The organism is Moorella humiferrea, from assembly GCF_039233145.1.
In the GTDB taxonomy this organism is placed as follows: Bacteria; Bacillota; DSM-521; order Neomoorellales; family Neomoorellaceae; genus Neomoorella; species Neomoorella humiferrea.
In genome coordinates this window covers 1,697,761-1,754,633 of record NZ_CP136419.1, presented here as the reverse complement: position 1 = coordinate 1,754,633, position 56,873 = coordinate 1,697,761, and the positions used below count along the sequence as shown (strand labels likewise).

Here is a 56,873-nt window from a genome sequence, read left to right as displayed (position 1 = left end):
GGCCTATGATACCGTCCAAAAGGAATATAACGAGCAGCTCAAGTTGAAGTGGCTAAAACCTTTTGGCTTTAATAACACCTATACCCTGGCAGTACGGGAGGAGGTTGCTCAACAGCGTAATTTACAAAAAATATCCGACCTGAAAAACGTGGCCAGTGAGATGGTATTTGGGGCCGAGCAGGAATTTTTCAACCGCCCGGACGGCTATGACGGCTTAATTGCAACATATGGGCTAAATTTCAAAAGCGCCAAGCAGATGGAAACGGGCCTCAAATATGAAGCCATTGGCAATAAAATGGTAGATATAATCGACGCCTTTTCCACCGATGGCCAATTGATTACCTATAACCTAAAAATCTTGGAAGATGACAAGCACTTCTTCCCGCCTTACTTTGCAGCACCGCTAGTACGTATGGATACCCTTGAGAAGTATCCCCAATTGGAAGAGGTCCTTAACAAGCTGGCCGGCCAGCTAAATGATGATGAAATGCGCCAGCTGAATTACCAGGTGGATGAAGAAAAAAAGGAAGTGGCCCAGGTGGCCAGGGATTTTCTAAAGAAAAAAAGCCTTATCGAATAACTTGATGCTGAATGATCCAGCTATTAAAGTGCCCACCGCTATTTAACCGGTGGGCAATAATATTTAAGCATAGTTAACTACGCCCTGGGGATGCTAAAAATATGGGTTTAATCATACTTTTTGTGGGAGGTCTAACCTGCGCCCTGGCTCTGGCGGTGGGAATGCTCAGGCCCTGGCGGGGCCTGTTGCTTCTCTGGATTTCGGGAGCAGCCCTTGGGCTTTTCGGCCGGGTACCGGGGCTTTCTATTGCTTATGTCACTGGGTCAGTTGTGATGGGAGGCGCTGCTCTGCTGGTAGACGAATTAATTATGCGGCGGTGGAACTCTAGTCATGAAGACGCCTTACAGGCAGGTAAAAAATTGATGACATGCACTTTGGCGGCCCTCATCACGGCAGGAGTTTTTCTTGGACCCTTGTGGGGAGTGCTTGTGGCGGGTATTGTCGGTACCATGGGAGGGACTTATTTTACCGACGTGGGCCAGCCGGCGTCCGGATTGACCCGGGGTGTTTTTTACCTGGGCATACGCGGGGCCGCTTTACTTATAACTGCTGCGCTGCTGACCGGGCGCCTGCTTGGACTTTTTTAATCAGAGCGGCTTGCAGGATGCCGGTTCGCGGTGTAAAATGTAAAAAAGATTGGTAAAAGGGACTTCATCGCTCCCGGATGAAGTCTAATTTTTTAATTTTACCATGACCGGGAGGTCTTGGGCCATGGATATGCGTACAAGGGCCGCCAGGATTTCCATATTATCCAATTCTTTGTTGGTGCTAAGCAAACTGGGCATCGGCTACTGGATGCACTCGGTGAGCATCATGTCGGAGGCCATCCATTCCGGGCTGGATCTGGCAGCGGCGGCTATTGCCTATTTTTCCGTACGCGAAGCCAGCAAACCTGCCGACGCCGAGCACCGCTACGGCCACGGCAAAATCGAAAATATTGCCGGAACCATTGAAGCCCTGTTGATTTTTATGGCGGCTTTATGGATTATTAACGATGCTTTAAAAAGCCTTGTAAGGGGAGGGCATAGCGTCAGTGAACCCCTGACCGGCGCGGCAGTTATGGCCGGGGCCGGCATTATTAATTATTTGGTTTCCAGCTATCTCTTCCGGGTGGCAAAGGAGACGGACTCTATAGCACTGGAGGCCGATGCCTGGCACCTTCGTACTGATGTATATACTTCCTTCGGCGTAATGGCGGGCCTGGCGGCCCTGTACATTACCGGCTTTCATTGGCTAGACCCCGCAGTGGCCCTTATCGTAGCCGCCATGATCATCAAGGCCGCCTATGGCTTAATGAAGGAGGCTCTGTTACCTTTAACAGATGTTAGCCTGCCGGATGAAGAAGAAAAGATAATAAAAGAAATTATAGCGCGCCATGCTGATGAGTATGTAGAGTTTCATAAACTGCGTACCCGCAGGGCCGGCCGGGAACGTCAGGTAGACTTGCATCTGGTGGTGCCGCGCTATCAACATATTGAGTACGTTCATGACCTATGTGAACACATTGGTGACGAGATTAAGGCGGCCCTCCCTTATACCGAGGTTTTAATTCACGCCGAACCGTGTACTAAATCTGCAGACTGCCCGGTGTGTGCCTCCTGTCCGGAGAAGGAAAAAAGCGTCCCAAGGCGAAATGATTAGGGTTGAAACTTTTAACGGGGGAGTTTAAAAATGCAGTTTTTTACCCTGATGGCCATTCTTTTTGCCTTGTTGGTGGCCGTATTCGCCCTCCAGAACGCCGAACCGGTGGAAATTAATTTTCTGTTCTGGCAGTTTCGCCACATCTCCTTGGTGTTGGTGATCCTGGGTTCTGCGGCCTTTGGCGCCCTGGCGGTATTTTTACTAGGAGCGGTAAGGCAGGTGCGCCAGGCCCGGGAGATTAAAGAATTAAAAAATAATCTCAAGAAACTGCAGGAAGCCGGTATCTACTATGAAAAAGAAGCGGCGGCCGGCACAGAGGGAGGCAGGAAGGAAGGGACCGGACGGGCTTGAGTAGTATAGGTTGGACCGAGCCTCCATTAAATGCCGAGAGGTTGGCCCTGGCGCGGGAATTACATATCTCGCCGGTTACGGCGCAAATCCTTTTAAACCGGGGAATAGACACGGCGGCGAAGGCACGGGCCTTTTTGTATCCGGATCCGGTCAACCTCATTTCCCCCGAAGAGCTACCCGGATTGACTGCGGCCGGTGAACGAGTGATTCAGGCCATACAAAAAGGAGAAAAGATTTTAATCCACGGCGATTATGATGTCGACGGCCTGGCGGCCACGGCAATCATACTGGAAACATTGGCGCGTTTGGGAGTTGAAGCCGAAGCGTATATCCCCGAACGCCTCAGTGAAGGTTACGGTTTAAAAGAGAAGGGCTTAAAAAAGGCCCTGGAGTTAAACTGCTCTTTGGTCTTAACTGTGGACTGCGGTATTACCTCCGTAAAAGAAGCCGGCATTGCCCGGGAACAGGGTCTGGACCTGATTATTACCGATCACCACCGGCCAGGGACAAGCCTTCCGGAGGCCGTGGCCGTTGTTAATCCCTGGCTTACACCGGGGCTACCTCCATTATGCGGTGCCGGGGTGGCCTTTAAATTGGCCCAATTTCTGTCAAAGCATTTCCACCTTCCGGCTCCTGATGGGGTTGCCGCCGGCTGGGTCCTGGATCTGGCCGCCCTGGCCACCATTGCCGATGCCGTACCGCTTGTGGGGGAAAATCGACTTTTAGTTCAGCTGGGTTTAAAGGCGATGGCCAGGTATCCTCGCCCCGGCTTGCAGGCTTTGGGCGAGGTGGCGGGTCTGCCCGCCGGGGAGTGGACGGCCAGGGAAGTGGCTTTCGGGATTGTGCCGCGCCTTAATGCCTGTGGGCGTCTGGGCAGCGCCTTCCCCGCCCTGGAAATTTTACTGACTCCCTCCCCTCAGCGGGCGTGGGAACTGGCCCGCCATCTCCAGCAGGAAAACCAGAGCAGGCGTTATATGGAAGAGAGTATTGCCGCTGAAGCCGAAACCATGGCCGTGGCGGCTATGGCCGAAGGGGCGAAGGGGCTGGTTCTGGCGGCAGAGGGGTGGCATCCTGGGGTAATCGGTATTATTGCTTCCCGGCTGGTGGAAAAATATAGATGCCCCGTTGTTTTAATTGCCGTTATGGGCGATAGGGGCCGGGGCTCTGGCCGGAGCCTGCCGGGAATAAACCTCAATGAGATATTTGCCGGGTGCAGTTCCCATCTTTTAGGCTTCGGCGGCCATGCCCTGGCAGGAGGATTGGAAATCGAAAGGCGGCAAATACCGGCCTTTCGGGAAGCATTTGATAGAATCGTGGCGTCGCTTATGGCCGAAGCCCCGCCGATGCCGGAAATAATGCCGGATGCCGCAGTGCTTTTCAGCCAGCTCGATTGGGAACTCTTGAGGGAGCTGGAAAGCCTGGCTCCCTTCGGCGAAGGTAATCCCCCTCCCCTTTTGGTCTACAACAACGCCAGGATAAAGACGGCACGCCAGGTGGGGAATGGCGGCGCCCATTTGAAATTGACGCTTTCAGGAGAAGGCAGGCAAATGGAAGCCATTGGCTTTAACCTCCAGTTGCCGCCGGAAGTATCCCCCGGGGATCGGGTGGATCTGGCTTTTTACCTGGAACGCGACAATTACCTGGGAAAGGAAGGACTGCGCCTTTCCCTGGCGGCCCTTCGGCCCTCCCAACCTGTGCCGCTGGCGACCTGGTCGTATAAGGAGCAGGTTGCGGCCACCGCAACGGCCACCTGCTCCACCTGGCCACGGCAGCTGACAGATGCTCTGGCCGCCGCACCGGTTGCGCGCATCATTTTGGCTAACAGTTCTGCCGTCCGCCAGTGCTATAATGGTTTGAAACGCTGGGAAGGTACGGAAAATAATTTCCTGCCCATACCTCCCTGGATTGGAGGTAAAAGTCTTAACAGGCTTTTAAACGAAAGGCGCTCCCTCATTACCTGTCACCCCTTTTGGTCTTTCGAGGCTGTTCGTGGCAGGGAAGCCTCGGTGGTTTCCTTTCTGGTGCAGGGAATCGAAGAAAAGCGGTCGTTAATAAAGCTTCAACCCCGGTGCGCCCCGGAACAGTTGATGTTGTTCCGGGAACCTTTACCCCTGCTGATGGGGCTTTTGGCCGAGGGCCAAAAGGTTCTTCTATATGAAAGGGACGGGGTGCAGATGGTTGAGGCGGCTAAAAGGTTACGGGGAGAAGTGAAGGATGTGAGTGTGGCCGTGGATGCCTTTTCCGACCCCCGTCACCTCCTGCTGGCCAGGGAAGAGGCCTTGAGCGGCCGTATGCCCCTCCTGATTGCCAGAAGGGAAGTGCCGGCGTGGTTTTATCCCGCCGACGCCGTCGTTTTTAATTATTTTCCCGACAGTCTTGAGGAAGTGGAACTGGCCCTGCCGTTGGTTGAAAAAACGCCCAGAGTATATATCCGTACTCTGGAGGAGGATTGGCGGCCGACAGACTGGCGCAGGGAACTCATATTTTTTTACCGGCAGCTCAAGATAGGGACTGGCAACGGCAGCAGGCTTTACATAATGAATAATAAGGGTTATCATTTACGATGGTATCTGGCTATTTTTGAAGAGCTCGGCCTTATCCAAGTAGAAAATCAGGGAACCGACTTGGCCATAAAACTTATACCGGTAACCGGCAGGACTAATTTAATGGATTCCCGCCGTTACCGCCAGCTCCTGGCGGAAACGGAAATAAGCAGACAGTTTTATCGGCAAATTGCAGGAGGGAGGTGATTGTTCGTGGACCTGGAGGAACTGAAACAACAGATCAAAAGTTATCAGCCGGACGCGGATCTGAAACTTTTAGAAGATGCCTATCAGTTTGCCGCCGTCGCCCATCGGGGACAGAAACGCCGTTCCGGTGAAGATTATATTACCCATCCTTTGAACGTAGCTGCCATTCTGGCAGAGCTCCAGCTTGATGTGGTTACCCTGGCGGCAGCCCTCTTACACGATGTGGTGGAAGATACCCCCATCAGCCTGGACACTATCAAAGAGCTTTTCGGTGATGAGGTGGGCCTGCTGGTCGACGGCGTCACCAAACTCAGCCGCCTGGAATGTAAGACGAAAGAGGAACAGCAGGCGGAAACGCTGCGCAAGATGTTCCTGGCCATGGCCCAGGACATCCGCGTCATTTTGATTAAACTGGCCGACCGCCTGCATAACATGCGCACTTTAAAGCATCATCCCCCGGAAAAGCAAAAGGAGATTGCCAGGGAAACCCTGGAAATATTCGCACCCCTGGCTCACCGCCTCGGCATTTTCCGTCTGAAATGGGAACTAGAGGATCAGGCCCTGCGCTACCTTGAACCGGAGCGCTACTACGAACTGGTAAACAGCATCAACATGAAGCGCAGGGAGAGGGAAGAATACATTCAGCAGGTGGTAAATATCTTAGGTGAAAAATTGGCCGAGGGGGGTATTAAGGCCGATATCCAGGGGCGGCCGAAGCATTTTTACAGCATTTATAATAAAATGGTAAAACAAGGAAAAGAGTTAAGCGAGATATACGACCTCATTGCCGTAAGGGTTATAGTCGACAGCGTCAAGGACTGTTATGCGGTGTTGGGCTTGGTTCATGCCCTGTGGAAACCCATTCCCGGCCGCTTTAAAGATTATATTGCCATGCCCAAACCCAATATGTACCAGTCCCTGCACACCACCGTTATCGGCCCGAACGGGGATCCCTTTGAAATACAGATTCGTACCTGGGAAATGCACCGTACGGCCGAATACGGCATTGCCGCCCACTGGCGTTATAAAGAAGGGGGCGGTACTTCCGACCCGGATTTTGAAAAAAAGCTGACGTGGCTGCGGCAGCTTTTGGATTGGCAGCGGGAAATGCGCGACCCCCGGGAGTTTATGGAATCCTTAAAGATCGATCTTTTTTCCGACCGGGTCTACGTATTTACTCCCAAAGGCGACGTGGTAGAATTGCCGGCCGGGTCGGTACCCATAGATTTTGCCTACCGGGTTCATACCGATATAGGTCACCGCTGTACCGGGGCCCGGGTTAACGGACGTATTGTGCCCCTGGATTATAAATTAAAAACCGGGGACATTGTGGAAATTATAACCACCAAGGGCAGTCGTCCCAGCCGCGACTGGCTGCACATCGTCAAGACTTCCCAGGCCAAAAACCGCATTCGTCAGTGGTTTAGAAAGGAGGAGCGGGACAACAACCTGGCCAGGGGAAGGGAAATGCTGGAGAAAGAATGCCAGAAACAGGGCCTTGATCCGGAGGAAACGTTAAAGCCGGCTTTGCTCCAGGAAGCAGCCCGCCGGTTTAATGTGGTAAGCCCTGAAGAGCTGTATGTTTTAGTGGGGGAGGGGCAGCTAACTCCCGCCCAGGTACTGGGACGGATGAAAGGAGAAGAAGAAAACTCTCAGGTGGAAGTTCTTAAAACGGCCGTCAAACCGTGGCAGGGCCATGTTAGGACTTCCGCCGGCATCAAAATAAAAGGAATGGACAACCTGGATATCCGTCTGGCCCACTGCTGCAACCCCCTTCCGGGCGACGCCATTCTGGGCTATATAACCCGCGGGCGGGGTGTTAGCGTTCACCGGAGTGATTGCCCGAACCTCCATCACCACCTCACGACGGAAAAGGAGCGCATTATAGAGGTGGCCTGGGAAGATACTCCCGACGCCACCTACCAGGTGCATATCGAAGCCCTGGCCCTGGACCGACCGAACCTGGCCATGGACATCATGGCCGCCGTAACTGATACCAAGACGATAATCAATTCCGTCCATGCCAGGGCCACCAGAAATGATCAGGCTCTGGTAGACTTAAAAATTGAAATTAGAAGTCTAGAACATTTAAATTATATAATGGATAAAATACGCCGCATCCGCGATGTAATGGAAGTCAAAAGGGTAATTCCAGGATAAAGGCTTTTGTGTTAAACTGGAAGGCAGGTGACGAGCATTAGGGCGGTTGTTCAGCGCGTTAAAAGGGCACGGGTCACGGTAGAAGGCCAGGAAGTTGGGGCCATAGGTCCGGGATTGTTAGTTTTTTTAGGCGTCGCCCGTGGAGATGACGAACGGGACGTGGCCTATATGGCCGATAAAGTAGCCAATTTGCGGATCTTTGCCGACGGGGAAGGCAAAATGAATTTATCGGTACGCGATACCGGGGGGGAGGTCCTCGCGGTCTCCCAGTTCACCCTTTGCGGGGACTGCCGTAAAGGACGGCGCCCTAGTTTTACCGAAGCGGCCCCCCCAGAATTGGCCCGAAAACTATACCAGGAATTTATTGCCTCTCTCAAGAGCTATGGGGTTAAGGTGAATACCGGCCGTTTTCAGGCAGAAATGCTCGTTTCCCTGGAAAACGACGGCCCGGTAACCATGTTACTGGATAGCCGCAGGTTGTTCTAGCGACGCAATATTGCGGGAAGGAGTTGCCATATGTTTTTAAAGACCCTGCTGGTTGGCCCGCTGGGGACCAACTGCTATCTACTGGGATGCCGGGAAACAAAGGAAGGCGCTGTAATCGATCCGGGGGCTGAAGGGGAGCGTATCCTCGCCGCCGCCCAGGAAGCGGGGATAAAAATAGCCTATATAATCAATACCCACGGCCATATAGATCATATCGGCGCCAACGGCACCATAAAAGAAGCCACCGGCGCCCCCGTCCTAATCCATAAAGACGACGCCCCTTACCTGACGGAACCGGGACGCAACCTTTCTCTGTTCATGGGCAGCCGGGATAAAAGCCCCGAGGCCGATCGTTTTTTAAAAGAAGGAGACACCATAAATATCGGTCGTACCATCACCCTGACGGTGATTCATACGCCGGGACATACGCCGGGGGGTATTTGTTTAAAAGGAGAAGGCTTGATTTTTACCGGAGATACCCTCTTTGCCGGGTCTATCGGCCGTACCGATTTACCAGGCGGCTCCTATAACCAATTAATCAATGCCATCAAAGAAAAACTCTTTGTCCTTGATGACGACTTGAAAATCTATCCCGGCCACGGCCCGTCGTCCACCATCGGCGCCGAACGGGTCGATAATCCCTTCTTTTAATTATTAAAACGGAGGCCAGTTATGCTGACAACTCGACCAAGGGGTACGGAAGACATACTGCCGGAAGAAGTAGGCCGCTGGTATCGGTTGGAAGAAACGGCCAGACGGGTAAGCCAGTTGTATGGTTACCGGGAAATCCGTACACCCATATTTGAACATACCGAGCTCTTTGATCGGGGTGTGGGAGATACCACCGATATCGTAGAAAAGGAAATGTATACCTTTAACGACCGCGGCGGACGCAGCCTGACCCTGCGTCCTGAAGGTACGGCCCCTGTAGTACGGGCCTTCCTGGAACACCACATGGAAGGGGGAGGTTTGCCGGTAAAGCTCTTTTACCTGGGCCCCATGTTCCGTTATGGAAGGCCCCAGGCCGGCAGGCTGCGGCAGTTTCATCAGTTCGGGGTAGAAGCTTTTGGTTCGCGGGATCCGGCTCTGGATGCCGAAGTAATTGCCCTGGCCATGGATTTTTACAACCGCCTGGAACTGGAAGACCTGGAACTGCATTTAAACAGTGTCGGCTGCCGGAAATGCCGTCCCATGCACCGCGAGAAACTCCAGGATTACCTGCGGCCGCACCTGGGCGATCTCTGTCCTACCTGCCAGGGCCGTTTTGAACGCAATCCTTTACGCATCTTCGACTGCAAGAGCCCCGTGTGTCGGGAGATTGTGGCCGGAGCACCGACGATCGCCGCCTCCCTCTGCCGGGAATGCGGGGAACATTTTGCGAAGGTCCAGGAATATTTACAGGAACTGAAAATTGCTTATATCCTGGACGAGCATCTGGTCCGCGGATTGGACTATTATACCAATACTGCTTTTGAGATTATGGTTAAAGGCATCGGCGCCCAGAGCTCCATCGGCGGCGGTGGACGTTACGACGGTCTGGTGGAAGCCCTGGGAGGGAAACCAATACCAGGTATTGGCTTTGGCCTCGGCCTGGAAAGGGTTCTTCTCGCCATGGAAGCTCAGGGCGGAAAGCCGTCATCTGTCGGGGGCATTGATGTTTTGGTGGCAACGGCAGGTGACGGGCTGGACAAGGCGGCAGTCCGCCTTTTGTCCGCCTTAAGGGCGGTCGGGCTGCGGGCGGACAAAGATTACCTGGGGCGCAGCCTTAAGGCGCAGATGAAGTACGCCAACCGTTACCCGGCTAAAATGGTTATAATCCTGGGGGAAGAGGAATTGTCCCGCGCCCGGGTCTTAATTCGTCGTCTGGACACGGGGATCCAGGAAGAAGTTTCCCTGGACGAGGTTGTTAATTATTGCCGTCAGAAAAAGGAGAGTGGCTTTAGTGCTTGAGGGCATTGCCGGGCTGCACCGCTCCCACGGCTGCGGTGAGCTCAGGGCGACAAATACAGGTGAAGAAGTTACTCTGATGGGTTGGGTGCATCGCCGCCGCGATCACGGCGGCCTCATCTTTATCGACCTGCGGGACCGGTCCGGCCTGGTCCAGGTCGTGTGCGATCCGGAAAGCGGGGAAGCATTTAAGAAAGCCGAAGAAGTGCGCAACGAATATGTGGTGGCCGTGCGGGGCAGAGTAAGGCAGCGGCCTGAAGGAACGGCCAATCCCCGCCTGGCCACCGGTGCCATCGAGGTCGAGGCCAGGGAGCTAAGGATCCTCAACCGGGCGAAAACTCCGCCGTTTTACATTGAAGACAATATTGGCGTCGATGAGGCCCTGCGCCTGCGCTATCGATACCTGGATTTACGCCGCCCGGAGATGCAGGAGATCTTGCGTCTGCGTTACCAAACGACCAGGGCCATTCGCGAATTCCTCGACGGCCGTGGCTTTTGGGAAATCGAAACCCCCATGCTTACCCGCAGCACCCCGGAAGGCGCTAGGGATTTTCTCGTGCCGAGCCGGCTGCGGCCGGGAGAATTCTTTGCCCTGCCCCAGTCACCCCAACTCTTTAAACAAATCCTGATGGTGGCGGGTGTCGAACGTTATTTTCAGATCGTTCGTTGTTTCCGGGATGAAGACTTAAGGGCCGACCGTCAACCTGAATTCACCCAGCTGGATATGGAAATGTCCTTTATCCAGAGGGAAGATATCTTAAATCTGGTAGAAGAATTGATGGCCCATATTTTCCGGGAAACCCTGGGTGTGGAGATTAATTTGCCCTTGCCGCGGCTGACTTATCAGGAAGCCATTACCCGTTTTGGTACCGATAAACCCGATCTCCGCTTCGGCCTTGAGATTCAGGACGTTTCAACGGAAGTTAAAAAGTGCGGTTTTAAGGTTTTTCGTGATGCGGTGGCCACGGGAGGTGTGGTGCGCGGCCTATGTGTGAAAGGCGGTGCCGCCTTCTCGCGCCGCGAGTTGGATGAATTGACAAAACTTGCGACTACATATGGGGCCAAAGGCCTGGCATGGATGGCCATAACTACGGAAGGCGTCCGTTCACCAATTGCCAAGTTTTTCACCGCTGAAGAACTTCAGGAATTGATGAAGGTAATGCAAGCCAGGGAAGGTGACCTCCTTCTGTTCGTTGCCGATAGTGAGACGATAGCGGCCGGCACCCTCGGGGCGTTACGCCTGGAGCTGGGCCGGCGGCTGCGCCTCTATGATCCCGGGCAGCTGGCCTTCACTTGGGTTACCGATTTCCCCCTCCTGGAATACAGTCCGGAAGAAAAACGTTTCGTGGCCGTTCATCATCCCTTTACCATGCCCATGGAGGAAGATTGGCCTCTGCTGGATACGGATCCGCTAAAGGTACGTGCCCTGGCCTATGACCTGGTTTTAAATGGTGTCGAATTGGGCGGGGGAAGTATTCGTATCCACCGCCGCGACATTCAAGAAAAAATGTTTAGCCTCTTAGGTTTTTCTCCTGAGGAGGCGCAGGAAAAATTTGGCTTCCTGTTGGAGGCCTTTGAATACGGCACCCCGCCCCATGGCGGTATTGCCTTCGGCCTGGACCGCATGGTAATGCTAATGGCGCGGCGGGATACGATCCGTGACTGTATCGCCTTCCCCAAAACCCAGAGCGGCACTTGCCTACTGACGGGAGCGCCATCTCCTGTTGCTCCGGAACAGCTCCTGGAACTCCATTTAAGAACCGTCGTTAGATCCGCCGATCGACAGGGCAAAGCCGTTCAGGAATAATCACGTACTTGCAATTTCATTAAGTTTGTGTTAAGATAATGCCTGCAAGGAAAAGAGGATAAGATAAAAGGTTACCCTGCGATGTTCGTGTCGCACCGTGGAGTTTTGAGCCAACACCAATAAAAAGGGAGCCCACCCTCTGGACGTGGCTTGCAGGCCCCCGCGGCAGGGGAAGCAAAAAGCGCCCAGGGAGGCACCCACCTGCTGAGAGCGGGTTCATTAAACACACGGTGAGCACGGCATTTGTGGGGTTTTATTTTGTTGGGTGGGTTAAGTGGAAAGTTTCTGGTCGCGGACGGAAATGCTGATCGGTCCTGAGGGACGGGCCCGCCTGGCGCAGTCCCGAGTGGCGGTCATCGGCACCGGAGGTGTCGGCTCCTTTGCCGTAGAAGGCCTATCCCGGGCGGGAATAGGCTATCTAGAACTGGTTGATCCCGATGTGGTGCGCCCCAGCAACATCAACCGCCAGGTGCCGGCATTACATACAACCATCGGTCAACCGAAGGTAGATATCCTGGCTCGCCGGTGCCGTGAAATTAACCCCGAAGGGGTGGTGGTAGCCAGGCAGGAAGCTTACAGCCCGGGAACAAGCGATGAGTTTATTCGTGCAGACTTAGATTTTCTGGTGGATGCCATTGACAGTGTAGGTGCCAAAATCGACCTTCTGGCCAAGGCCAAAGGTAAGGGGATACCTGTAGTCAGCAGCATGGGAGCAGGTAACCGTTTGGATCCTGCTCGCCTGAAGGTGGCCGATATCAGCGCCACCCGGGGGTGCCCCCTCGCACGGGCCGTGAGGCGCGGCTTAAAAGCTAGAGGTATAACCAAGGGAATAACGGTTGTCTATTCGGAAGAACCGCCGCTTCCTCTACGCATATTGCCTCCCCTGGCACCGGGCGAACGCCGACCGCCGGGCAGCATGGTATTTGTCCCGGCGGTGGCGGGTATGATATTGGCCAGCCTGGTAGTACGCCATCTTCTTTCCCGGGCCGATTATTAGTTGCCCGGAGGGGAATAATCCTGTATACTGGGTTAGGGTACCCCCGGGAAAGGAGGAATGGAGAAGTGAGCAGGAGGCCGGGAGAAGAGAGTTCCTACGCTCCCCAGCGTGACGATTTACTCCTTCGCCTGCGGAAGATAGAAGGCCAGGTTAAAGGCATCCACCGCATGATAGAAGAGGACAAGTATTGTGTCGACATCCTCATTCAGATCGCCGCTGCGCGTGCCGCTTTAAAAAAAGTAGGCACCATGATTTTTGAAGCCCATGTTAAGGGCTGTGTCCGGACGGCCATTGTTAACCAGGAAGATGGGGAAATTATTAATGAATTAATCGATGTTTTAAACCGTTTTATGAATTAATAAAAGGGAAGGGAGAGGCAGGTTTTGGCAAACGCAAATATTATTACCCTTAATGAGGCCAATTTTAAAGCGGAAGTCCTTGAAGCCCAGGTTCCGGTTCTGGTCGATTTTTGGGCTGTTTGGTGCGGCCCCTGCCGGATGATAGCCCCCCTGGTGGAAGAACTGGCCGAAGAATACAAAGATAGAATGAAGGTAGGCAAGCTGAATGTAGACGAGTACCAGGGCCTGGCGGCCGAGTACGGCATTATGAGCATACCTACCCTCCTGCTTTTTAAAAACGGACAAGTCGTAACCCGCATGGTTGGGTATCAGGCGAAAAACAAACTGGTTCAAGTCATTGAGAAATACTTGTAATTATTTATTTTTACGCCTGCGTTGTTGCCAGAACGTCTTTAGTTGACCTTCGCGACCGTAGTCGGTAGGGTGGTAGAATACCCTTCCCCTGAGATTATCCGGTAGATACTGTTGTTCCACCCAGCCGTTGGGGTAATCATGGGGATATTTATAACCTTTACCGTGTCCGAATGCGGCTGCGCCCGGATAATTGGCATCCCGCAGATGCAGGGGTACCGGCGCGGCCGTTTCTTTTTCCACTGTGGCCAGGGCGGCGTCAATGGCTTTAATGACGGAATTGCTTTTTGGCGCCAGGGCAATATAAATGGTGGCTTCCGCCAGGATGATGCGTCCTTCGGGCAGACCCACCCGCTCCACGGCCTGGGCTGCGGCGCTGGCGATAACGAGGGCCTGGGGATCGGCCAGACCTACGTCTTCGGCGGCGTGGATGAGGAGGCGGCGAGCGAGGAAGGCCGGATCCTCTCCGGCATAAAGCATCCGCGCCAGCCAGTAGAGGGCAGCGTCGGGATCGGAACCGCGCATGCTTTTAATCCAGGCCGAAACGCAGTCGTAATGCTGGTCGCCGTCCCGGTCGTAAAGGAGGGCACGCTGCTGGATTGCTTCCTCTGCAACCTGCAGGGTAATGAAGCGTCGCCCTTCTCCATCCTGCGGTGTGGTAAGGACGGCGAACTCCAGGGCGTTTAAGGCCACGCGGGCGTCGCCGCTGGCCACCCGGGCCAGGTGCTCAAGGGCCGCCGGTTCCACCTCAACATTAAATTTTCCCAATCCGCGCTCGGGGTCCCTTAAGGCACGCTGAAGTATAATGAGGATATTTTCTTCGGACAAGGCCTCGAGACGAAAGATGCGGGAACGGGACCGGAGGGCGGCGTTTACGGTAAACATGGGATTCTCAACAGTGGCGCCGATGAGGATGAGCAGCCCCTCCTCGACACAGGGGAGGAGGGCGTCCTGAATATTTTTTGCCCAGCGGTGAATTTCATCGACAAAAATTACCGTTCTTTGACGGTAATATTTTTCGCGCTCCCGGGCTTCGGCAACGACCCGGCGAATGTCATTGACGCCGTCTAAAACCGCATTCAAAGCTTCAAAATGGGCTTTGGTCATGCGGGCGATAATGCGGGCCAGGGTAGTTTTGCCGCTGCCCGGCGGGCCCCAAAGGATAATGGAACTCAAGCTGTCATTTTCAATGGCCCGGCGCAGTAGAGTCCCGGGCCCGACTATTTTTTCTTGACCGACAAACTCGTCCAGGGTGCGCGGGCGCATCCTCACGGCCAGGGGTGCTCGCGCTTCGCGATTTTCCAGACTGGCCTGTTCAAAAAGATCCATGGTGATCACCTCTATTACATTTTAGCAGGTTATATTGTTGAGTAAATTACCTTAATTTAATTGACATATGACCGCAAAAGAGTATAATTTATTTCGAGAGGTGAGGGTATTGACTACAGGTACGTGCGAAACCTGCAATCCTAGTACCTGCGATAAGACTTGTGAGGCAAAGGGACCGACTACCATTCCGCCCCATGAGCTTAGCAACATCAAGCGCGTAATCGGTATCATGAGCGGCAAAGGCGGCGTAGGCAAATCGTCGGTAACGGCTCTGCTGGCCGTGGCCCTGCGCCGGTCCGGTTTTGAAGTCGGCATTCTGGATGCCGACATTACGGGTCCCAGCATACCCCGGATGTTCGGCGTTCGACGTCCGCCGGAAGGTACAGGCCAGGGTATGATCCCGCCTCAAAGCCCTAAAGGCGTCAGAATCATGTCCTTAAACCTTTTACTGCCCCATGAGGACGATCCGGTCATCTGGCGGGGGCCCCTTATCGGTGGAGCGATTAAACAATTCTGGACCGACGTCATCTGGGGCGATCTCGATTTCCTGTTAATTGACTTACCCCCCGGCACCAGCGACGCTCCCCTGACGGTACTCCAGTCTTTACCTGTGGACGGATTGATCATTGTCAGTTCGCCCCAGGAGCTCGCCCAGATGGTCGTCCGGAAGGCGGTAAAAATGGCGGCCTTGATGAATGTAAAGATTCTTGGCCTGGTGGAAAATATGAGCTACGCCGTTTGTCCCGATTGCGGTAAGGAAATCTATATTTTCGGCCCCAGCCGTGCCGAAGAAGCGGCGGCCGAAGCCGGTATTCCCCTATTGGGATCTCTGCCACTGGATTCGGAACTGACTTCCCTGTGCGATCACGGCCGGGTGGAGGAATATCGCGGACCCTTGCTGGAAAGGGTTATGGAGTTTGTCAAAAAGATGGACCGGCAAGAATAAATTTATACTTGTATCTTTTCCGGCCCCGGGTGAAATCCCGGGGCCGGTGTGATCCAGGGTGCGGGTAACCGGTGCCTCGATGGAGCGGGATTGGCAACTTTTATGAACAGGGATATAATAAGGGCTGTAATGACTGAAGCGGAGTAGGTCTAGATGGCTGTTAAGCGTACTTATAGTAAGTGGTTTTTGACTCCTGTCAAAAGGGCCAGTAAAAGGTATGGCATGATAACACCCGGCGACAGGATAGCGGTGGGGGCTTCCGGGGGTAAGGATAGTTCTGCTCTGCTTTATATCCTGTGGGTTTTAAAAAACTACTCCTTTCTCCATTTTGACTTTCGAGCCGTCTTTCTGGATATGGGTTGGCAGGTTGATACCGAACCCCTGGCCGCTTTCTGTCGGGAGCACGATATACCCTTTCACGTCGAACCTGCACCTATAAGGGCGATAGTCTTTGAGCACCGCCGGGAGGAGCATCCCTGCGCCCTCTGTTCCCATCTGCGTCGCGGTGCCCTGAACGAAGCGGCCCGGCGCCTCGGTTGCAACAAAGTGGCCCTGGGGCATCACCTGGACGACCTCTTGGAGACTTTCCTTATGAACTGGTTCTATAACGGCCGGTTCGCGACCTTTCTGCCAGTAACTGATTTGAGCAAAAGCGGCCTGAAGGTGATCCGGCCCCTCATCTATCTTTCTGAAGCTACGGTATCAAGTCTGGCACGGGTGGAAAACTTGCCGGTACTGTCCAATCCCTGCCCGGCCGCGGGTAAAACGAAACGTCACGAAGTAAAAGCCGTTGTAAATCTTTTAGCTAGGCGTTATCCCTACCTGCGTGAGCGTTTTCTGACGGCCCTGGAAGCAGTCGGGTGGCTGGAATAAACCGCGGTAAATTTTGCCTTGGCGGTCCTCTGCGACCGCTAATATTATTTTTTGCTTTATGCTATATAATATTGACAGCGAAAAAGAACAAACGTATTATAAAATTAAAACCGAAGTGGAGAGTGAGAACCATACATGAACAGGCGTGAATTTCTAAAACGCACCGTTGTGGCCGGTATTGCTGGCGGGATAGCCCTCACCGGATTGAACAAGGTTGAAACAGCATGGGCGGCAACCATAGCGGTAGGTACGATGATAGATTTAACCAAATGCGACGGTTGTACCGGCAAAGATTTACCTGCCTGTGTGGCAGCTTGTCGGGAAACCAATCGCGATCGTTTTCCTCGACCGCGGCCTGAAGACATACGACCCTACTGGCCCCAGAAAAAATTTGAGGACTGGTCCCAAAAGCAAGATGTAACCAATCGCCTGACTCCTTATAACTGGACTTTTGTCCAAAAAGTTGAAGTAGAACACCAGGGTAAAAAGGCAACTGTGTTTATCCCCAGGCGGTGTATGCATTGCGATAATCCTCCTTGTGCCAACCTTTGCCCTTTCAGCGCCCAGGAAAAAACGCCCGAAGGACCGGTGTTGATAGATCCCAATACCTGTTTTGGAGGGGCAAAATGTCGCGAAGTATGCCCCTGGCATATTCCCCAGCGCCAGGCAGGAGTAGGTTTATATTTAAAAGTAGCTCCTAAATTCGCCGGTGGCGGTGTTATGTATAAATGCGATCTATGCTATAACAGGATTATCAACGGGGAACTACCGGCTTGTGTCGATGCCTGTCCAAAAGGTGCAATAGAATTTGGCCCCAAGGAAGAAATGCGTAAAAAAGCCCGCGCCAGGGCAGCCGCCATTAACGGCTATATATATGGGGAAAAAGAAAATGGCGGTACTTCTACCTTTTATGTTTCGGCAGTACCCTTTACAGTCCTGCACCGGGCTTTAATGGAGCAAAAACAGAGCCCTGGCTTACCTGTGGAAGTAGAAAACTATCTTGAAACTGCTAATGGGCTGGCCCAGGGGTTGCTGCTGGCGCCGGTAGCCGGTGTCCTGGCAGCTGGCCTGGCAGTATACAAAGGCATGAAAGGTGATGGGAATAATGAATAAAAACGGGCGCATTAAAAGGCATAGCCTCGCGGTACGGTTCGTGCACTGGTCAGTAGCCGTTTCTACCTTTCTCCTGATCTTCAGCGGCCTGGGGCAATTACCCCTTTACCAGCGCTATATGGTTGATAAGATTCCGGGCTTAACCTGGTCCTCTAATTTCCACATTACCCTTACCCTGCATTATGTAGCGGCTATCTGGCTGGTATTTGCGGCTGCTTTTCATATCGTTTATCACAGCTTGCGCCGCGAGTTTACTATCCTGCCCCGTCGCGGCGATGTCAGAGAGTCTTTAATCGTTATCAAAGCCATGCTGGGGTTTGGTGAAGAGCCTCCTGCTGATAAGTACCTGGCTGAGCAACGTGTGGCCTATGCTTTTATTGCCTTTAACCTACTCTTGCTTATTGTTACCGGATTCATTAAAGTGATTAAAAATTTCCCGGGCATAACTTTTTCTGATACTCTTCTTGACTGGGCTACCAACCTGCATAACCTGGGAATGGTAATGATTATAGTCGGCATTATTGCCCACCTGGCGGCCTTTATCTTTAAAGCCAACCGGCCCCTTTTGCCCGGTATGTTTACCGGCTACGTAGATGAGGAGTATGTCCGTAAGAGGCATTCTTTATGGTATGAAAAATTGCAAAAGAAGTTAAGCAGCGATTAATACCACCCTGGCCCTGGCAGTAACCTCCGGGGCTATTTTTTATGCGGCCCTGTATGGTATATTTTCTTTCCACCCGGGGTAATTTAAAAAGCAGAGTAAAAAAGTCAACTTTAACATTGACAATATCCGAGTCGGCTGCTAAGATATTATTACCGAGCAAACCACTAGGGATTGGAGGTGGTGGGGTGAAACTCTCGACGCGGGGTGAATACGGACTACGCGCCATGTTCGACCTGGCCCAGCATTACGGCGAAGGCCCCATCCCCATTAAAAGCGTGGCTGAAAGGCAGGATATTTCCGAGCACTACCTGGAACAGCTAATTGCCGTTTTGCGGAAAGCCGGCCTGGTAAAAAGCGTCCGGGGCGCCCAGGGCGGTTATATCCTGGCCCGTGAACCGGAGGAAATTACCGTGGGGGATATCATCCGCGTGCTGGAGGGTCCCATTGCTCCGGTTGATTGTTTGAATGACGGGGAAGGTGACTCCTGCGAGCGGGCAGAAACCTGTGTCACCAGGGGCATCTGGGAAAAGGTGCGGGACAGCATCAGCAGCGTCCTGGACAGCTTTACCCTAGCCGACATGGTCGATAAAGCAAGTAAAATGCAGCAAGACGAAAAGCATTATATGTATTATATCTAGCGAAAGAAAAGGGTGGAATTATGCGCAGGGTTTACTTAGATCATAGCGCTACTACACCGGTGCGGCCGGAAGTCCTGGAAGCCATGCTGCCCTTTCTTAAAGAAGAGGCCTTTGGCAACCCTTCCACCATTTACAGCTACGGTCGGGAGGCCAAAAAAGCCCTGGATGAAGCACGGGAAAAGGTGGCAGGCCTGATTGGGGCCAGACCTGAGGAGATCGTTTTCACCAGCGGCGGCACTGAGGCCGATAACCTGGCCCTTATCGGCACGGCGGCGGCTAACGAGAAAAAGGGCCGCCATATTATAACCTCCAGTATCGAACACCACGCCGTCTTGCATACGGCCCAGTATTTAATGCGCCAGGGTTTCAAAGTAACTTTTCTGCCGGTGACCCCGGAAGGCCTGGTACGGGTGGAGGATGTGGAAGAAGCCATTACCGACGAAACCATTCTTATCAGTGTCATGCACGTCAACAATGAAGTAGGTACTATCCAGCCCATTAAAGAAATAGGGCACCTGGCCCGGGAACGGGGGATTGTCTTCCATACCGACGCCGTCCAGAGCGTGGGCAAAATCCCCGTTAATGTCGATGAACTGAATGTGGACTTGCTCTCGGCCTCCGCCCATAAGATATACGGGCCCAAAGGCGTGGGATGCCTTTATATCCGTAAAGGCACAAAGATCACCCCCATCCTCCATGGGGGCGGCCAAGAACGCAAGCGCCGGGCCGGTACGGAAAATATGCCGGGCATTGTGGGCTTCGGTCGGGCGGCGGAACTGGCCAGACAGGAGCTCCCGCAGGAAATGCCGCGGCTTAAAGCCCTGCGGGACAGGCTGATAAAGGGCATCCTGGAGCGGATTGAGGATGTGCAGGTGAACGGTGACCTGGAGAAACGCGTGGCCACCAACGCCAACTTCAGCTTCCGCTATGTGGAAGGCGAATCCCTGCTTTTAAGTCTGGATATGAAGGGTATTTGCGCCTCCAGCGGATCGGCCTGCACCTCCGGTTCCCTGGACCCGTCCCATGTCCTGCTGGCCATGGGCATACCCCATGAAGTGGCCCACGGTTCGGTGCGTATGACCTTGGGTCGCGGCAATACGGAAGCCGATATAGACTACGTCCTGGAAGTGATGCCCGAAATAGTAGCCCGCTTGCGGGCCATGTCTCCTTTATACAACAAAAAATAAAAGGAGAAACAAGGGAGTGAGCATGGTGTATTCCGAAAAGGTCATGGACCATTTCACCAATCCGCGCAATGTGGGGGAAATTGAGAATCCCAGCGGCGTTGGCGAAGTAGGCAACCCCGTTTGCGGCGACATTATGCGCCTTTATATCCTGGTGGAAGACGGCGTTATCAAAGATTGTAAATTTAAAACCTTTGGCTGCGGTGCGGCCATTGCTACCAGCAGTATGGTGACGGAAATGGTTAAGGGAAAAACCATAGAGGAAGCGCTGCAGATAACCAATAAAGCGGTGGCCGAGGCGTTGGACGGTCTGCCGGCCCAGAAGATGCATTGTTCCAACCTGGCCGCCGATGCCCTGCATAAAGCCATCGAGGATTACCAGAATAAGAATAAGAAGGCCTCTTAAAAAGGGAGAAAATTAAAGGCAGGGGGTGGCCAAAGCGGCCCACAAGGCAAAGGTAATGGTAGCCATGAGCGGCGGCGTGGACAGTTCTACGGCCGCTGCTTTACTGAAGGAAGCCGGTTACGAAGTCATCGGCGTTACCCTCAACCAGTGGCCGGAAGATTTGCCGCCGCCGCAAGGTGAAACGGGATGTTGCAGCCTGTCCGCCGTGGAGGATGCCCGCCGGGTCGCCGGTATCCTGGATATACCATATTATGTCTTAAACTTTCGTGACGTCTTTGAACGTAAAGTTATAGATTACTTTGTAGCTTCATATCTGAAGGGGGAAACTCCCAACCCCTGCATCGTTTGCAACCGCAAGGTGCGCTTTGACGTGCTTTTAAAAAAGGCGCGCGCCCTGGGGATGGATTATCTAGCCACCGGCCATTACGCCCGCCGTCTTTATGATGCCGAGGGGGATCGGTATTTCCTGGCTAAGGGCCGCGATCGTGAAAAGGATCAAAGTTACTTCCTCTATTCCTTTACCCAGGAACAGCTGGCCCATACCCTCCTTCCCCTCGGGGATTATACTAAACGAGAAGTACGCGAGCTAGCCCAAAAATACGGACTCCCGGTAGCTCAAAAAGCCGAATCCCAGGATATTTGTTTTATCACCGAGGGAGACTATCGCCATTTTCTCCGTACCAGGGCGGCGCGGGATATAAAACCGGGCCCCATTTTAGACACGGAAGGACGGATAATCGGGCGCCATGAAGGTCTTCCCTATTATACCATCGGTCAACGCCGGGGCCTGGGACTGGCCATGGGAAAACCTTGTTTTGTGGTGGCCCTGGACCCGGAGCGTAACGCCGTGGTGGTAGGCGATAAGGAAGACCTGGAGCAGCGCGTCCTTTATGCGCGGGACAATAATTACATCCTGTGGGAAAAGCCTCCCACCCGGGTGCGGATAACGGCGAAGATTCGTTACCGGGCCCCCGAGGCGGCGGCAACATTATATCCTATGGAAGGGGGACGGGCTAGGGTAGAATTTGACGAACCCCAGCGCGCCATTACCCCCGGTCAGGCTGTTGTTTATTATCAGGGTGAACTGGTGGTAGGCGGCGGTACCATCGAGGCAGTCTCGGCCCGGGAATGAAGGGCATATTGGTAACCTTCCCTGGTTATACTAGAGGAAGGTTATCTTTTTTGGCGGAGGTTTGACCATGCCCAAGGGGAGGGAACTGGTGGGGCTGCCGGTCCTCAACCAGGAAAGGGGAGAAGAAGTGGGCCGGGTTCAAGATCTGCTATACGACGAAAAATCCGCCCAGGTAAAAGCCCTGGTCCTGGCTGAAGGCGGCTGGCTGCAGCAGCCCAGGGTAATAACCTTTGACAAGTTACAGTCACGGGGTCCTAAAACCTTTACTGTTGCCGGGACGGACTCCATCGACAGTGAGTTGCCGGCCGGGTTGAGACGATGGCAGGAGATAAAAGGCCTGCGCCTTTTAAACCGTGACGGCCAGGAACTGGGCCTGGTAGAAGATCTGGTTGTTGACCTTCCTTCCGGCCAGGTGAAAGCCCTGGAAGTATCAACCGGCCTGGTCAACGACCTGCTGGAAGGCCGGCGGGAAGTTCCTTTGACAGGCGACTTTAAATGGGAAAGCCAAGGAATAATTATTTGGTAGTTTTTACCCGGGAGTGATAACGATGATAAATTGTCCCCACTGCGGCAGCAAATCGGTCGGTAAAATCGGCACGGATCAATATTACTGCTGGGACTGTTTTGTAGAATTTAACGAGCGTCGGGAGATTTTTAATGTTGCCGAGGATGGAACTTTAATATCCCTGGAAGGGTAGGAGGGACAAAGTGGCCTTGAGTTTCTGGCGGGGTTTTATCACCGGCGGGATAATGGGGGCCATAATCGGCGTCGCCTGGAAAAGTTCGCGGGAAACCTTTATTAAGCCTTCCCAGGAGCCTTCGACCTTTATGGAGCCGGAGGAACCTGCGCCCCTTCGTTCCAGGGGAGTCGTCCGCCGCCGCACGCAAATTTAGGTTGGAAGTAACATGACGGCAAAGCGGGTCATGAAGATTTTACGCCTGGTAGGTGCCGGGCTTTTTTTAACCGCCGCCTTGTATTTTCTCTACCGGGTGCGCACCGTTTTAACTCCCTTTTTCCTGGCGGCTTTCCTGGCCTATCTTTTGAAGCCGGCCATGGTAAAGCTGGAAAAAAGGGGATTGAAGCGTCCTGCGGCCATTTTACTTCTTTATTTCCTTGTTTTTATTCTTTTCCTGCCGGTGCCTTTATTTATCTTGCCCAAGCTGGTACGGGAATTAAATGAATTCCTGTTACATCTGCCTATCTTCACGACCGAAGTGGAAGGACTATTAGGGAAATTTTACCAGAGATACAATGAAGTGGCGCTGCCTGCTGGCCTACGCCGCTTGCTGGATGATTCCTTCATTGGTTTAAGCAATACCTTTCAGCAGGCCGCCCGGCGGGCCCTGCAGGGGCTCCTTAACCTCCTAGCGGGAGCCCCCAGCTTTTTATTAGCGCCTGTTCTCACCTATTACCTATTACGCGATAGCGAGCAAATCGGCCGGGCGGCCGGTCATTTGTTACCCCTACAGATAAAAGAAGACGTTTTCGGTTTATGGACGGAGATAGATCGGATACTGACTAGCTTTATCCGCGGCCATCTTCTGGTATCCCTTATCGTTGGCTTTTTGACCGGCATCGGGCTGGCCTTAATCGGTTCGCGATATGCCGTAATTCTGGCAGTAGTGGTAGGCCTGGCCGATTTAATTCCCTATTTTGGACCTATAATCGGGGCGGTCCCCGTATTAACCCTCACCCTCTTGGAAGGGAAAAGGACGGCCCTTTATGCCTTATTTGTTATGGCTGTCGTCCAACAGATCGAGGGCAGCTGGCTGGCACCGCGGATCCTAAGCGGCAGCGTCGGCCTCCATCCCCTGGCGGTTATTTTCGTCCTTCTAGCCGGCGGGGAACTCTGGGGGGTGGGAGGGCTGCTCCTGGCAGTACCTCTTACGGCCATTGGCAGCACTGTAATCAAATTTATTTGGGCGCGTTTAGTTAGCAGTTAATTTATACGAATCTTTGCCGTCGCGGCAGGAATTTTGCAATCGGTGTGGAAATAACTTAACTGTAGGTTAAAAATAGCGACTCAATTAAAGTAAAATTAAGATGCCGGGAGGAGGAAGCTCGATGCACGAGGAGACCATCAGAAAGATTAAGGCGGAAGTCGAAAAATACCGGGAGGATATCATTCAGTTTTTACGGGACATCGTCGCCATTCCCAGCCCCAATGGAAACATCAAGGCGGTGGCCGAACGCATCGGCCAGGAAATGAAGAAGCTGGGTTTTGACGAAGTTTTTCTGGACAGTATGGGCAATATCGTCGGCCGTATCGGCAACGGTTCCAGGGTTTTGCTTTACGACAGCCATATTGACACGGTGGATATAGCCGATTCCGACCAGTGGCAATGGGATCCTTATCAAGGCAAGGTGGAAAACGGCATCTTCTACGGCCTGGGTGCCGGGGATGAAAAAAATTCGACGCCGGGTATGGTCTACGGCCTCAAAATTATAAAGGACCTGGGCCTGACCCAAGACTTCACCCTGTACTACTTTGGTAATATCGAAGAAATCTGCGACGGCGTGGCCCCTAATTCCCTGGTGGTTACCGATAAAATTAAACCGGACTTTGTAGTTATAGGCGAACCCACGAAGATGAACATCTACCGCGGGCACCGCGGCCGCGTGGAGATGAAAGTTACGACTAAAGGGCGTACCTGTCACGCCAGCGCCCCCGAGCGGGGGATTAATGCCGTTTACAAGATGGCGGAGATTATCAAGGGTATCAGCCAAATGGGCGATGAATTCATTGACGATCCCTTCTTGGGGAAAGGATCCATTGCCGTTACCGACATTCACTGCAAGACTCCATCCATCAACGCCCTGCCCGACGAGTGCTTTATTTACATCGACCGCCGTCTTACCTTCGGGGAAACCCAGGAAATGGCCGTGGAGCAGGTGCGCAAAGTGGCGGAACCCCACGGCGGTGTGGTGGAAGTGCTGGAATTTAATGAACCCAGCTACACCGGTTTTGTCTTTAAAGTCGATAAATACTTCCCGGCCTGGGCTCTGCCGGAGGATCACCTCCTGGTTAAGGCCGGCCTCAAAACATATGAAGAGCTTTTCGGCAAGCCTACCGGTGTAGGCAAGTGGGTTTTCAGCACCAACGGCACCTACTGGGTGGGTAAAGCCGGTATCCCTGCCATCGGCTTCGGACCCGGCGATGAGGTATATGCCCACTCCGTCCTCGACCAGGTGCCCATTGAAGACGTTGTGCGTTCTACCGAATTTTATGCTTTCTTCCCCACGATTTTAAGTGAAATGCTGGCCAAATAAAGCCCGGACACAAAAAGAAACGCCCCTCTCGGGAAAAAGGGAGGGGCCTTTAATTTTAACAAAATTGTCCCTGGAAAAATACCTGCAAAGGGATAAAATAGGGGCAGAGGTGATTTATTTATGGTAAATGCGGAAACACCCCTATTTCAGCAGGCCGACTTCTGGGAAAAGGCCTGGCAGGAGGAGCGCCGGCAGTCCCTCTACGGCCGGCGCCGGCCGGATCGCGAAGGTACCGGCTACTGGAACCGGCGCGCCGGCCATTTTGCCCGCCTGGCCGGTGGGGAAGAGGGGAAGCAGAGGGTGGCCCGGGTCCTCTACTGGCTGGGGCACCACGGCGGTTTGGACCGGAATCTAGAGATACTGGATATCGGTTGCGGTACGGGCAATTATGCCCTGCCCCTGGCCCGCCGGGCGCGGCGGGTGATAGCCCTGGACCCGGCAGAGGAGATGCTCGCCCTCCTTAAAGAGCGGGCCGCAAAAGAGGGCGTAACCAATATTGAGGCAGTTCAAATGACCTGGGAAGACGTAGATCTAGACAAACAGGGATGGCGCGGCCGATTTGACCTGGTGCTGGCCCTTATGAGCCCCGGCATTAAAGATACAGACACTTTGAAGAAAATGATCGCCGCTTCCAGTAACGCCTGTCTGCTGGCCGGTCACCTGCGTCAGGAGATCAGCGGGCGTGAAGAGTTGTGGCGGAAGCTGGTAGGAGGCGAAATGCCGGCAATACCGGCAGACGTTTTATATATTTTTCATATTCTTTACGCCTGGGGATATTGCCCCTCCCTGGAGGTGGAAAGGATTGTAAGCACCCGGGAAATGGAGCCGGAACAGGCAGTAGAAGAATTTGAGATTTTCTTTTATCCCCACCTGGAACTGACGCCGTCGGTGCGCAGGACCATAATCGATTATGTCCAGAGCCGTTTAGTGAACGGTCGTTACCTTTCCCGCCGGGATATGACCGTAGGTTATCTTTTCTGGGGGTTGAACCTTCATTGACAACCTTCGGTCCTTCAGGTATAATGTAGAAAAATTTAGCCGAGGGAACCTCGTTCACCGCCCCGGGGCGGGGGCGAGGTTTAGTTTTGACGAGGAGTTGACGTTGTTTGACGGGAAATGAACTCCGGCAGAAATTCCTGAGTTTCTTTGCCGGAAAAGGCCATACCATCGTCCCCAGCTCTTCCCTGGTGCCTGTCGACGATCCTACCCTGCTTTTTACCAATGCCGGAATGGTCCAATTTAAAGACGTTTTTCTGGGCCTGGACCGGCGCCCCTATAAGCGGGCGACGACGGCCCAGAAGTGCGTCCGGGCCGGGGGAAAACACAACGACCTCGATACCGTAGGGCGCACCGCCCGGCATCATACCTTTTTTGAAATGCTCGGTAACTTTTCCTTTGGTGATTACTTTAAACGTGAGGCCATCGCCTTTGCCTGGGAATTTTTGACGCGGGTCTTGGAACTACCACCGGAACGCCTGTGGATTACCGTCTTTCAGGAAGATGCAGAGGCTTTTCAATTATGGCAGGAAGTAGCCGGTGTGCCGGCAGAAAGAATTGTGCGCATGGGCGAAAAAGATAACTTCTGGGCCATGGGCGATACGGGTCCCTGCGGACCGTGCAGTGAAATCATTTACGATCGCGGTCCGGAGCATGCCTGCGGTGCGCCCCTTTGCGCCCTGGGCGCCTGCGATTGCGATCGCTGGCTGGAAATTTGGAACTTAGTTTTTATGCAGTATGAACGTGACGAAGCCGGGAATCTCACGCCTTTACCCCGGCCCAGTATCGACACCGGTATGGGGCTGGAACGAATGGCTTCGATTTTACAGGGTGTAGATAGCAATTTTGACACCGATCTATTGCGACCTTTAATTAACGCTGTAGAAGCTTTAAGCGGCTTGCCCTACGATCGGGGAGAGGCCGGCTTTCCCTTCCGGGTCATTGCCGATCACGCCCGGGCCTGCACCTTCCTGATTGCCGACGGTGTTCTGCCCGGCAATGAGGGCCGCAACTACGTCCTGCGTCGGATTTTACGCCGGGCCGCCCGTTACGGTAAAGCCCTGGGAGTAGAGGAACCTTTTCTTTACCGCCTGGTAGACACGGTAGTTGCTATTATGGGGGAGGCCTACCCGGAGGTAGCGGAGCAAAAGGAGTATATTGCCCGGGTAATCCGCCAAGAAGAAGAGCGCTTCCATGAAACTTTAAACGAGGGTATGAAGGTTTTAAACGGTATTATGGAGCGGGCCGGGAAAGAAGGTCGGTACACCATCGGCGGCCAGGAAGCCTTTACCCTTTATGATACATACGGCTTTCCTCTGGATCTGACCGAGGAGATCGCCGGCGAAAAGGGATTTAAGGTAGACCGCGCCGGTTTTGAAGAGGCCATGGCGGCCCAGCGGGAGCGGGCGCGGGCGGCGCGGGAAGATACCAGGGCCTATGAGTTTGCCCTGGCCTTTGCCGGCAGCTTAAACGACATTAGCGGGACGGAGTTCACGGGCTATGAGCGCCTGGAGGATACGGGCAAAGTTTTGGCCCTGGTACGGGGGGAAGAACGCGTTCCTTGTCTTAATGCCGGTGAAAGCGGGTACGTTATCTTGGACCGGTCGCCCTTCTATCCCGAGGGCGGCGGCCAGGTGGGCGATCAGGGCAAGATAACCTGGGACGGCGGAGAAGCGCAGGTTAAGGACACCAAACGCCTGCCGGACGGGAAGATCCTCCACCAGGTAACAATAGCGAGGGGAAAACTAGCCTGCGATGAGGAAGTTGAGCTTAAGGTAGACCGGGAACGCCGCCTGGCAGCGGCCAGGAACCACACCGCCACCCATCTGCTGCACCGGGCTTTAAAAAACGTTCTGGGAGAGCATGCCAACCAAGCCGGCTCCCTGGTAACACCGGAGAGACTGCGATTCGATTTTACCCATTTTGCCCCTTTAACTGAAGAGGAATTGCGGGCCATAGAAAAAGAAGTAAACCTTAAAGTGTTAGCCAATCTGCCGGTAACAATCCTGGAAACTACCTTAAATGAAGCCAAAACGATGGGAGCAACGGCCCTATTCGGGGAAAAATATGGCGAAAAGGTAAGGGTAGTGAAAATAGGCGACTACAGCATGGAACTATGCGGTGGCACCCACCTTCATTTTACTTCCGAAGTGGGGTTCTTCCGCTTAACGAATGAAAGCAGCATCGGCGCCGGCGTACGGCGGTTGGAGGCGGTAACGGGGACGGCCGCCCTGGATTTGGTTACCCGGGAATATCAGGAGCTGACGGATATTGCCGCCCTGCTCAAAGTGCCTACTTTCCAGGCGAGCGGGCGGGTGCGCCAGGTCCTGGAGAAGAGTAAGGAAATGGAGCGAGAAATTAACCGCCTCCGGGACCGTCTGGCTGCCTATACCGTAACCGATTTATTAAAGCAGGTGCGAGAAGTGGCCGGTGTACCGGTACTGCCGGCCCGGGTAGAGGCGGCCGACGCCGAGGCATTAAGGGAACTGGCCGATAAGGTGCGAGACAAAATGGGCTCGGGCGTGGTGGTCCTCGGTTCCCAGCATGACGGTCGCGTCAATTTTGTAGCCATGGTAAGCAAAGATCTGGTGAAACGGGGCGTACATGCCGGCAATTTACTGCGCGAGGTAGCACGAATCGCCGCCGGCGGCGGTGGTGGACGCGCAGATATGGCCCAGGCCGGAGGTAAAGATCCGAGCAAGCTGGATCAGGCCCTGGCCTACAGCCTGAAGGTAGTGGCTCATCAGATCGGTCAAGGTTAAAGCCGGGAAACCGCAAGGGGGTTACAGACAATGGCCGGTGACATGCAGGAAACAATGATGTTTAAAGTCGACAAAGAAGAGAAAGTACAGGTACGGGACGTCCTGATGGAAGTTCAGGCGGCCTTAAAGGAAAAGGGATATGATCCCATTAATCAGTTAATCGGTTACCTCCTGTCGGGAGACCCGGCATATATCACCAGCCACAAAGGGGCTCGTAATTTGATCCGGCGTGTCGAACGGGACGAGATCATTGCCGAGTTGCTTAAGAGTTATTTAGGTTAGAATAAAAGGAGGACGGTACCCATGGCCCTGTCGGATGTTGAGCTGACGGTCAACCTCTATACCGAAGGCGATAAGTTTTTTGACCTCCTGAAAGCCGCGGTGCGAGATTGGCAAGGGGGTTGGGGCCACGAGCGGGAACGGGCCGCCTATGCCATGGAGCTTTACGAGCGCAGCTTAAAACTCATGCGTGCCCATCTGGAAGAAGCCAAGGCGAAGGCCGAAGGTGGCTACTTTACCGATCAAGACCGGAAGATTTTAAACCGCACGGAAGAAAAACTGGTGTACTGGGAGAAAAAACTGGAGGAAATCCGGAAATAAATGCTTTACACCACCCTAGGCGCCAGTGGCCTCAAGGTTTCCCGTCTGTGCTTTGGGACGTTGACCATAGGGCCGCTCCAGGTAGGTCTAAGCCTTGAAGAGGGGGCGAGGCTTATCCGCCATGCCCTGGAGCTCGGCGTGAACTTTATCGACACGGCCAAGAGCTACCAAACGTACCCCTATATTCGGAAGGCCTTGAAGGGATGGCCGCAAGAGGTAGTCATAGCTACAAAATCCTATGATTATACGGCGGAAGGCATGGCGGCAAGCCTGGAAGAAGCTAGGCGGGAGCTGGAACGTGACGTTATCGACATCTTTTTGCTTCACGAGCAAGAAACGGCCCTAACGCTGGCTGGCCACCGGCCGGCCCTGGAATACCTCCTGAACGCCAAAGAACGCGGTTTGGTGCGGGCTGTGGGCATATCGTCCCATGCGGTGGCGGCGGTAAAAACGGCCGCCGTGATGCCGGAAATCGATATAATCCACCCCCTGTACAATCGAGAAGGGCTGGGGATAATCGACGGCAGCAGGGAAAACATGCTGGCCGCAATAACCCTGGCCCATAAAAATGGCAAGGGTATTTATGCCATGAAGGCCTTGGGCGGCGGTCATTTGCAGGCCCAGGCGCGTCAGGCCCTGGAGTTCGTGCTGGCGACACCGGTAATTGATGCCGTTGCCGTAGGCATGCAATCGTTGGAAGAAATTGAAGTAAACGTGGCCTGGTTTAGCGGCAGGGAGCCGGCGCCCGAGCTCGTGACGCGTCTTATAGGGAGGAGACGCCGCCTTATCATAGAAGACTGGTGCTGCGGCTGTGGCAACTGCGTTAAACGATGCCATCAGGGAGCCTTGAAACTGGCTGGCGGCCGGGTAATGGTTGACCCCGGCCGCTGTCTTCTCTGCGGATACTGCGCCGGTGCTTGCCGGGATTTTTGTATTAAGGTGATTTGAATTGCGTATAATGGGTCTCGATGTCGGCACGAAAACCATCGGGGTGGCCGTCAGCGACCCTTTAGGATGGACGGCCCAGGGCGTGACTACCTTAAGGCGTAAAAATAAAAACGCCGATTTGGCCGCCCTCAAAGAAATAATAGAACGTTTTGGCGTTGAAGAAATAGTCGTCGGCCTGCCCCGCAATATGGACGGCACCTTTGGACCCCGGGCAAAGGAGGCCAGTGACTTTGCCCAGGGCTTAAAGGCGGTACTGGGTCTGCCCGTCCACCTTTACGACGAACGTCTCACTACCGTTGCCGCAGATAAAGTCCTTTTAGAAGCCGACCTTTCCCGTCGCCGCCGGCGGGCCGTGGTCGATCAGGTGGCCGCCACAATAATTTTACAGGGATACCTTGACCGCCGGGGGCAAAATGGGTTATGATAGGCCTAACCTGGAAAAAGGAGTGAGGATATGGCCGACCAGGAAAATACAATCATCCTGACGGATGATGAGGGCCAGGAGCATGAATTTTTGGTCGTAGATATCCTGAATGTCGAAGACGACGAGTATGCCGTCCTTTTACCCGTAGAAGGGGACGGCGATAATGAAGCTGCCGAAGCCATTGTGCTAAAGATCGGTGTAGACGAAGACGGCAGCGAGGTCCTCTATGAAATTGAGGATGAAGATGAATGGCAACGCGTTGTTGCAGCTTGGGAAAACGCCCTGGAAGAAGCCGAAGAAGATTGAAATTAAAGCCCGCCATCTAACTGGCGGGTTTTAATTTGCAAGTGTTGTACAATCTTGACGAACTTGGTATAATGAAAAAAATAATTTTGGGAGAGAAAACGTGGGGTTATGGAGGAAGAGACAGACACGAAGCGCCGGATAGCAATTTTTGCTGTGTTATTTAGTATTATTTTATTCTTAATCGTCGGCGTCTATTTTTATAACCTTTTATTGCCCCCAGAAAAACCCGGTGCGCCGGCCGTTGAGGTATATGTTGCTCCGGGGGCTACTTCGGCGGTTGTTGCCGCGGAGCTCGCCGGCAAGGGAATAATAAAAAGCCCCTGGGCCTTTCGCCTGTTGACGTCAATTACCGGGCTGGACAGGAAGATAAAACCGGGGTATTATTTAATTTCACCGGGCCTTTCCCTTCGGGAAATCCTGGATTTATTGGCTGCGGGAAAGGTAGAGGAGATTGAGTTTACCGTTCCCGAAGGATACACGGTACGACAGATAGCCGCTATGCTTCAACAGAAGGGTTTGACAGAGGAGGAAGAATTTTTACAGGCAGCAGTACGCCATTATCCCTTTGATTTTTTGCCCGATGATGTATCTGGTCCGGAAAGGTTGGAAGGTTTCCTTTTTCCCGATACCTACCGGGTGGCCAAAGGTACCCCTCCGGAAGAAATCATAATGATGATGCTCAGACGTTTTCAGGAGGTTTATCAGGAAATCAGCCGGGAGAAAGACCCCGGATTAAACTTAGATACAAAGCAAATCGTTATTTTGGCTTCCATTGTGGAAAAAGAGGCCAGGGTCGATAGCGAACGTCCCCTAATCGCCGGTGTGTATGTAAACCGCCTAAATAAAGGCATGCGCCTGGAGGCCGATCCGACGATTCAATATTTATTGCCTGAACCCAAGCCGGTCCTGACGTACAAGGATTTGGAGATCGAATCTCCTTATAATACATACCGGGTCAACGGCCTGCCGCCCGGGCCCATTGCCAATCCGGGCAGGGCATCGCTTTTGGCGGCTTTAAGGCCGGCGAAAACGGATTACCTGTACTTTGTGGCCAAGCCCGACGGCACCCATTATTTTAGCCGTACCCTGGATGAGCACAACCAGGCGGTAGCCCGTTATCAGACCCGTTAAAAATAAAATAGCCAAAGCGAGGTAGATTACAATGCCCTTTCGGATTAAAATACCGCGTTCTACCATTGAGCGCCTGCCCCTTTATTATCGCTGCCTTAACTTAATAGAAGAGCACGGCATAGAAGAAATATCTTCCCAGGTCCTGGGGGTCAGGGTGGGCGTAGACCCTTCGGTAATCCGTAAAGATCTGGCCTGGTTCGGCGAGCTGGGCAAACGCGGCGTTGGTTACAATGTAACCTACCTCAAAGAAGCCATAGCCCGCATCCTGGGCCTTGACCGGGAGTGGCCTTTCATCCTGGTAGGTGCCGGCAAGCTGGGCATGGCTTTAGCCGAGCACAACCGTAAATACGGCCGGCATTTCCACCTGGTGGGCGTTTTTGACCGGGATCCGGCAAAAATCGGCCTCGAAGTAGGCGGCATGCAAATCAGGCCCATGGAGGATATGCCGCTATTGATAAAAGAAAAGGACGTCAAGATCGCCATGGTGGCCGTACCGGCGGAAGAGGCCCAGAAGGTGGCCCACGAGCTGGTCAAAAACGGTATTAAGGGGATCTTGAGCTACGCGCCCATCACGTTAAGTGTGCCCCCTGACGTCCTGGTCTACAACGCCGATTATAACCTGGATCTCCAGCGCCTCGCCTATTATATCAGTAACGAAGGGGAACAAACCTGGGGAGAATAGATAGCCTTCGCTATAACTGGCACCCTTTTGGAAGGGTGTTTTTTATATTTGTTCCAAAAAATTTTTCCTTCCAGCAGGAAAACTCTTAATGACGGCGAAATATTATTTATGAATAGCTAACATAAAGGAAAGTTGGAACGAGAATATATTTCAATATGTATTATTCGTGAGCGTAGATTTTAGTATATATTATTCTGAGGTCACAATATATTTATTAATACAAAAGTTTAATTAATGTAGCAGATAAAAATTAAAATTAAACAAAAAAGGGGGGCGATAAAGCCTTACAAGTGAAGGTGGTAATGAGCGCTAGAGGGAGGTGAAGGGCCGCGGGCAATACAGCGAGTTAGGGGAAGAAAACAGAAAAGGTGCGATGAATTAAAGACTTTAGGGGGGAACAAAATGGTCCAGGAAGGTAAAGGTGCGCGCTCGCCCCTTTTAAGAAGCGAGGATTGGTGGGCGCTGTGGATCGGATTATTTATCTTTTTCCTCGGTTTTCTAAAAATAGGTGGCGTCGATCTCCTGGGCTGGGCGGTTAAAACTAACATGTGGCTCGATTTGTCCAAAGCCCTTACGCCCGTATCCGACGTTTACAAAGGCCTGCCTGGCTTTATAGCCCTTATCTTGACGTATATATTCTTGACGGTAGTTCTAAGCATCGGTGTGGCTTCTATGGGCGGCAACGTGCCCCGCTTCATCGGCGGTTTTACCATTATCTTCTTCATCACCTATATCTGCTGGATGATCGGAAACTATGCCTATATTGCCGCCACTCCCGACCAGCTGGCGAAATTGAATATCCCCTGGTCATTGCGTATGACGGGAGAATCAGGATTTATCATCGCGTTGATTGTAGGTTTGATCATCGGTAATCTTTTCCCGGGCCTGACCCGTTACTTACAGGAAGCGACAAAACCGGAATGGTTTGTCAAAACAGCCATCGTTATCCTCGGCGGCCAGATCGGCCTCAACGCCCTGCAATCCACCGGTTTGACGGCCCAGGTTGTCTTCCGGGGACTCTGTGCCATTATTGAAGCTTATCTCATCTATTGGCCCCTCGTTTATTTCATCGCCCGCCGTTACTTTAAATTTACTCCGGAGTGGGCCGCACCCCTGGCCTCGGGCATTTCCATCTGCGGCGTTTCCGCGGCCATTGCCACGGGAGGCGCCATCAAGGCCCGTCCGGTCATTCCCATTATTGTCTCCTCCCTGGTTGTTATCTTTGCCGTAGTTGAACTGATTATCCTTCCCTTTGCCGCCCAGGCCTGGCTTTACAAAGAGCCCATGGTGGCGGGCGCCTGGATGGGTCTGGCCGTCAAAACCGACGGCGCCGCGGCCGCCAGCGGAGCGATGGTCGACGCTTTGATCCGCAGTAAGGCCATCAGCGCCCTGGGTGTCAAGTGGCAGGAAGGCTGGATGCTCATGGCGACGACGACGGTGAAGGTTTTCATTGATATTTTCATTGCCATTTGGGCCTTTATCCTTGCCATTATCTGGTCCTGGAAGATCGACCGGCGGGAAGGGGAAAAGGTGAACGCAGGCGAAATCTGGCTGCGCTTCCCGAAATTCGTTCTCGGCTACGCCGCCCTGTTTATCCTGGTCATATTGATAGGTAAGAGTGTAGGTAAAGATACATTGAAACTTTTGAATGCCGGTATCGGTCAGGCGGGCAACTTCCGCGGCATCTTCTTTGCCTTAACCTTCTTCACCATCGGCTTAATGTCCAACTTTAAAAAGCTTTGGGAAGAAGGCATGGGGAAACTGGCTGTTGTATATGTGGTATGCCTCTTCGGCTTCATCATTTGGATCGGCTTGTTGATTTCCTGGTTGTTCTTCCACGGCATAACCCCGCCGCCGGTGGCTTAAAAGGAGGGAGCTAGAAATGGCCGAACAGGAACGCCTGCCGCAAGAAGAAGAATGGTTTGATTTGATGCCTGCCGAGAAAAAGCTGATAAGCTTCAGTTTGGGATTGGGAATAGTGCTCCTTGTAGTGCTGCTCCTGGTGACCCATACTTTATAAGCGATAATTTCTAGTCAGTAGGAGGGGACGTTGTCCCCTCCTACTGATTTTATAAATACCAAAAAAATTTTTTGCCGGCAGGAGGAAAACCGCCCTTTATAGCGAAATAAATACCATAATAACTAATGATATTTTATAAATATCATAGTCGTTCTTGCGTGAACGTAGACATTCTTGAAGGGAACTATAAGGAGGGCAGATTATGACTTTCTGGCAATCATTCATCGGAGGCGTACTGCCGTATATAGCGATTGCCGCCCTGATCCTGGGGCTGGGTTACAAGGTGGTTTACTGGTTAAAAGCCCCGGTTAACCTGCACTGGGAGCTTTTTCCGTATCCGCGCACCCTGGGGGGACAGATAAGTGAGCTTTTGATGGAGGTATTTACCCTTCGCAGCCTCTTTCATCACAACCGCAAATTATGGTTTCCTTCCCTGGTTATGCACTGGGGCATTTATACCGTCGTTTTTTGGCTGTTTTGCCTTGTAGTAGGGCTGCCGTTTGCCGTCTATTTAGGCGTTGTAGGGGGAATACTTGCGGTTTCCGGTTCCTGTCTCTTGTTTCTCCTGCGCGCCATTGTACCTGAATTGCGCCAGATATCCACACCTGTAGAATACTTGAATCTTCTATTCATTTTCTTCTTAGCGTTTACCGCCTTGATGAGCGGGGCCCTCAGTGATTTTACCTTTAGGAGCTATTTCATCGGTTTATTGACCTTTAAGCCCCACTTGCCTCTACCGGAAAACTATTTAGTCTTTTTGCTGTTGTTGTGGCTTTTTATGATCTACATTCCCTTTACCCGTATGGCGCACTTCGCCGTCAAGTATTTTACCTACCACAAGGTCAAGTGGGGTGAAATGGAATAATGCGCAAGGTCTTTGACGATTACCGGGTGCTATCCGATGAGACCCTTAGGCCCGAGGAACCGCGGGTGGAAAAATTTCTGCAGGCCATGAAGAAATCTCTCCAGCAAAGGGATAACTGGACCTTTTGGCTACCCTATACATTGTCCCTGGATACTTGTATGAAGTGCGGCACCTGCGCCGAGGTTTGCCCCGTATACCTGGCAAGCGGGCGCAAGGAAATTTATCACCCTGTTTATCGTGCTGATATGTTGCGTAAAATCTATAAACGCTATTTTACCCTTCCCGGCAGGCTCTTCCCCAAATTAGTTGGGGCAGAAGACCTGACGGAAGAAAAACTCGATGCCATGGCAGAAAACATTTACCGCTGCACCATTTGCCGTAGATGCGCCTACGTCTGCCCGGTGGCCATCGATAACGGCGTTATCGCCAGGGAAGCCAGGAAAATTTTTGATGCCATCGATATCGCGCCCGACGAGCTGAAGAAAAACGGTACCCAGAAGCAGTTAAAATTAGGCAACGCCACCGGCACTCCGGCCAACGCCTTTTTGGATATGATCGAATTTCTCGAGGAAGAAATTGAGGATACAAAGGGCTATAAGGTTAAAATACCCGTTGATAAGGTCGGTGCCGAATACCTGCTGATGCATAACGCCGGCGATTACCTGGCCTTTGCCGAAACGGTCATGGGTGCGGCCGAGGTGATGGATGCCGCCGGGGTGGACTGGACCCTGAACTCGCCGGCCACAGGGGTTAACGATGCCGTTAACTATGGAGTATTTTTCAGCGACGTAGAATTTACGGCAGTCGTTAAGGCCCACGTGGAGACGGCTAAAAAACTCGGCGTCAAGACCCTGGTTGTGGGCGAATGCGGCCATGCCTTTGAAGCGTTAAAGTATTTGATGCAGAGGCTTATACCGCCGGAGGAAAGACCCTTCGAGGTCAAGAGCATTTTAGAACTGGAAGACGAATGGATCCGCGAAGGCCGCATCAAGGTTGATCCTGAAAAAAATCCGGAGCCGGTTACCTACCATGATTCCTGCAAGCTGGGGCGTCTGGGAGGGCTTTATGAAGAGCCGCGCCGGATTCTTAAAGCCTGTTGCAAGGATTTTCGCGAACTGGAACCCAACCGGGAAATGAGCATCTGTTGCGGCGGCGGCAGTGGTTTTGCTATTATGGAAAAGGGAGATTTTCTTAAATTCCGCATGGAAACCTACGGCAAGCTTAAGGCCGAGCAGATAAAGGCGTCAGGGGCCAGTATAGTTGCCCTGGCGTGTTCCAACTGCAAGGGCCAATTTCGTGAAATCATCAATTATTATAAGCTACCGGTACGCTTTGCCGGTATTAGCGAATTAATCGCCAACGCCCTCGTTCGATAAAATTGTTATTAGCCTGTAGCCTAAACCTAAAGGCACAGGTATAATAAAATCTAGCAGGAGGTGCTGGTCATGCCAGTAATTAATGTTGGCGGCCTTGAAATTGAAGTCGATGAAGACGGTTTCATTGCCGATCCCAGCAAGTGGAATGAAGCCGTAGCCAAGGCCCTGGCCGAGACGGAAGGAGTTACCGAACTTACTGAGGACCATTGGAAAGTGGTTAACTACCTGCGCCAGTATTATCAACAGTTCGGTATTGCTCCCATGATCCGGAAACTTTGTAAAGAGACAGGATTCAGCTTAAAGGAAATCTATGATCTGTTCCCCAGCGGACCGGCTAAAGGGGCCTGTAAGATTGCCGGGTTACCCAAGCCTACCGGTTGCGTGTAAAAAAAGTCGAGGGGCCAGCGCACCAGTGCTGGCCTTTATGTCAATTCAAGGGGGATGGTAGAAGGTGCTGTTGACGGAAGCCCGAAAAAAGGAAATAGCCGAGCGGGCCAGGGCGCGGGGCATTGACTTGGGCGACGACCACTGGAAATTGATAAATATTAGCTTTGAGTATTATGAAGGGCACCGCACCATCTGTACCCTGCGCAACCTAATTAAGTTGAGCGGCTTGGAAAAAAAGTATATTTATAAACTTTTTCCGGGCAATCCTATCGGCGAAATCAGCCAGATAACCGGCCTCCCCATGCCGAAGGAGTGTTAGATAATGCCGGAGGAAGATCAGGGGTTTTCTTACTGTCGTAAGCTTTTAAAAGGACCTTCGCCCAGCCATGTCCGGGAACTGGAGAAGAGCCGCTATCCCCTGGCCATGTATGAGCACGGTCTTACCGCCGGGGAGAGCGCTTATGAACACGGCGGTTACATCAACATCCCGGAACTACCCTCGGGAGTAGGGGTGCGCAGGAGTGGCCGTCCTGATATAATTGAAGAATCGGCTTATCTGCGCATTCTCCAACCGGCGGGGGGTTGGTTAGCGGCGGATACCTTGGAAGCGTTGGCCTTTTGTGCCGAAACTTATGGTAAAGGCCTTGTTCACTTTACCAGCGGCGGCACCATTGAAATATATACCACAAGAGAGCAAATGGTACCCATGGTCAGGGAACTGAATGCCGCCGGATTAGATGTCGGATCGACGGGCAATGATTTGCGGTGTCTTACGGCCTGCTGCGGGCCGTTGAGGTGCGACGCGGCCCTCATCGACGCTCCGGCCCTGGCAACTTATTTGGGGCAGCGTTTTATTGACGAACAGCAGTATCCCGGTTATCCCCAGAAGGTTAAAAGCGGCATTGCCGGGTGTCCCAATGACTGCATCCGGGCCATGATGCAGAAAGACCATTCCTTTATCGGCGTCTACCGTGATTTGCCGCAAATAGACGACGAAATCTTAGCCTCCTGGCTGGCCGACGGTGGCGACATCTCCGTTCTCGTCTCATCCTGTCCGACCGGCGCGTTGGCATGGACGGGTTCGACTTTAATTATCGACCCTGAGAAATGCTGGCACTGTATGGTTTGCATCAATCTCTGTCCCGCCTTGCGTCCCGGCCGGGAACGCGGAGTGGCCTGGGTGGTGGGGGGAAAGTACGGTCACCGTGGTCCCCAGGGACCCATGGTCGGGTATGTACTTGTGCCCTTTATCCCCATTAAAGATGAAGATTATGCGCCGGTGGGTGATTTGTTCGGTGCCTTTCTAGAACTTTGGGCCGATAATGCCCGCAAAAAGGAACGCATTGGCGATTTTATCGCCCGGGTTGGGCCTTTATGGGTACTGAAGGAACTGGGGCTGAAAACAGAGCCACAGATTCTCATAAGCCCCAAAAGAAACGGGTTTCAAAGGTAAAACTGAAGGAGGCACGGCAGTTGAACCAGCCTGACCTGCCGGCGGGTATAATGCCTGATTATCGCCGGCAAATACCGGAGGATTTGCTCGCTCGACGGGGAAGTTGGGTATGGCATGAGATTTTACAGCCCGGCGTTATCCGACATGTGGCGGTAGACGGCAGTGCCATACTGACCGTTCGCGTTCTATTGCCGCCCAACGGCCTCTTGAGCGCATCCACCTTAAGGCTCTTTGCCAGCTGGATCCGCGTCTATGCCTTAACCGGGCGGCGGACAAGTCGCCAGGGGTTTGAATTTGTCGGGGTACGCCCCGAGAAACTTACCGAGTTTCTGGGAAAGCTACGGGACGCCGGCTTTCCGCCTGGAGGAACGGGCCGCTCCTTGCACCAGGTAAAATGCTGTACCTCCTTTATCCACTGCCAGAACGCTGCCGTCGATGCGCCGAGTATAGCCAAGGCCATAGCCGACCATTTTTATGGGGAATTTTTTCAAAACGATCTACCTGCCCCTTTAAAGATATCTGTGGGAGGATGTCCCAATCAATGCGGTGGCGGTATAGAAGCCGACATTGGCATTATGGGTTTGTATGAGTCCGTACCCGAAGTCGATATCGAGAAATTTCTGGCCGCCAATATCGACATAGGCCTTTTGGTTTCCTGGTGCCCCACAGGCGCCATTCGTACCAAGACGACGCCTAAAGGGACGTTGGCGCTCATCGACAGGGAGCGCTGTGTGCGCTGCACTTCTTGCGTACAGGTGGCACCGGAAGGCATCCGCCTGCAGAAAAAAAGTTATGTGGCCATAGCTGTGGGAGGTCATGGGGGAAATGGGGCAAGGGGGCCTGAAATGGCAGCCGTCGTTTTTCCGCGGGTTCCGGCCCGGCCCGTGGAGTATGGGGCTATACTTAAGCGCGTGGCTGGGATTATCGACTGCTGGCACCGCGAAGGATTACCCGGAGAAAGGCTGGCGGCTTTTATAGAACGTATTGGCTGGGGCCGTTTTTTACAAAAAATCGGTGCCGACACCGTAGAAGATTTGGGCGAAAAACGCCCTCCTTATAATAATTTTCGCCGTGACCTGCATTTTCGTTATTAATTTAGGGGAGGAAAAAAGGTGCGCCTGGTCATCGCCGCGCCCCACGGCCGGTCGGGGAAAACAACCGTTACCCTGGGCCTGATTTCTGCCTTAAGACAAAGGGGATTGGTGATCCAGCCCTTTAAAAAGGGGCCTGATTTCATCGACCCCAGCTGGCTGACTCTGGCCGCAGGCCGTCCCTGCCGTAACCTTGATTTATATTTTCTGTCACCTGAACAGCTAAGGTCACATTTCTCCGCCTGCTGTCGTGGTGCCGATATGGCCCTCATCGAAGGCGCCATGGGCCTCTTCGACGGCCTGGATTTGGAAGGAAGCAACAGTACGGCGGCCGTCGCCGGCACCCTGGGATGTCCCGTGGTCCTGGTCATCGACGCCGTCCGTATGACCAGGAGCGCGGCGGCTCTGGTGCAAGGCTTTCAGAATTTTGACCCCCGGGTAAAGATAGCCGGCGTTATTTTAAACCAGGTTGCCCGTCCCCGCCATGAAGACATGCTGCGTCGCTCCATTGAACATTATACGGGATTACCTGTTCTAGGAGCACTACCAAAAAAGAGGGATTTTCTCATTCCGGACCGCCACCTGGGGTTAATACCGGCGGCTGAAAACGAAAGCCTCCATACCGCCCTGGCAGCAACCGGCACGGCCGTTGGCGCCAATATAGATTTGGACGCCCTACTGGCCATTGCCAGCCAGGTACCGGAACTTACATCATCGGCGGAGACGCCGCAGCTCCCTCCGCCGCGGGTACACCTGGGTGTCTTTCAGGACCGTGCCTTTACCTTTTACTATCCGGAAAATCTAGAAGCTCTGGCCCAGGCGGGGGCCACCCTTGTACCCATAAATAGCCTGGAAGATGCCGGTCTACCGATAGTCGATGGGCTGTATATAGGGGGCGGGTTTCCAGAAGTATTTGCCGCCCGGCTGGAGGCCAATGTAACTTTGCGCCGTGAGGTTAAAAAAGCCGTAGCCGAAGGAATGCCCGTATATGCCGAATGCGGGGGATTAATGTATCTCGCCAGGCGCCTAAATTACAAGGGACGCTGGTATGAAATGAGCGGAGCCTTGCCCTTTGATGTCACCATGTCCTCTCGGCCCCAGGGTCACGGCTATACGCGCCTATTAGTGGAAGGAGAAAATCCCTTCTTCAGCCAGGGAAGCATCATCAAAGGCCACGAGTTCCATAATTCCAGAGTGATTAATTTAGAACGCACAAACGTTAAATTTCTTTACAGCGTCCAGCGCGGCTTTGGTATCGACGGCCGGGTGGACGGTATCCTATACAAGCACGTTCTGGCCGGCTACAATCATATTTACGCGCCCACCCATCCCGAGTGGGCTGCCAACCTGGTAATGCTTGCGGCGGGAAAGAGATAGATTTGTCTAGGACCGGATGTGGGGGAAACAAGGAGGGGCTTTTTTCAAAATGACGATAGGGGAAAAACTAAAAAAGTTGAGGGAAGAACGGGGTATGTCCCTGGAAGAACTGGCAGACCGCCTGGATATTGCCCCGGATTGTATGGTTGAGGTAGAAAAAGGGATCAGGCGTCTCTCCATGGCCACCCTTACAGAGATAGCCGGAATTTTCAACGTTGATATTAATTACTTTACAGGGGAAAATGGGAACAGTGACAAAAATACCATTGGTGCCCGGCTGCGGCGCCTGCGTGAGCAAAAGGGAATAACCTTAAGCGAGTTAAGTCGGCGCTCCGGCGTATCCCTGGCCCATATCAGCGAGATCGAACGCTCCCGCTCGACGGCCTCATTAAAAACCTTAGAGAAACTAGCGGCCGTTTTGGAGGTATCTCCCAGTTCACTATTGCGCTCCGGGCAGGAAGATACCCTGGGGAATAAACTAAAACGCCTGCGTGAAAAAATGGGCCTCACCCAGAAAGAATTGGCGCAACAGGTAGGTATTTCCCACAGCCTCATCGGGCAGATCGAGACCGACCGCATACAACCTTCTTTGGCCACCCTGAGCAGCCTGGCAGAGGCCTTAGGGGTGTCGACCTGCTATTTCCTTATGGAAGAAGAGGAGGAAGATCTCTACCTGGATTACCGTCTGTCGGCCGACGTTAGGGAAGCCCTGCGGCGCCAGATTCTCCAGGAAGTGGTCCGTGCCCTGGCCGGCTGGGAAGAAGGGGAAATACGGGGATTACTGGATTTTATCCATGCGTTGAACGAAAACCGCCGTCCTTTGCAGGGAGCTGCGGAAGAACAGTATCAGGAAATACGCCGCTTTTTGAGCCGCAGCGGGGAAGAGGAACGAAATCTTGTAATTAATTTAATCAAACTCTTACAGGGCAATTTGAGGGAGGAAGAACCTTAGTGACCCGGAAAATACTGGACTGCCGGGGCATGAACTGTACCGCACCGCTTATGAAGACGGCCAAGCAGATGCAGAAGCTAAAACCGGGCGAACTGCTGGAGGTATGGGTGGACGATCTGGCGGCAGAGTTCGATTTGCCTGCATGGTGTCAGCAGGCAGGTCATACTATTATCAAAAAAGAAATACGCGAAGACTATTATTCCTACTTAATTCGCAAGAAAGCGCCTTCTTAATATATCGGTCCCATACGGGGCTTTTTTATTATGATTAATTGTTATACATGGGATAGATAGGGACTGGTAAAATAAATGAAAAAGGAGGTGGCAAAAATGGGACAAGCCGATAAACCTAAACTAACCCAGCTTTCATGCAGCTCCGGGTGAGCGGCCAAGGTGGGTCCGGGGACCCTGAATCAGATACTCCAGTACCTTCCGGCAATGGAGCATCCCGATCTCCTGGTAGGCATGAACAGCGTTGACGATGCCGGCGTGTACCGCCTCACGGACGACCTGGCCATTATTCAAACGGTGGATTTTTTTACGCCCATTGTCGACGATCCCTACCTTTACGGCCAGATAGCAGCGGCCAACTCATTAAGCGATGTCTACGCCATGGGCGGTACGCCCCTGACGGCCATGAATATCGTAGCCTTTCCCACCAAGAAGGTTGATATAAATGTGCTGGGGGAGATCCTTAAGGGCGGGGCTGAAAAGGTCCTAGAAGCCGGCGCCGTTTTAGTCGGCGGTCACAGCATCGAAGATGAAGAACCGAAATATGGACTGGCCGTAACCGGCATCGTTCATCCTGAGAAAATAGTAACGAACTGCGGAGCCCGGCCGGGCGACCGGCTGATTCTTACTAAACCGCTGGGTACGGGTATTATAACTACGGCCATCAAAGCCGAAATGGCAACGCCCGAACTGGAACAGGAAGTCAGTCGATGGATGGCCACCTTAAACCGTGATGCGTCTGCGGCCATGGTGGCCGTCGGCGTCCATGCCTGCACGGACATTACCGGCTTCGGGCTTTTGGGTCATGGACTGGAAATGGCCAAAGGAAGCGGCGTGAACCTGGTGTTCCATGCAGGAGCCATTCCCGTCTTTCCCCAAGCCCGGGAGTTTGCCGCCATGGGCCTGATACCAGGTGGGGCTTATAACAACCGCCGTCACATTGAAAAGGATGTAAAGGTGGGGGCCGGCGTCCCCGAGGACCTTTTTGACATCCTCTGCGATCCCCAGACATCCGGGGGCTTATTAATCGCCGTGGCGGAAGAAAAAACGAAAGCCTTACTGGCGGCTTTAAAAGAAAGGGGAGTTACGGCGGCCGCGGTTATCGGTGAAGTAGACCACGGTTCGGGTGAGATAGTTGTCCTACCATAAATAGACTTGAGGCGGCAGCTTTACGGCTGCCGTCTTTAGCCTTTATCATAAAGGTTTATAGAAAAAAATTTGAGGGCTGGCAGGAATTTTAAGAGAAATAGCGAACTAAATTTATAAATAGCAAAAGTGTTCCCTTCGACAAGATAAAAGTCGGCCTATTGTGAAGAAGGGAGAGGGAATTAAAAAATCGCTTTGGGATTGTGTTAACTATTCCTTGTTTAATTTGTTGCCTTTCAGAAAGGGGGCGAGGTTAGAGAGCTGCCAAACGCAAAATTCCTTTACTTCCTCGTTACGGGAGCGGGTGGATAATTAAAAAATAAAAGGGGGTATTGCCATGGAATTTAAACCCAAGCGACCGCAAAAGGAAATAAAGTATGAAGAACTGCGTATTTACACCGACGAAGAATTGCATAATTATAGCGAAGAAGAGTTAAAGGATTTTAAGATCAAACACAGTATACCTATGTTGGAAGAATTAGAGAAGGGGCCTTGGCCGAGCTTTGTCACCGATGCCAAACGCGAGGCGCTGCGGCGCAAAAAGCTCCCCAAGGACCGCCTCATGCTTGACCAGGATGTAGTGGACGACCTCCTGGGGCAACTGGAATTGTCTTTTGAAGACGGGGAAACCCATTGGAAACATGGAGGTATCGTCGGCGTATTCGGATACGGCGGTGGTGTAATCGGGCGTTATTCCGACGTGCCGGAAAAATATCCTTCGGTGGCCCATTTCCATACCATACGGGTAAATCAACCGGCCAGCAAATTCTATAAAACTGATTTTCTCAGGGCCCTATGCGATCTCTGGGAGTTCCGGGGCAGCGGTCTCTTTAATATGCATGGGTCTACGGGCGACATTATTCTTTTAGGTACCACCACCGAACAGCTGGAACCCATCTTTTATGATTTGACCCATGAGCTCGATCAGGACCTGGGTGGCTCGGGCTCCAACCTGCGCACGCCTTCTTGTTGCATCGGCAAGGCTCGCTGCGAGTTTGCCTGCATTGACACCCAGAATTTGTGCTACGAGCTGACCACCCATTACCAGGACGAGTTGCACCGCCCGGCCTTCCCGTATAAATTTAAAATTAAGATTGACGGCTGTCCCAACGGTTGTGTGGCTTCCATCGCTCGTTCGGATATGTCTTTGATCGGCACCTGGCGGGACGAAATTCGTATCGACCAGGAAGCGGTTCAGGCCTATATCAGAGGGGAAATCCAGCCCAACGGCGGTGCCCACAGCGGCCGCGATTGGGGCCCGTTTGACATCCAGAAGGAAGTTATAGATCTTTGCCCCACTGGCTGTATGGCTATGGAGGACGGCAAACTAGTAATCAACAATGAAGAATGCAACCGCTGCATGCACTGTATTAACGTCATGCCCAGGGCTTTAAGGCCCGGCGTCGATACGGGCGTTAGCGTGCTTTTCGGTGCCAAAGCGCCTATTTTAGAAGGCGCCCAGCTATCTGTATTGACCATCCCCTTCATGAAGGCCGAACCCCCTTACGACAACATTAAAGAGCTCCTCGAAAAGGTCTGGGATTGGTGGATTGAGGAAGGTAAAAACCGTGAACGCTTGGGTGAGCTAATCCAGCGGAAGGGACTACCTAAATTCCTCGAAGTCCTCGGCGTACCGGCCGCGCCGCAGATGGTTAAAATGCCGCGTACCAACCCTTATATATTCTGGAAGGAAGAAGACGTCCCCGGCGGCTGGAAACGGGATATCAAAGAATACCGGCAGCGGCATAAACGCTAAAAGGAGGATGTTGACATGGCTTTATCACAAGAACGCCTTGGCAAGTATAATCCGGAGAAACCGACGGAAAACCGCATAACCGACATCGGACCCCGGCATTTCTGGGATTTCTTCCCCCCTGTTATTCAAAAGAACTATGGGAAATGGCTGTACCACGACATCCTGGAACCGGGGATCATGGTCCACGTCTCTGAAACGGGAGACAAGGTTTTTACCGTTAGATGCGGCGGTGCCCGGTTCATGACGGCCGAAAACATTCGGGAGATCTGCGATATCGCCGACAAGTACTGCGACGGCTACGTCCGCTTTACCACCCGTAATAACATCGAATTTATGGTGACCAGCTACGAGAAACTGCAGGCATTAAAACAGGACCTTTTAAGCCGGAAATATATTACGGGAAGTTATAAGTACCCCATCGGTGGTACGGGCGCCGGCGTAACCAATATCGTCCACACCCAGGGCTATATTCACTGTCATACCCCGGCTACCGACGCTTCCTCTATGGTGAAAGCCCTCATGGACGAGCTTATGGATTATTTTACGGGTATGACCCTGCCGGCCCACGTTAGAATTTCGGTAGCCTGCTGTTTGAACATGTGCGGGGCCGTCCATTGCTCAGACATCGCCCTGCTTGGAATTCACCGCAAACCGCCCATTGTCGACGACAATATCGATTCCGTCTGTGAAATTCCCCTGGCCATAGCCGCCTGTCCGGTGGGGGCCTTGTCACCGGGTAAAACGGAAGACGGCAGGAAGACCATAAAAGTTAAAGAAGAACGCTGTATGTTCTGCGGCAACTGCTATACCATGTGTCCCGCTCTGCCCATTGCCGACAAGCTCGGTGACGGCGTTGCCGTTCTGGCGGGAGGAAAAATTTCCAACCGCATCAGCGAACCCAAATTTTCCAAGGTCATAGTACCGTGGCTGCCCAACAATTTCCCCCGCTTCCCGGAAGTAGTGGCTACGGTGAAAAAGATCATTGAAGTATACGCCAGTGAGGCCAGGAAATATGAACGTATCGGCGACTGGGCGGAGAGAATAGGCTGGGAAAAATTCTTTGAGAAATGCGATCTGCCATTTACCGAGCACCTGATTGACGATTATCGCCTGGCTTACGATACCTACCGCACCAGCACCCAATTCAAATACACCAGGGCGGCCTGGGAGGTATCTAAAGCTGCCGGGGGTATCGACGAGTAAAAACGACCTGTAGTAAAAACCGTACGAGGGAAGGGGGTAGGTTATTGATGATGGAGGAAATAAAAAAGGCCATCCTTGAATTTGCCGAAACCAGTAAAAAGAGCAAGTTTTATTTCAAGGATTTGGAAAAGGCTGTGCAGGCCAAAATACCCGAGGCTAAAATGAGGGACATTAAAAAGGCTGCCACGGAACTGGTGAACGAAGAGAAATTGATTTATTTCTCGACTGGAAGCACAACTATGTACGGCTTAAAAGGAAGGGGCATAACAGAAGACCAGTAGAAAGGTTAAAGGAGGGGCTGCCGGTAGCAAACAGCAGTCCCTCCTTGTCTTAATTGCCGTATGTGGGGAGATGAGATTATGGCGGAACCTCGCGATTTTGAAGCCTTTATTGCCGAGCAAAAACGAATGCTGGCGGAAAATCCCGAATGCGCCACGGCCCTCTACAACCTGGGGGTTTCCTATATGCAGCAGGGCAAATGGGATGAGGCCATAGCCGCCTTTGAAGAAGCCATTGCCAACAGCGGCCGCATGTTTGAAGCTTATGTAAATTTAGGCTATATTTACTGGCAGCGGGGTGAGATGGAAAAGGTAATAGCCGCCAATAAAAAGGCCATCGCCATTGAACCGCGCTATGCCCGCGGTTACGCCAACCTGGGTTTTGCCTATTCCCAAATGGGGCGGACAGAGGAGGCCATTGCCAACTTGGAAAAGGCCATTGAACTTAACCCCAGAATGGTACAGGCATGGAACAACCTGGCCAATTGTTATCTGCAGCAGGGGGACGTCGACAGGGCCATCGCCACCGGCCAGAAAATGCTGGAAATAGCGCCCGACTTTGGCCTGGGCCACAACAACCTGGCCTATGCCTATTATTTAAAGGGGGACTTTGCCAGGGCTATTGCCCATGTCGATCGCGCCCTGGCCCTTGGTTTTGAGGTGCATCCGGATTTTCTTGAAAAACTGGCGCCCCACCGCAGGGATTAAAAACCTGCAGTTTGGCCAGGGCTGCAGAAGCCAGCTCACCTACCGTCGTGTATTGCAGGGAGCCGTTTGCGTACAGAACGACGGGATGGGCGTCAGTACGCAAAGCGAGGAGTTTATCCCTGGCGGCCGTCGTACCAAGGTTGCCCAGGAGCCGGGCGGCGTATCCCCGAGTTGCCGGATCGGCATCTTCAAGAAAGGGGAGGAAACGCAAAGCCGCCGGGCGGATGGGGTCGGGCCGTGCTTCCGCAATGGTGCCCAGGGCGCGTAATGTTTGGGAGCGGAGACCGGCATCGAGAAGTAGCTGGTACAGAAAGGGAATGTAACCGGCAAAGGTGTGGGGGAGATGGGCGATGATAGCACCGGCGGCATCTATTGCCCCCCATCCGCAGGCTCCGGGATCGGTAACGGCATTTAAAAGCCGTTGCAAGAGACCGGTGATAATTTGGGCATCACGGACGGCAATTACGGCCGCCGCTTTACCCAGTATATCGGCGGCCCGAAAGCGCATTAGAGCGTCACTGCTGTAGAGCAGCCGTTGCAGACGCCTGATTATTTGCAGATCGGTTCGGGCTATGTCCAACAACGCCTCTACACGAAATTCCCGCACCAGCTCTTCGATCTCTTTGTTGGTATATTTCCTTGCGGGCCGAGTGGCCTCAATAGTTCCCGCAAATCTTGCTTCTGGGGGTAAGGCCTGCGTCTTTTTTTGTCGCTTCCCGTTTAAAGTTACTTCGAGGATGTCGGGCTGCAGTTTAATAAAATAAAGGGCGCCGCTGACTTTTCTTCCTTCATAGAATCCCCCGGGTACTATTAGATGGGTATCAAAATCATATTTTTCAATCACTTTTTCTTGATAATCTTCTTCCGGTAAAAGCCCCCACGCCAGATCCCAATCCATGTTACAGCTATAGACCAGGGCTTCGATAAAGGCCGCTCCCAGGTTGTGGCCCGTTAGGTCGCATGCGTAGACGGCACCGCAGGGACAAGAGCCAACGGGCATTTCGTTGGGGCGGTGGACGGTCTGCTCCTTAGGCCTGGCGATGGGTAAGCCGCAGAAGGGGCAGGTGGGTGTCAGGGTAAGTGGGCGATCTGCCATTAATCTTCCGGACCGGGGATGTCCAGGGTCATGCAGCTGGTGCCGGGGCTGCAAGATTTAGTGGTTAGGGTCGGTTTCTTTACGCCTGCACCCGAGCGGCTGATAAAATTAACACGGCTGATTACCCTTTCCAGAGATTGGGAACGGCAAGCGGGGCATTCAAGGTCAACCTTTTCTTGATAGCTGGCAAAATGCCTTTCAAAAAGTTTACCACAGGCTAAACAGCGAAATTCATAAATAGGCACGCTATTTCCTCCCCGGAATAACTGTTATTATTGTAACAATCTCCGCCCCTTGACGTCAACAGCACGTTTAAATATAGCTGTGTACGCCGGGAAGGAGGAGTGAAACGCCAAAAAGGGTAAACAGAACTGCCAGGAAGCCTACGACGGCCATAATAGCCGCCCTTCTACCCCGCCACCCGTGGGTTTTGCGGGCGTGGAGATAGGCGGCATAAATCAACCAGGTTATCAACGCCCAGGTTTCCTTTGGGTCCCAACCCCACCACCGGCCCCATACCTCCTCGGCCCAAATGGCTCCCGTGATCAGCACCAGGGTCATAAAGAAAAATCCTATAGCTACCACGCGGTAAAGGAGATTGTCGATTTTAGCCTGAGGGAGGGCGGTTTCTCCCAGACCTGTAAATCCCTTTTCTTTTAGGATGTAGATAAGCCCCAGGCAGAAGGATAAAGCGAAGGCGCCGTAGGCAATGACGGCCGTAAAAACATGAATTTGCAGCCAAATGCTCTGCAGGGCCGGTAAAAGGGGCCGTGGGTCGGAAATTAAGGAGCGGCTGAAGGAAAGGATGAAGGTCGCCAGGAGGGTTATGATAACCATCGCCATTTCCGATTTGATAAACCTAAAGGAAATAAAATGGGACAGCAATATACCCCACGTAAACAGAAGGGAAAATTCATATAAGTTGGCGAAGGGGAGCCTTCCGGCGGCGACGCTGCGCATTATTAAAGCTGCGGTCATGGTAACAAAGGCCAGGAATAGGAAGGCGTGGATCGAGTAAGAAAGAAGTTTATTTAACCGCCACAGGGAAAAAAGGCCCAATAAAACGGCCGCTATTAAGAAAATATAAGTTATAAAGAGTAAACTGCCTTCCATTTATTTATCCACTCCCTGTCTTTTTTCAGGGCTTAAGTATCTTAAAATCAGCCCCACCAGAAGGACGATAAAACCGACGTAAAGCACACCAATGCCGGGATCCTTTTTTAACGTCAAACCACTGTAATAACGATAGTCGAAAAAGGTAACTGCATATCCGCCGACATTTTTTGTCTCCTTTTCCGCCAGTATTTCCCGGGCCAGTACTTGTTGCTCCCGGAAAAGGGTGACGATCAATTGAGGGTTGCTGGGCAGGGGCGAGGACGGATGTATCCCATCGGGAATAAAGTAAAAAACAAGTCTTTCGTTCTTATTGGGGTCGACGACAAAGGCCCGGCCGCTTTTTAGATCGAAGGGCTGCCAATTGTCCTTTACTAAGACTTGTCCCCGGACCAGCCAGCCGTAGCTGGTTTGATAAATTTTCAGGTCACCGACCTTTAAGGGCCGGTTCACCATGATTTCTCGGGCAAATTCGTCGCCTTTGGCCGTGATGAAGGAGATGGCGCTGATATATTGTTTAGGCTGCATGTTTTCGTAATATTCTATTCTGAAACCCTTTAACTGAAGACTATAGCCCGGGAAACCGTAGGCGCCGAGATCAATGACGTCTCCGTTACCGATTTCGATATAATTGGAGCGCCCCAGCAGGCCGGAAATAAAGGCTCCGGCGAGAATTACCAGGATGCTCAAGTGCAGGATTATGGAGCCCCATCCCTGCAGGCCGGGCACCTTTTTAATCCGCTTTATGGAGCAGGTTAAAAGGTTGACGGTCAAAAGGGCGCCTGTGACAATGAACCACCAGCTTCGGTATACATGATCGAGGCCGATAAAAGTTATTATCCTTCCAGAAAGTGCGCCGTAGTAGGCCTGGTAAAACTGCGGCGGTTGAGCCTGGGGAACCAAGCTTCCTAAGGATGCCATTCCGCCCAATATGAGCAGCAACAAAAGGCCAAGTTTCATGGACGATAATCCTGAAAAGAACGAGGGTTTGCGGCTTTCAGTAGGCATGGAATCACCTCAGTTAAAACGAGTATACAATACCTGCGGTAAGGCGGTCAACTTGAGGTAAAAATATTTACGCCGACGGCAGGAATTTTGAGAGAAATAGCGAACTAAATTTATAAATATCAAAAGAAGTACTGTGATTAACGAAGGGTTACAGGAGGATTTTGTGAAAGGCGGCAGAAACGCTATGGCACCAGAAGGCATGGCGGTTTTACGCAACAGGAAAAGGGAAATTGTGCAAAAATGGTATCAAGCAGTTTTAGCCTCTTACCCGGCGGAAACGGCGCGCTTTTTACGGGAAGAAAAGGATCCCTTTGCCAACCCCGTGGGGAATACGATTTATGAAGGATTGACGGAGCTTTACGAGGCAGTTGTGGGAGAAATAGAGGGTGAAAGGTTAAAAGCCTGTCTCGATGAAATTATAAGAATCCGGGCAGTCCAGGAATTTTTGCCTTCCCAGGCCCTTGCCTTTATATTCCAGTTGAAACCCATCCTGGAGGAGGAGCTGCATGCCTATTCCGGTAAAAACGATGCATTAAAGGAATTGGAGGCGCGTCTGGAAACGGTAGCCCTCCTTGCCTTTGACGTTTATATGCAGTGTCGGGAACAGTTGTGGAAAATACGGGTAGAGGAGTTTAAAAACAGGACGGCCAGGTTGCTACAAAGGGCAAACCTGAATATAAGTTTACCTTAAGGTGAGAAGGTGGGAAAATGGCCTCGTTACCAAAACCTGAGGAGCTATTAAAAATTAATTACACCCCCCCGCGAACGGGATGGATGGACACCCCCGTGAATTTCCGGCGCGGGACTTATCTTTACGGCGCCAAGCCCAAAAATTTGGAAGCCGTCGGCCTTCCCAACCCCAGGGAATGGGCACCGGAAGACGAGGACTGGAAGCTCCCCGAGAACTGGCGGGAGATCATCCTGGAAGGCCTTAGGGAACGCCTGGGACGCTTTCGATCTTTACAGATTTTTATGGATGCCTGCGTGCGCTGTGGTGCCTGTGCCGACAAATGCCATTTCTTCATTGGAACAGGCGATCCCAAAAATATGCCGGTTTTAAGGGCCGAACTCCTCCGCTCGGTTTACCGTAAGGATTTTACCACCGCCGGAAAGCTCTTGGGCAAACTTTTTGGCGCCAGGGAACTGACTATAGATGTTCTCAAGGAATGGTATTATTATTACTTCCAGTGTACCGAATGCCGGCGTTGTTCCATTTTTTGCCCCTTTGGCATCGACACTGCGGAAATTACCATGATCGCCCGGGAACTCTTAAATCTGGTCGGCTGCAACATCGACTGGATTGCCGCACCGGTGGCCAACTGTTACCGTACCGGAAACCACGTCGGCATAGAACCCCACGCCTTTAAAGATATGGTGGAGTTTTGTGTCGACGAAATTGAAAATATTACCGGCATCAGGGTGGAACCGACCTTCAACCGTAAGGGGGCCGAAATCCTTTTCATCGCGCCGTCGGGCGACGTTTTCGCCGATCCTGGTACTTACACTTTGATGGGATACCTCATGCTCTTCCATGAAATCGGCCTTGATTACACCTTCAGCACCTACGCCTCCGAAGGCGGCAATTTCGGCATGTTCACTTCCCATGAAATGATGAAAAGGCTTAATGCCAAAATGTATGCCGAAGCGAAGAGGCTGGGGGTCAAATGGATACTGGGTGGTGAATGTGGCCACATGTGGCGGGTCATCAACCAGTACATGGACACGATGAATGGTCCGGCCGATTTTCTGGAAGAACCGGTGTCACCCATAACCGGCACCAAGTTTGAGAATGCCAAATCGACAAAAATGGTGCATATAGTCGAATTTACGGCCGACCTTATTCGGCATAACAAAATCAAGCTGGATCCCAGCCGCAACGACCATTTAAAGGTAACCTTCCATGATTCTTGCAACCCCGCCCGGGCCATGGGCCTTTTTGAGGAACCACGCTATATCATCAAAAACGTCTGCCGCAACTTTTATGAGATGCCGGAAAACACCATCCGTGAACAAACCTTCTGCTGCGGCAGCGGGGCCGGCCTGAATTCCGACGAGTACATGGAGATGCGGATGCGCGGCGGGTTTCCCCGGGCCAATGCGGTTAAATACGTACGTGACAAATACGGCGTAAACCTTTTAGCTTGCATCTGCGCCGTCGATCGCGCCGTCTTCCCGGCCCTTATGAGCTATTGGGTGCCAGGGGTTGAAGTGGCCGGCGTCCACGAATTGGTCGGCAACGCCCTGGTAATGACCGGAGAAAAGCCAAGGGAAACGAGTCTGCGGGGGGAACCTTTGCCTCTAACGGAAAAGGAGGAGAATGGCGGTGAATGATTTTCGTTACATCCTCACCGGTTTAATCGTCTTTGTGGTGCTGGTGACCCTGCCCTTTTGGGCCAGGGCGGGGAAGGCGGCTTCCCTGCCAACCCCCAGCCTTGATACGCCGGCAATACAGGCTTTGCCTCAAAAAGAGTGCATAGAAGATACGGAATATATGCGGGCCAACCACATGAAGCTGCTGGAAGACTGGCGCAACCAGGTGGTTAGAGACGGCAACAGGACCTATGTTGCCAGCAACGGTAAAGTTTACGAGATGAGCCTGGAGAAAACGTGTTTTCAATGCCATTCCAACAAGGCCGAGTTTTGCGATCAGTGTCATAACTATCTGGACGTCCAACCCGATTGCTGGACCTGCCATATTGAACCGAAGGGGATATAAGCCATGAAGACGAGCAGGAGAAATTTCATAAAAGCAGGCGGCGTCCTGCTGGTGGGGCTTACCATCTGGCCCGCAGTTAAAACCTTTGCCGGGGGCAATAATGACTTAAAAATTGCCCCGGGGGCAGACGCGGATAAAAAATGGGGTTTAGTCATCGATATGAAGAAATGCTGGCCCCGATATCAAGAAGGATGCCGGCAGTGCTTCGCGGCTTGCCAGAAGGCCCACAACATACCGGCCATTCCCAATAAAGAAGAAGAAATTAAATGGATTTGGACAGAACCCTTTGTCAACGCCTTTCCTGAACAGGAAAATGAATACATTACCGCCGGTATTAAAGATAAACCCTTTATTGTCCTCTGCAACCATTGCGAAAACCCGCCCTGCGTAAGGGTCTGCCCCACAAAGGCTACCTTTAAACGTCAGGACGGCATTGTCATGATGGATTATCACCGCTGCATCGGTTGTCGATATTGCATGGCCGCCTGTCCTTATGGCGCCAGGAGCTTTAATTTTTGCGATCCGCGGCCGTATATAAAGGAACCGAATGCCGACTTCCCCACCCGGGAAAAGGGCGTGGTGGAAAAATGCAATTTCTGTGTCGAGAGAATAGATAGGGGTGAGACGCCGGCGTGCGTTGCCGCGTGCCCCGGCGGAGCCCTTATTTTTGGCGATCTCAATGATCCAGGTTCAGAGGTAAGAAGGATACTGGCTGAACGCTATACCATCCGGCGCAAACCGGAACTTGGGACCCACCCCAGTGTCTTTTACCTCATATAAACAAGTAAAGTGGTGAAAAAACTGAGGTGGAGGAAGTAAGAATATGCTGGTCAAGGCGATAACTGGAAGCAAAAAATATTGGGCATGGCTCATCTTTCTATTGCTTATAATCGGAAGCGGATTTAGCTGTTACCTCTGGCAGCTAAATAAGGGCCTAACCATTACGGGCTTAAGCAGGGACGTTTCCTGGGGGCTTTACATCAGCCAGTTCACATTTCTCGTAGGTGTGGCGGCATCGGCGGTTATGGTAGTACTGCCCTACTACCTGCACAACGTCAAAGATTTCGGCAGAATTACCGTACTGGGAGAATTCTTGGCCGTTGCCGCCCTGATTATGTGCCTGTTGTTTGTAATAGTTGACGTCGGTAAACCTATGCGCATTCTTAATATGATTTTTTATCCCACCCCCCGTTCCATGTTTTTCTGGGATATGATCGCTTTAAACGGCTACCTCCTTTTAAATATCATCGCCGGCTGGCACGCCCTGGAAGCGGAGTATAAAGACGTTCCGCCTCCAGCATGGACGAAAATATTAGTTTACATTTCCATTCCGTGGGCGGTCAGCATCCATACGGTCACGGCTTTCCTCTACGCCGGCCTGCCGGGCAGGCACTACTGGCTGACGGCCATTATGGCGGCCCGTTTCCTGGCGTCGGCCTTTGCTTCCGGACCCGCCCTACTAATTCTTTTGTGTTACATCATCAGGCGTTTCAGCCGCTTCGATCCCGGCCGCGAAGCCATACAGAAGCTGGCGGCCATAGTGACCTATGCCACCATAGTAAGCGCCTTTTTCATCGGGCTAGAATTCTTTACCGCCTTTTACAGCCAGGTACCTGCCCATGGTATATACACCCTAAAATACCTCTTCGTCGGGCTGGAAGGGCACGGCAGGCTGGTGCCGTTCATGTGGACCTTCGTTCTCCTGATCATTGCAGCTTTAGTTATTTTACTAAATTCGTCTACTCGCAGAAAGGATGGGCTGCTCCAGCTGGCCTGCGCGGCGGTCTTTATCGCCATGTGGATCGAAAAAGGAATAGGTTTAGTTATCGGTGGTTTCATACCCAACCCCTTTGAAAGGGTCGTGGAGTACGTACCTACTTTACCGGAAATTATGATAGCCTTGGGCGTATGGGCGGTGGGCCTTCTGGTGCTTACTCTACTTTATAAAATTGCCGTCAGCGTCAAGGAAAAAGCGGCATAAGGAAAAGAGGGAAAAGGGATGGGTTTGGCATTCTCCTTTTTCATGGTCGTCATCTTTATAGCCCTGGTCGTTTTAGGCGTGGAAGTTGCAGGCCTGCAGTACCTTTTTGGGATTATAGTTCCTTATATAGCCTTCGCGATTTTTTTGCTGGGGATGGCCTATCGGATACTGAAGTGGGCACGAGCGCCTGTGCCCTTTAGAATTCCGACGACGGCAGGCCAGCAGAAGTCCCTGCCGTGGATAAAGGCCAGTCCTTTGGAAAACCCCTCAAGCACTGCCGGCGTCATCGGCAGGATGGCCCTGGAGGTGCTATTCTTCCGTTCTCTCCTGCGCAACACGCGGATGGAAATGCACAAAGGGCCACGGCTGGCCTATCACTGGGAGAAATGGCTCTGGCTGGGGGGCCTCACGTTTCACTGGTCACTTGTGGTGATCCTTCTGCGCCATCTACGCTATTTTACTGAACCGGTACCAGCCTTTGTATCATGGCTGGAGGGCGTCGACGGCTTCTTCCGCATAGGTCTGCAGGGTCTCTATATTACCGATGTATTGATTTTGGTGGGCATTACCTATCTCTTCCTTAGGCGGGTTATTATACCCCAGGTGCGTTACATCTCCCTCCCTGCCGATTATTTCCCCCTCTTTTTGCTCATGGGAATAGCAGGGACGGGCGTACTCATGCGTTACTTTTACCGGATTGATGTTATGGCCGTGAAGGAGCTGGCCATGGGCCTTATAACCTTCCATCCAATCATACCGGCCAATGTAGGCGTGTTGTTTTACGTCCACCTGTTTTTAGTATGCGTTTTGGGGATTTATTTCCCCTTCAGCAAGCTGGTCCATATGGGCGGTATTTTCCTGAGCCCGACAAGAAATCTACCCAATGACAGTCGGGCCCGCAGACATATCAATCCCTGGAACTATCCGGTGAAGGTTCACACCTACGAGGAATACGAAGAGGAATTTCGCGATAAGATGAAAATGGCCGGCTTACCTGTAGAAAAGCCCTGAAAATAAAGGGGTGTAAGGAAATTCCCTTGCACCCCTTGTATTTTATTAAAATATATGTTAATTTTTTGTTAAGGTATCCCATATACCAAAGAAGGGAGCGTCATCAATTAAACTAAACAATTGAAAGAGCGAGGTGGCACTTTATATGGAAAGCATCCTTGAACCAATTGATCTGCAGAATTACCAACCCGTGCGTCAGGAAGCCTATAACGCCCTGCGGGAAGCCATCCTCACCGGCCGCCTTGAACCGGGAACCCGTCTGGTGGAAAGGA

Annotated in this window: 63 protein-coding genes and 1 other RNA gene (2 of these 64 only partly in view); 59 read left to right on the top strand and 5 right to left on the bottom strand. The window is 52.5% G+C overall.

Features of this window, described 5'->3' with window-relative positions; genetic code table 11:
* The 14 genes from MHFGQ_RS09165 to trxA form a co-directional block, all read left to right on the top strand.
* On the top strand, positions 1-580 hold the 3' portion of the coding sequence (locus MHFGQ_RS09165; RefSeq protein WP_170066117.1) for a glycine betaine ABC transporter substrate-binding protein. Its footprint begins 293 nt before the window's first position; the window shows 580 of its 873 coding nt (coding positions 294-873); its start codon lies off the left edge, out of view; its stop codon occupies positions 578-580.
* A gap of 101 nt (positions 581-681) precedes the next feature.
* Positions 682-1,167 carry a hypothetical protein gene (locus tag MHFGQ_RS09160; RefSeq protein ID WP_106004251.1) on the top strand — a complete coding sequence of 162 codons (486 nt, stop codon included), beginning with the start codon at positions 682-684 and terminating at the stop codon, positions 1,165-1,167.
* A 124-nt stretch (positions 1,168-1,291) separates the two neighbouring features.
* The gene (locus MHFGQ_RS09155) at positions 1,292-2,221 is read left to right on the top strand and encodes a cation diffusion facilitator family transporter (RefSeq protein WP_106004252.1); all 930 of its coding nucleotides are present in this window, start codon (positions 1,292-1,294) and stop codon (positions 2,219-2,221) included.
* A gap of 30 nt (positions 2,222-2,251) precedes the next feature.
* Positions 2,252-2,572 carry a LapA family protein gene (locus MHFGQ_RS09150; RefSeq protein WP_106004253.1) on the top strand — a complete coding sequence of 107 codons (321 nt, stop codon included), beginning with the start codon at positions 2,252-2,254 and terminating at the stop codon, positions 2,570-2,572.
* Positions 2,569-5,322, top strand: a complete 2,754-nt coding sequence (gene recJ, locus MHFGQ_RS09145; RefSeq protein ID WP_170066107.1) for a single-stranded-DNA-specific exonuclease RecJ — start codon at positions 2,569-2,571, stop codon at positions 5,320-5,322. Before MHFGQ_RS09150 ends, recJ begins: the two co-directional genes overlap by 4 nt.
* Positions 5,323-5,328: 6 nt before the next feature.
* The gene (locus tag MHFGQ_RS09140) at positions 5,329-7,482 is read left to right on the top strand and encodes a RelA/SpoT family protein (protein ID WP_106004284.1); all 2,154 of its coding nucleotides are present in this window, start codon (positions 5,329-5,331) and stop codon (positions 7,480-7,482) included.
* A gap of 36 nt (positions 7,483-7,518) precedes the next feature.
* Positions 7,519-7,968, top strand: coding sequence for a D-aminoacyl-tRNA deacylase (gene dtd / locus MHFGQ_RS09135; protein ID WP_106004285.1), 450 nt, complete (start codon positions 7,519-7,521; stop codon positions 7,966-7,968).
* 30 nt (positions 7,969-7,998) lie between these two features.
* Positions 7,999-8,619 (top strand): MBL fold metallo-hydrolase, encoded by a 621-nt coding sequence (locus MHFGQ_RS09130; protein ID WP_106004254.1) that lies wholly within the window; start codon positions 7,999-8,001, stop codon positions 8,617-8,619.
* A 21-nt stretch (positions 8,620-8,640) separates the two neighbouring features.
* Positions 8,641-9,918 (top strand): histidine--tRNA ligase, encoded by a 1,278-nt coding sequence (hisS, locus tag MHFGQ_RS09125; protein WP_106004255.1) that lies wholly within the window; start codon positions 8,641-8,643, stop codon positions 9,916-9,918.
* Positions 9,911-11,722, top strand: coding sequence for an aspartate--tRNA ligase (gene aspS, locus MHFGQ_RS09120; protein ID WP_170066108.1), 1,812 nt, complete (start codon positions 9,911-9,913; stop codon positions 11,720-11,722). The genes hisS and aspS overlap by 8 nt, the downstream gene beginning before the upstream one ends.
* 70 nt (positions 11,723-11,792) lie before the next feature.
* Positions 11,793-11,978, top strand: a non-coding RNA gene (gene ssrS, locus MHFGQ_RS09115) — 6S RNA.
* 18 nt (positions 11,979-11,996) lie between these two features.
* Complete coding sequence (locus MHFGQ_RS09110) at positions 11,997-12,719, top strand: tRNA threonylcarbamoyladenosine dehydratase (protein ID WP_106004257.1); 723 nt, start codon at positions 11,997-11,999, stop codon at positions 12,717-12,719.
* Between the two features lie 65 nt (positions 12,720-12,784).
* The gene (locus MHFGQ_RS09105) at positions 12,785-13,078 is read left to right on the top strand and encodes a metal-sensitive transcriptional regulator (RefSeq protein ID WP_106004258.1); all 294 of its coding nucleotides are present in this window, start codon (positions 12,785-12,787) and stop codon (positions 13,076-13,078) included.
* Between the two features lie 24 nt (positions 13,079-13,102).
* On the top strand, positions 13,103-13,432 hold the full coding sequence (trxA, locus tag MHFGQ_RS09100) for a thioredoxin (protein WP_106004259.1): 330 nt from the start codon (positions 13,103-13,105) through the stop codon (positions 13,430-13,432).
* Here trxA and MHFGQ_RS09095 read toward each other — a convergent pair whose 3' ends face one another.
* On the bottom strand, positions 13,433-14,758 hold the full coding sequence (locus tag MHFGQ_RS09095) for an AAA family ATPase (RefSeq protein WP_106004260.1): 1,326 nt from the start codon (positions 14,756-14,758) through the stop codon (positions 13,433-13,435). It abuts the gene before it with no gap.
* A gap of 109 nt (positions 14,759-14,867) precedes the next feature.
* On the opposite strand from MHFGQ_RS09095, the gene MHFGQ_RS09090 reads away from it, so the two are divergent.
* From MHFGQ_RS09090 to MHFGQ_RS08905, 38 genes are all read left to right on the top strand, one after another.
* Positions 14,868-15,704: an Mrp/NBP35 family ATP-binding protein gene (locus MHFGQ_RS09090; RefSeq protein WP_245907735.1), complete on the top strand. Its 837-nt coding sequence runs from the start codon at positions 14,868-14,870 to the stop codon at positions 15,702-15,704.
* A gap of 153 nt (positions 15,705-15,857) precedes the next feature.
* Positions 15,858-16,577: a tRNA lysidine(34) synthetase gene (locus MHFGQ_RS09085; RefSeq protein ID WP_106004262.1), complete on the top strand. Its 720-nt coding sequence runs from the start codon at positions 15,858-15,860 to the stop codon at positions 16,575-16,577.
* Positions 16,578-16,712: 135 nt separating this feature from the next.
* A complete protein-coding gene (locus MHFGQ_RS09080) occupies positions 16,713-17,690 on the top strand; it encodes a 4Fe-4S dicluster domain-containing protein (protein ID WP_106004263.1) in 978 nt (325 codons plus the stop codon).
* Positions 17,683-18,354, top strand: a complete 672-nt coding sequence (locus MHFGQ_RS09075) for a formate dehydrogenase subunit gamma (protein ID WP_211292828.1) — start codon at positions 17,683-17,685, stop codon at positions 18,352-18,354. The genes MHFGQ_RS09080 and MHFGQ_RS09075 overlap by 8 nt, the downstream gene beginning before the upstream one ends.
* A 185-nt stretch (positions 18,355-18,539) precedes the next feature.
* Positions 18,540-18,992 carry an RrF2 family transcriptional regulator gene (locus MHFGQ_RS09070; protein WP_106004265.1) on the top strand — a complete coding sequence of 151 codons (453 nt, stop codon included), beginning with the start codon at positions 18,540-18,542 and terminating at the stop codon, positions 18,990-18,992.
* Between the two features lie 20 nt (positions 18,993-19,012).
* Positions 19,013-20,179: a cysteine desulfurase NifS gene (gene nifS / locus MHFGQ_RS09065; protein ID WP_106004266.1), complete on the top strand. Its 1,167-nt coding sequence runs from the start codon at positions 19,013-19,015 to the stop codon at positions 20,177-20,179.
* A 25-nt stretch (positions 20,180-20,204) separates the two neighbouring features.
* A complete protein-coding gene (gene nifU / locus MHFGQ_RS09060; protein WP_106004286.1) occupies positions 20,205-20,582 on the top strand; it encodes a Fe-S cluster assembly scaffold protein NifU in 378 nt (125 codons plus the stop codon).
* Positions 20,583-20,637: 55 nt separating this feature from the next.
* Positions 20,638-21,714, top strand: a complete 1,077-nt coding sequence (gene mnmA / locus MHFGQ_RS09055) for a tRNA 2-thiouridine(34) synthase MnmA (RefSeq protein ID WP_106004287.1) — start codon at positions 20,638-20,640, stop codon at positions 21,712-21,714.
* A gap of 67 nt (positions 21,715-21,781) precedes the next feature.
* Positions 21,782-22,240, top strand: a complete 459-nt coding sequence (locus tag MHFGQ_RS09050; RefSeq protein WP_106004267.1) for a PRC-barrel domain-containing protein — start codon at positions 21,782-21,784, stop codon at positions 22,238-22,240.
* Positions 22,241-22,262: 22 nt separating this feature from the next.
* On the top strand, positions 22,263-22,412 hold the full coding sequence (locus MHFGQ_RS09045) for a hypothetical protein (RefSeq protein ID WP_170066095.1): 150 nt from the start codon (positions 22,263-22,265) through the stop codon (positions 22,410-22,412).
* A gap of 10 nt (positions 22,413-22,422) precedes the next feature.
* The gene (locus MHFGQ_RS09040; protein ID WP_106004269.1) at positions 22,423-22,608 is read left to right on the top strand and encodes a hypothetical protein; all 186 of its coding nucleotides are present in this window, start codon (positions 22,423-22,425) and stop codon (positions 22,606-22,608) included.
* Between the two features lie 12 nt (positions 22,609-22,620).
* Entirely contained in the window at positions 22,621-23,658 is a 1,038-nt protein-coding gene (locus MHFGQ_RS09035; RefSeq protein ID WP_343105500.1) for an AI-2E family transporter, read from the top strand.
* 121 nt (positions 23,659-23,779) lie between these two features.
* Positions 23,780-24,985, top strand: coding sequence for a YgeY family selenium metabolism-linked hydrolase (locus MHFGQ_RS09030; protein WP_106005179.1), 1,206 nt, complete (start codon positions 23,780-23,782; stop codon positions 24,983-24,985).
* A 120-nt stretch (positions 24,986-25,105) separates the two neighbouring features.
* Positions 25,106-25,984, top strand: coding sequence for a class I SAM-dependent methyltransferase (locus MHFGQ_RS09025; protein WP_106005178.1), 879 nt, complete (start codon positions 25,106-25,108; stop codon positions 25,982-25,984).
* Between the two features lie 107 nt (positions 25,985-26,091).
* Positions 26,092-28,743 (top strand): alanine--tRNA ligase, encoded by a 2,652-nt coding sequence (gene alaS, locus MHFGQ_RS09020; RefSeq protein ID WP_106005177.1) that lies wholly within the window; start codon positions 26,092-26,094, stop codon positions 28,741-28,743.
* A 30-nt stretch (positions 28,744-28,773) separates the two neighbouring features.
* Positions 28,774-29,025: an IreB family regulatory phosphoprotein gene (locus tag MHFGQ_RS09015; protein WP_106005176.1), complete on the top strand. Its 252-nt coding sequence runs from the start codon at positions 28,774-28,776 to the stop codon at positions 29,023-29,025.
* 21 nt (positions 29,026-29,046) lie between these two features.
* Positions 29,047-29,343, top strand: a complete 297-nt coding sequence (locus MHFGQ_RS09010) for a hypothetical protein (protein WP_106005175.1) — start codon at positions 29,047-29,049, stop codon at positions 29,341-29,343.
* Positions 29,344-30,291 carry an aldo/keto reductase gene (locus tag MHFGQ_RS09005; RefSeq protein WP_106005174.1) on the top strand — a complete coding sequence of 316 codons (948 nt, stop codon included), beginning with the start codon at positions 29,344-29,346 and terminating at the stop codon, positions 30,289-30,291.
* A gap of 1 nt (position 30,292) precedes the next feature.
* Positions 30,293-30,715 carry a Holliday junction resolvase RuvX gene (gene ruvX / locus MHFGQ_RS09000; RefSeq protein WP_106005173.1) on the top strand — a complete coding sequence of 141 codons (423 nt, stop codon included), beginning with the start codon at positions 30,293-30,295 and terminating at the stop codon, positions 30,713-30,715.
* Between the two features lie 30 nt (positions 30,716-30,745).
* The gene (locus tag MHFGQ_RS08995; RefSeq protein WP_106005172.1) at positions 30,746-31,021 is read left to right on the top strand and encodes a DUF1292 domain-containing protein; all 276 of its coding nucleotides are present in this window, start codon (positions 30,746-30,748) and stop codon (positions 31,019-31,021) included.
* A 108-nt stretch (positions 31,022-31,129) separates the two neighbouring features.
* Entirely contained in the window at positions 31,130-32,152 is a 1,023-nt protein-coding gene (gene mltG, locus MHFGQ_RS08990) for an endolytic transglycosylase MltG (protein ID WP_106005171.1), read from the top strand.
* A 31-nt stretch (positions 32,153-32,183) separates the two neighbouring features.
* Positions 32,184-32,834, top strand: coding sequence for a redox-sensing transcriptional repressor Rex (locus MHFGQ_RS08985; protein ID WP_106005170.1), 651 nt, complete (start codon positions 32,184-32,186; stop codon positions 32,832-32,834).
* A 402-nt stretch (positions 32,835-33,236) separates the two neighbouring features.
* Positions 33,237-34,700, top strand: coding sequence for a YeiH family protein (locus MHFGQ_RS08980; protein ID WP_106005169.1), 1,464 nt, complete (start codon positions 33,237-33,239; stop codon positions 34,698-34,700).
* Positions 34,701-34,716: 16 nt separating this feature from the next.
* Positions 34,717-34,854 carry a hypothetical protein gene (locus MHFGQ_RS08975; RefSeq protein WP_170066233.1) on the top strand — a complete coding sequence of 46 codons (138 nt, stop codon included), beginning with the start codon at positions 34,717-34,719 and terminating at the stop codon, positions 34,852-34,854.
* A 202-nt stretch (positions 34,855-35,056) separates the two neighbouring features.
* Positions 35,057-35,719 (top strand): respiratory nitrate reductase subunit gamma, encoded by a 663-nt coding sequence (locus MHFGQ_RS08970; RefSeq protein ID WP_106005168.1) that lies wholly within the window; start codon positions 35,057-35,059, stop codon positions 35,717-35,719.
* Positions 35,719-37,095 carry a (Fe-S)-binding protein gene (locus MHFGQ_RS08965; protein WP_106005167.1) on the top strand — a complete coding sequence of 459 codons (1,377 nt, stop codon included), beginning with the start codon at positions 35,719-35,721 and terminating at the stop codon, positions 37,093-37,095. Before MHFGQ_RS08970 ends, MHFGQ_RS08965 begins: the two co-directional genes overlap by 1 nt.
* Before the next feature lie 69 nt (positions 37,096-37,164).
* Positions 37,165-37,482 (top strand): TusE/DsrC/DsvC family sulfur relay protein, encoded by a 318-nt coding sequence (locus tag MHFGQ_RS08960; RefSeq protein ID WP_106005166.1) that lies wholly within the window; start codon positions 37,165-37,167, stop codon positions 37,480-37,482.
* A 64-nt stretch (positions 37,483-37,546) separates the two neighbouring features.
* The gene (locus MHFGQ_RS08955) at positions 37,547-37,801 is read left to right on the top strand and encodes a TusE/DsrC/DsvC family sulfur relay protein (protein ID WP_106005165.1); all 255 of its coding nucleotides are present in this window, start codon (positions 37,547-37,549) and stop codon (positions 37,799-37,801) included.
* Positions 37,802-37,804: 3 nt separating this feature from the next.
* Positions 37,805-38,935, top strand: coding sequence for a 4Fe-4S binding protein (locus MHFGQ_RS08950; protein ID WP_170066232.1), 1,131 nt, complete (start codon positions 37,805-37,807; stop codon positions 38,933-38,935).
* Between the two features lie 20 nt (positions 38,936-38,955).
* On the top strand, positions 38,956-40,029 hold the full coding sequence (locus MHFGQ_RS08945) for a hypothetical protein (protein ID WP_170066231.1): 1,074 nt from the start codon (positions 38,956-38,958) through the stop codon (positions 40,027-40,029).
* Positions 40,030-40,047: 18 nt separating this feature from the next.
* Positions 40,048-41,403, top strand: coding sequence for a cobyrinate a,c-diamide synthase (locus MHFGQ_RS08940; protein ID WP_106005163.1), 1,356 nt, complete (start codon positions 40,048-40,050; stop codon positions 41,401-41,403).
* Between the two features lie 49 nt (positions 41,404-41,452).
* Positions 41,453-42,355, top strand: coding sequence for a helix-turn-helix domain-containing protein (locus tag MHFGQ_RS08935; RefSeq protein WP_106005162.1), 903 nt, complete (start codon positions 41,453-41,455; stop codon positions 42,353-42,355).
* A complete protein-coding gene (locus tag MHFGQ_RS08930) occupies positions 42,355-42,588 on the top strand; it encodes a sulfurtransferase TusA family protein (RefSeq protein WP_106005161.1) in 234 nt (77 codons plus the stop codon). Before MHFGQ_RS08935 ends, MHFGQ_RS08930 begins: the two co-directional genes overlap by 1 nt.
* 96 nt (positions 42,589-42,684) lie before the next feature.
* Complete coding sequence (gene selD, locus MHFGQ_RS08925; RefSeq protein WP_106005160.1) at positions 42,685-43,734, top strand: selenide, water dikinase SelD; 1,050 nt, start codon at positions 42,685-42,687, stop codon at positions 43,732-43,734.
* 334 nt (positions 43,735-44,068) lie between these two features.
* On the top strand, positions 44,069-45,487 hold the full coding sequence (gene dsrA / locus MHFGQ_RS08920; RefSeq protein ID WP_106005159.1) for a dissimilatory-type sulfite reductase subunit alpha: 1,419 nt from the start codon (positions 44,069-44,071) through the stop codon (positions 45,485-45,487).
* Between the two features lie 15 nt (positions 45,488-45,502).
* Positions 45,503-46,690 carry a dissimilatory-type sulfite reductase subunit beta gene (dsrB, locus tag MHFGQ_RS08915; RefSeq protein WP_106005158.1) on the top strand — a complete coding sequence of 396 codons (1,188 nt, stop codon included), beginning with the start codon at positions 45,503-45,505 and terminating at the stop codon, positions 46,688-46,690.
* 50 nt (positions 46,691-46,740) lie between these two features.
* Positions 46,741-46,971 (top strand): dissimilatory sulfite reductase D family protein, encoded by a 231-nt coding sequence (locus tag MHFGQ_RS08910; RefSeq protein WP_062283833.1) that lies wholly within the window; start codon positions 46,741-46,743, stop codon positions 46,969-46,971.
* Between the two features lie 78 nt (positions 46,972-47,049).
* Complete coding sequence (locus MHFGQ_RS08905) at positions 47,050-47,676, top strand: tetratricopeptide repeat protein (RefSeq protein WP_106005156.1); 627 nt, start codon at positions 47,050-47,052, stop codon at positions 47,674-47,676.
* Here MHFGQ_RS08905 and MHFGQ_RS08900 read toward each other — a convergent pair.
* The 4 genes from MHFGQ_RS08900 to MHFGQ_RS08885 form a co-directional block, all read right to left on the bottom strand.
* Entirely contained in the window at positions 47,588-48,772 is a 1,185-nt protein-coding gene (locus MHFGQ_RS08900) for a DVU0298 family protein (RefSeq protein WP_106005155.1), read from the bottom strand. The genes MHFGQ_RS08905 and MHFGQ_RS08900 overlap by 89 nt on opposite strands.
* Positions 48,772-49,017: an FmdB family zinc ribbon protein gene (locus MHFGQ_RS08895; RefSeq protein WP_106005154.1), complete on the bottom strand. Its 246-nt coding sequence runs from the start codon at positions 49,015-49,017 to the stop codon at positions 48,772-48,774. The genes MHFGQ_RS08900 and MHFGQ_RS08895 overlap by 1 nt, the downstream gene beginning before the upstream one ends.
* 67 nt (positions 49,018-49,084) lie before the next feature.
* On the bottom strand, positions 49,085-49,885 hold the full coding sequence (gene ccsB, locus MHFGQ_RS08890) for a c-type cytochrome biogenesis protein CcsB (RefSeq protein ID WP_106005153.1): 801 nt from the start codon (positions 49,883-49,885) through the stop codon (positions 49,085-49,087).
* Positions 49,886-50,845 (bottom strand): cytochrome c biogenesis protein ResB, encoded by a 960-nt coding sequence (locus MHFGQ_RS08885; RefSeq protein WP_170066230.1) that lies wholly within the window; start codon positions 50,843-50,845, stop codon positions 49,886-49,888.
* 211 nt (positions 50,846-51,056) lie between these two features.
* Between MHFGQ_RS08885 and MHFGQ_RS08880 the strand changes: the two genes are divergently transcribed.
* The 7 genes from MHFGQ_RS08880 to MHFGQ_RS08850 form a co-directional block, all read left to right on the top strand.
* On the top strand, positions 51,057-51,584 hold the full coding sequence (locus MHFGQ_RS08880) for an RsbRD N-terminal domain-containing protein (protein ID WP_106005151.1): 528 nt from the start codon (positions 51,057-51,059) through the stop codon (positions 51,582-51,584).
* 17 nt (positions 51,585-51,601) lie between these two features.
* Positions 51,602-53,224, top strand: a complete 1,623-nt coding sequence (gene dsrK / locus MHFGQ_RS08875) for a sulfate reduction electron transfer complex DsrMKJOP subunit DsrK (protein WP_106005150.1) — start codon at positions 51,602-51,604, stop codon at positions 53,222-53,224.
* A complete protein-coding gene (gene dsrJ, locus MHFGQ_RS08870) occupies positions 53,211-53,609 on the top strand; it encodes a sulfate reduction electron transfer complex DsrMKJOP subunit DsrJ (RefSeq protein WP_211292876.1) in 399 nt (132 codons plus the stop codon). The genes dsrK and dsrJ overlap by 14 nt, the downstream gene beginning before the upstream one ends.
* A 3-nt stretch (positions 53,610-53,612) precedes the next feature.
* Positions 53,613-54,389, top strand: a complete 777-nt coding sequence (gene dsrO, locus MHFGQ_RS08865; protein WP_106005148.1) for a sulfate reduction electron transfer complex DsrMKJOP subunit DsrO — start codon at positions 53,613-53,615, stop codon at positions 54,387-54,389.
* Between the two features lie 43 nt (positions 54,390-54,432).
* Entirely contained in the window at positions 54,433-55,590 is a 1,158-nt protein-coding gene (gene dsrP / locus MHFGQ_RS08860; RefSeq protein ID WP_106005147.1) for a sulfate reduction electron transfer complex DsrMKJOP subunit DsrP, read from the top strand.
* An 18-nt stretch (positions 55,591-55,608) separates the two neighbouring features.
* Positions 55,609-56,601, top strand: coding sequence for a sulfate reduction electron transfer complex DsrMKJOP subunit DsrM (dsrM, locus tag MHFGQ_RS08855; RefSeq protein ID WP_106005146.1), 993 nt, complete (start codon positions 55,609-55,611; stop codon positions 56,599-56,601).
* A gap of 145 nt (positions 56,602-56,746) precedes the next feature.
* Positions 56,747-56,873, top strand: the 5' end (the start) of a protein-coding gene (locus tag MHFGQ_RS08850; RefSeq protein ID WP_106005145.1) for a GntR family transcriptional regulator. It continues 569 nt past the right edge of the window; 127 of the gene's 696 nt are visible here — the first part of the coding sequence; its start codon is at positions 56,747-56,749; its stop codon lies beyond the right edge, outside the window.

What these genes read in the sequence shown, in the direction of transcription:
- MHFGQ_RS09160 (WP_106004251.1), top strand. Translation starts at nt 682, where the DNA reads ATGGGTTTAATCATACTTTTTGTGGGAGGTCTAACCTGCGCCCTGGCT.
- MHFGQ_RS09155 (WP_106004252.1), top strand. Translation starts at nt 1,292, where the DNA reads ATGGATATGCGTACAAGGGCCGCCAGGATTTCCATATTATCCAATTCT.
- MHFGQ_RS09150 (WP_106004253.1), top strand. Translation starts at nt 2,252, where the DNA reads ATGCAGTTTTTTACCCTGATGGCCATTCTTTTTGCCTTGTTGGTGGCC.
- MHFGQ_RS09130 (WP_106004254.1), top strand. Translation starts at nt 7,999, where the DNA reads ATGTTTTTAAAGACCCTGCTGGTTGGCCCGCTGGGGACCAACTGCTAT.
- hisS (WP_106004255.1), top strand. Translation starts at nt 8,641, where the DNA reads ATGCTGACAACTCGACCAAGGGGTACGGAAGACATACTGCCGGAAGAA.
- MHFGQ_RS09095 (WP_106004260.1), bottom strand. Translation starts at nt 14,758, where the DNA reads ATGGATCTTTTTGAACAGGCCAGTCTGGAAAATCGCGAAGCGCGAGCA.
- MHFGQ_RS09085 (WP_106004262.1), top strand. Translation starts at nt 15,858, where the DNA reads ATGGCTGTTAAGCGTACTTATAGTAAGTGGTTTTTGACTCCTGTCAAA.
- MHFGQ_RS09080 (WP_106004263.1), top strand. Translation starts at nt 16,713, where the DNA reads ATGAACAGGCGTGAATTTCTAAAACGCACCGTTGTGGCCGGTATTGCT.
- MHFGQ_RS09075 (WP_211292828.1), top strand. Translation starts at nt 17,683, where the DNA reads ATGAATAAAAACGGGCGCATTAAAAGGCATAGCCTCGCGGTACGGTTC.
- nifS (WP_106004266.1), top strand. Translation starts at nt 19,013, where the DNA reads ATGCGCAGGGTTTACTTAGATCATAGCGCTACTACACCGGTGCGGCCG.
- mnmA (WP_106004287.1), top strand. Translation starts at nt 20,638, where the DNA reads ATGGTAGCCATGAGCGGCGGCGTGGACAGTTCTACGGCCGCTGCTTTA.
- MHFGQ_RS09050 (WP_106004267.1), top strand. Translation starts at nt 21,782, where the DNA reads ATGCCCAAGGGGAGGGAACTGGTGGGGCTGCCGGTCCTCAACCAGGAA.
- MHFGQ_RS09045 (WP_170066095.1), top strand. Translation starts at nt 22,263, where the DNA reads ATGATAAATTGTCCCCACTGCGGCAGCAAATCGGTCGGTAAAATCGGC.
- MHFGQ_RS09035 (WP_343105500.1), top strand. Translation starts at nt 22,621, where the DNA reads ATGACGGCAAAGCGGGTCATGAAGATTTTACGCCTGGTAGGTGCCGGG.
- MHFGQ_RS09030 (WP_106005179.1), top strand. Translation starts at nt 23,780, where the DNA reads ATGCACGAGGAGACCATCAGAAAGATTAAGGCGGAAGTCGAAAAATAC.
- MHFGQ_RS09025 (WP_106005178.1), top strand. Translation starts at nt 25,106, where the DNA reads ATGGTAAATGCGGAAACACCCCTATTTCAGCAGGCCGACTTCTGGGAA.
- MHFGQ_RS09015 (WP_106005176.1), top strand. Translation starts at nt 28,774, where the DNA reads ATGGCCGGTGACATGCAGGAAACAATGATGTTTAAAGTCGACAAAGAA.
- MHFGQ_RS09010 (WP_106005175.1), top strand. Translation starts at nt 29,047, where the DNA reads ATGGCCCTGTCGGATGTTGAGCTGACGGTCAACCTCTATACCGAAGGC.
- MHFGQ_RS09005 (WP_106005174.1), top strand. Translation starts at nt 29,344, where the DNA reads ATGCTTTACACCACCCTAGGCGCCAGTGGCCTCAAGGTTTCCCGTCTG.
- MHFGQ_RS08995 (WP_106005172.1), top strand. Translation starts at nt 30,746, where the DNA reads ATGGCCGACCAGGAAAATACAATCATCCTGACGGATGATGAGGGCCAG.
- mltG (WP_106005171.1), top strand. Translation starts at nt 31,130, where the DNA reads ATGGAGGAAGAGACAGACACGAAGCGCCGGATAGCAATTTTTGCTGTG.
- MHFGQ_RS08985 (WP_106005170.1), top strand. Translation starts at nt 32,184, where the DNA reads ATGCCCTTTCGGATTAAAATACCGCGTTCTACCATTGAGCGCCTGCCC.
- MHFGQ_RS08980 (WP_106005169.1), top strand. Translation starts at nt 33,237, where the DNA reads ATGGTCCAGGAAGGTAAAGGTGCGCGCTCGCCCCTTTTAAGAAGCGAG.
- MHFGQ_RS08975 (WP_170066233.1), top strand. Translation starts at nt 34,717, where the DNA reads ATGGCCGAACAGGAACGCCTGCCGCAAGAAGAAGAATGGTTTGATTTG.
- MHFGQ_RS08970 (WP_106005168.1), top strand. Translation starts at nt 35,057, where the DNA reads ATGACTTTCTGGCAATCATTCATCGGAGGCGTACTGCCGTATATAGCG.
- MHFGQ_RS08965 (WP_106005167.1), top strand. Translation starts at nt 35,719, where the DNA reads ATGCGCAAGGTCTTTGACGATTACCGGGTGCTATCCGATGAGACCCTT.
- MHFGQ_RS08960 (WP_106005166.1), top strand. Translation starts at nt 37,165, where the DNA reads ATGCCAGTAATTAATGTTGGCGGCCTTGAAATTGAAGTCGATGAAGAC.
- MHFGQ_RS08950 (WP_170066232.1), top strand. Translation starts at nt 37,805, where the DNA reads ATGCCGGAGGAAGATCAGGGGTTTTCTTACTGTCGTAAGCTTTTAAAA.
- MHFGQ_RS08935 (WP_106005162.1), top strand. Translation starts at nt 41,453, where the DNA reads ATGACGATAGGGGAAAAACTAAAAAAGTTGAGGGAAGAACGGGGTATG.
- dsrA (WP_106005159.1), top strand. Translation starts at nt 44,069, where the DNA reads ATGGAATTTAAACCCAAGCGACCGCAAAAGGAAATAAAGTATGAAGAA.
- dsrB (WP_106005158.1), top strand. Translation starts at nt 45,503, where the DNA reads ATGGCTTTATCACAAGAACGCCTTGGCAAGTATAATCCGGAGAAACCG.
- MHFGQ_RS08910 (WP_062283833.1), top strand. Translation starts at nt 46,741, where the DNA reads ATGGAGGAAATAAAAAAGGCCATCCTTGAATTTGCCGAAACCAGTAAA.
- MHFGQ_RS08905 (WP_106005156.1), top strand. Translation starts at nt 47,050, where the DNA reads ATGGCGGAACCTCGCGATTTTGAAGCCTTTATTGCCGAGCAAAAACGA.
- MHFGQ_RS08900 (WP_106005155.1), bottom strand. Translation starts at nt 48,772, where the DNA reads ATGGCAGATCGCCCACTTACCCTGACACCCACCTGCCCCTTCTGCGGC.
- ccsB (WP_106005153.1), bottom strand. Translation starts at nt 49,885, where the DNA reads ATGGAAGGCAGTTTACTCTTTATAACTTATATTTTCTTAATAGCGGCC.
- MHFGQ_RS08885 (WP_170066230.1), bottom strand. Translation starts at nt 50,845, where the DNA reads ATGAAACTTGGCCTTTTGTTGCTGCTCATATTGGGCGGAATGGCATCC.
- dsrK (WP_106005150.1), top strand. Translation starts at nt 51,602, where the DNA reads ATGGCCTCGTTACCAAAACCTGAGGAGCTATTAAAAATTAATTACACC.
- dsrJ (WP_211292876.1), top strand. Translation starts at nt 53,211, where the DNA reads ATGGCGGTGAATGATTTTCGTTACATCCTCACCGGTTTAATCGTCTTT.
- dsrO (WP_106005148.1), top strand. Translation starts at nt 53,613, where the DNA reads ATGAAGACGAGCAGGAGAAATTTCATAAAAGCAGGCGGCGTCCTGCTG.
- dsrP (WP_106005147.1), top strand. Translation starts at nt 54,433, where the DNA reads ATGCTGGTCAAGGCGATAACTGGAAGCAAAAAATATTGGGCATGGCTC.
- dsrM (WP_106005146.1), top strand. Translation starts at nt 55,609, where the DNA reads ATGGGTTTGGCATTCTCCTTTTTCATGGTCGTCATCTTTATAGCCCTG.